This window comes from Streptomyces sp. TBY4 (assembly GCF_024213195.1).
In the GTDB taxonomy this organism is placed as follows: domain Bacteria; phylum Actinomycetota; class Actinomycetes; order Streptomycetales; family Streptomycetaceae; genus Streptomyces.
In genome coordinates this window covers 112,149-169,819 of record NZ_JANAVF010000017.1, presented here as the reverse complement: position 1 = coordinate 169,819, position 57,671 = coordinate 112,149, and the positions used below count along the sequence as shown (strand labels likewise).

Genomic DNA, 57,671 nt, shown 5'->3' with positions numbered 1-57,671 from the left:
GCCGACCAGCGTGGACTGCGCGAACTGGCCCGCCCCGACTACATCCCCCACGCCCCAGTACCCGACACCTGGGCCCGCCCCGTTCCCCCGCCCCCGAGGAAAGCCGCATCAGCCAACGATCACAAGGAGACAGACCCGCCATGATCGACCTCGACTACGGTGTGCTGCCACCCGAGACCGCCGACCATTTCCTGGCCCTGCCCGACGCGCAACTCGTCGGCACCGAAGCCCTCCTGACCACCCGGGACAACATCGAGACCGTCATCGAGGCCAAAGCCATGATGTGCGTGTACGGGCCCGCCGGATCCGGGAAGACCATGTCCGTCAACTCCGCCCTACGGCTCCTGGCCCCCGACCGCACCCACCGCCTGGAACTACGGGCCGGCCCCACCCCCCGCGACATCCGCCACGGACTGTTCAACGCACTCGGCCTGCCGGGGGAACCTCCCATCCGGCCCATCGAGTTCGACAACCTCCTCAAAGACGCCCTCTCCGAGGAGTTCCGCATCCTGGTCTGCGACGAGGCGCAGTGGATGAAGAAGAACTCGTTCGAGTACTGGCGACACCTGTGGGACGACAAACGCACTGATATCGCGGTGATCTTCGCTGGCGGCGACGGCTGCTACAAAGTCCTGCGGCGCGAACCGATGCTCGCCTCCCGCATCCATGTCTGGCAGGAGTTCAGCCGCCTCTCCCGCGCCGAAGTCCTCCAGACCATCCCCGTCTTCCACCCCGTCTGGGCCACCACCACACCCGCACTGATCGAGACCGTCGACAAGCAGGCCGCCCACGGCAGCTTCCGCAACTGGGCCTGCATCACCGCCCACGTCATCAACGGAATGCGGAAGAAGAACCTGACCGAGGTCGACGAACCCCTCATCCACTGGGTCTACAGCAAAATCGGCGGCATGTAGTGCCTGGCGCCGGTCCCGCGGCCACCCCTCTACCGGCTCGGGCACCGCCCGTCACCATCGTCATCGACACCGACGACCTCCCGGCCACGACCGCCCGGGCACTGGCTTCGCACCAGCCAGCGGCCGGACGGATCACCGTGGACCCCACCCCCGCCACCACAGCGCCTGCCGCCCTGGCGCAGGACGTCCTCCACGCACTCGGTAAAACCTGCTTCGGCACCCCAGCCGGCAACGGCGCCTGGGCCGACTCCCTCACCCCCGCATGGATGGCGGTCCGCGCCTGGATCCTTGCTCTCCACATCAGCGGCCTGACCGTCACCCGCGCCCACCGGCTCACCGAACACCGCCTACGCCAACTCCTTCACCTGCGAGAACACACCGGCATCCACCTCACCCTGCTCTGGCACACCCGCCCCACCCCGACCCTCCGCCAACTTCTGGCAGGCATCGACCACCACACCACCCGCACCCTCACCACCCCGACCGGCACCGGCACCACCACCGACCGCCGACCGCCACGGATGTCCTTCCCCTGGCTCGACCCACCGCAGTCCCTGCCCGGCCTCGCCGTGCCACGGGCCAGAAGAAGCCCCTGCCAGGGTGTCGAACCACTCCCCCGCTTAGCTCGACCCGGAACACCGGCAAGCGACGGCCACGCAGAGCTCGCCGACCGCCTGCACACCCTCGCCCACCCCCTCCACGCCGCAGCCCTCACCACCACCTTGCTCACCGGAGCCGGCCCCGCCCGCCTCGCGCTGATCCGCGGCACCGACGTCCACCCCGACGGAACCCACGTCAAAGTTCACGACCCCCACACCCACCACCGGTGCCGGATCCACGCCCTGCCCGCCTGGGCCCACACCCTCATCACCGCAGCACACCACCACCATCAAGACACCAGCCGTCCCCCGACCAGCGCCCTCTATCCCCTCATCACCGCCCGCGATGCCGCCACCCTCACCGAACACGCCACCAGCATCCACATCCGCCTACCCCACTGACACCCCATACCACCGGAGCGCGCGCAGGAGACCGGTGCCGTCCAGGGCCGCCCGGCGCCAGCCTGCTCCCCGAAGGCCACAACCAACCTGCTTCCACGCTCCGAGACCCCGATTCCCCATCCGGGCCCGAGCCCCTCCCCGCCATCCGCAACGGCAGAGCAGCAACCCGAACGCCACCCGGAGGCCCAAGGGTTGAGGCCACACTTCGAAGTCCCAACACCTCAGCCACGGGCCCACGCAGACTCCGAAAGCGCAGTACCAATCTCCACCAAACTGACCAGGCAAAACGTCAAAGACGTCAGCGCGAAATCGGCACCAACTGTCAGTACCAAAAGTCACCCCACACACCCACTGACCAGCGGAAATCACCCGATGAACCACTGACATATCAACGCCGAAAAATCACTGACAGACCGATGCACATCATCAGGGCGAGGGGTGGGCTGGTTCTGGGCCCCATCTCCCAGGGGAGGATGGGCTCATGGCACACCTCATGGTCGTAGCGGTCTCCCCCGCTGACCTTGACCGGCTCGACGCCTTGGTCCAGAAGCAGCAGACCGCCGAGACCTGCTGGCAGGCCGGCGCCGAACAGGACGCGAACCTCCTCGCGCTGCGCGGGCCCGAACTCCGTGCGGCCCGCGTGCGGCTCCGCGCCGAGCGCGACCGGCTCCGCGAGACCGGCCGGCACCGCGTCAGCCGGCTCCACGCGCTTGCTCCCGCGCTCCGCACCGAACTCGAACACCGCGGCCTGCTGCGGGAGTGGGACCCGATCCCCGAAGGCGCCCAGAGGGCCGGACAGACCCTCGGAGGCATCGGACCCCACTCGGGTACCGGGCTCACCGCCCGGCTCGTCGTCAGCCTCCCAGAAGCCCTCTGGACCCCACTCCAGCGCGGGGTCTACTGGACCAACCGACCCCACGTCCAAGCCCTGGAAACCTGGAAAGACACCTGGCCCACCGGAACCACCCCACCACCCGAAGCGCACACCGAACGCACCCGGATCACAACCCACATCACCACCACCGGACACATCCTCCGCACCGCCCTCCACCACACCCTCCACGGACGCTGAAGAACGGCGCGCTGAGGGGTGTGCACGGTCGCCGTGCGCCGAACCTCGGACCCCGGCTCTGCTCTTCGCTCCGGAGGCACCAGGGGGCGTACAGCGGCTGGAACAGGGCTGCTGGGCAAGTTGCAGGCACGTACGTAGCGGCCCAGGCTGGATACAAGAGCACGTTGGGGGGACAAAGGTCGGCAGGTGCGGCCTGCTGGCCAACCAACCCACTCTGGGGGTAGCCATGGGCGATTTCGTCCGCCTGAAGTGTCGTGGTGGCGGGAACGGAAAGCGTTACCTAAGCGGTGATCCATTCAGTGGAGACAGCGGAACCGTCTCTCTGAGGAGCTCAACCGCTCCAGGCACACTATGGCTGAGACGCAGCCTCGGCGTTGCCGGCCAGTACTCGCTCACCTGCATGGAAGGGTGGGACGCGTTCGACATCCTCTTCCCATTCGTGTTTGACGAGCCGCGGTACCTCGACGGGAACATCTTCAACGGCGAGGTGAAACTCTCTACCACCACCGAGCCCCCGTTCACCGGTACAAGGTGGTTCCAGCAAGAAGAGGATGAAGCAAGATCCTTCCGCTGTCTCGGAACAGGAGAAGTCGTGGACCCAGCCCGCATGCTGGACGGCTGGGTGGACAAAGGAACCGTCCAGCTTCGACCTGACGAGGATATCTTCACAGGCCGCATGTGGACGGTGGAGGCTGAGTAGCCGACCACTCACGCCCCGCTGAGCATCCCTCAGACCCCCACCCAGCGGGAGGGGCCCGCAGGGGCCGCAGATCGTCGGGGTGTCCGGCGCCGTCCGCCCCACCCACCCCCGCCGAGCACCGGGATGCATCACCGTCGACCCCGCTCCACCCGCCCCTGAAGACCTCCCCGCCGGCGACAAGCACCCGCCCGGGAGGTGACCCCGTTTCACGGGCCCCGTACCAGCACGGTGCGCAGCGGGGGCCGCCACCGGATGGTGGCGACCCCCGCTGCTGTTCCGGCTCAGTACCGGCTAGTCGGCATCACGGCGCTGCGCATCACGCCACGCCTTCCCCGTCTCGTCCCGGTCCGCCTCGGCGGCCCGGGACTCGGCGTGCGCTTCCTCCCGCTCGGGAGTGAGCACCACCCGCCCACGGTCCGGGATCCGGAGCTCGTTGCGAAGCGCCGCCGCCTGGCAGCGCCCATTCGGGCAAAACACCGCCTTGTGTCAGCGCCACAGCCCCGAACACCACTTCCATGTCAGTCAGCGCACGGCCTCCGAACACCTACCACCCGCGGGAAGCCGCCTTAAGGCTGTCCCGTAATCATCCGCGCTACTCCCTAGAGCTCGGCGCCCTCGTGAGGCGGGAGGCTAAGGACCAGTCCGGGAAGGTTGGGGCTAGATTCTTCGCATGTCTTCGCATCTCAGTCATGGCGCTTCGGGAGCACTGCGGCGCTTCGCCGGATGGCTTGCTCGAGGGTCGGTGGGCCATCCGATGCTCGAAGGAATCGACTACTGGGAAGAGCTGCGCGAGTCGCCCTCCCAGATGGAGATCTGCGTCGCGATCTTCACCAACGTCCTCGAACTGGATGATCAGGGCGAACCGGTCAATGAGAAGTATGCGGAGCGCCGGGCTGCAGCCTGGCTCTACCGATACTGCACTGGGAAGCTGCCTAAAGGGGAGCCGGACATCGAGCCCTGGGAGTGCCAACTTCATTGACCGCTACCGTGCGATGCCATTCGAGTGAGGCCGGCCCCGCCCGTGACCCCGCTCCCCTGCATGGTGGGGCTATCCGGTGAGGGTGAGGTTGTACAGGCGGGCGATGCCGTGCATCGCGTGATGCACTCCATCGCCTCTCAGGCGGCAGTCGCGCAGGATCTTCCAGGTCTTCATCCGGGCGAAGGCGTGCTCGACGCGGGAGCGAACCTGCTTGTGGGACTTGTTGTGTGCCTGTTTCCAGTTGCACCAAGACCATCCACCTGGACGTCACCGCCGGACGGATCCCCCCGGGCATCGAGCTGCACGGGCGGTGGTGGTGGACCCGGGAGGCCGCCGAGGCCCGCGCGGTCCGGCCCGCGCAGTACAAAGGCCGCACGCCCGGCGCCACGGACCGCGCACCACGCCGCACACCCCCCGACCCCCGCGTCCCCGAGGTCGCCGCCGCGCTCACCGCCGCCCACACCGGCGACGGGCCGGCCGTCACCGCCAGCTCCCTCGCCACCCTGTACGGCATCAGCACCCGCACCGCCGAACGACTCATCGCCAAAGCCCGCACCACCGGCTGACGCCGGGCCCACCGGGAACGCGCTGGGCCCGCGCCTCCCCCGAGGGTCGGCGCGGGCCCGCACTGTCAGGTTGCTGCGATCCCGTCCCGGACGTCACCGCAGCCGTGCGCGTCAGACCTTCTCGTGCAGACGCCGGACCTCCTCGGCCACGGCCGTACCGGTCCCGACCGCCTGCGTACCCGCAGCCCCGCGACCGGACAGGCGGGCGGCGAACTTCTCGACCACCCCGCCGGCCCGGACCCGCCACACGACAACCTTCGGGGCCCAGTACGCCCCGACCAGCCTCGCCAGCGGGGGGCCAACGATCACCAGGCCGACGAACCGACGGCCACCCAGAAGAGGTTGTCCACGACCGCGTTCCAGGCGGCCTCGATGAGTTCATCACCGACGCCATCCGCACCGGCCTGCCACCCCACATCGCGCAGGTCATCGCCGGCCACGCCAACATCAACACCACCATGGGCTACAACGCGATCTACCCCACCCAGACGATCGAAGCCCACCGCGCCTTCATCACCCGCCGCCGCACCCTGCGCCCCGCCGAGGAGTACCGCACCCCCACCGACGCCGAGTGGGAGGACTTCCTCGGCCACTTCGAACGCCGCAAACTCTCCGTCGGCACCTGCGCCCCGACCCCGCTCAGCGCGGCCGGCTCGTGGAGATCCGCGACAACCTCCTCGACCGCATCGCCGAAGCCGAGCGCGAGGGCTGGCTCGGTGAAATGGAGGGTCTGCGCGTCAGCCTCGCCGGCGCCGCGTCCAAGATCGACCAGATCGACGCCGCCTCCAGAGGCATGCCAGTCAACCTCGGTATGCAACGCCAGGGCCCAGCTCAACCCGCCCAATAAAAGGGCGCAGCGCACCGCTGAGACAATGACGGGATGATCAGCAATGAGATCCGGTTCGGCTGCCATCCCCGAGGCGACGGTGGCCCGCTCGTGGTGGTCCCCCACATCGATGGAGCACCGCTCACGGAGCTGATCGACAGGTTCGAGATCTCGGCCGAAATGGAACCTGCAGGTGATGCCTACGGTGGTCTGATCCCGGAGTTCTTCCGGTTCGGCCCGATGCAGGACCACTTCCTCGGACGGTCCACCAACGCCATGGGGCCGAAGACACCCGTCCTCGGTTGCGAATGCGGCGAGTGGGGATGCTGGCCGCTCATGGCCCGCATCACCGCAACAGCCGACCTCGTGACCTGGGACGCCTTCGAGCAACCACACCGGGAGACCCGCGACTACGTGCCATTCGGCCCGTTCCGGTTCGACCGTCACCAATACGACGATGCCCTGCGGGCCCTGATCGCGGCGATCGGCTCCGACAGCGACGACCCAGGGGCATGAACACTGCCGTCAGCCCGTCCTACCGACCGCCGTGGCGTCGCATCAGCGCAGAGCGAACCTCTGACGTACCTCTGAGCGCAGCCATTTCCTTCGGCCCCCGCACAACTCGGCATGCCCCCGTGTCCTGGTCGACGAGGATGGGCCAGTTCCCTCCGACCCTGATCTGGCGACCCTGTTCGTCCTTCGCAGTGGGAGACCAGGTAAAGCCGTAGACGCCCGTTATCGCCGGGGTCGCCCACAGGTCAAGCCTGAAGGCCCACTCCTCCCAACGGTCGGTCAGGGTTCGACCGAAGTCTTCAGCCAGCCTCCGTGCTTCGCTCTCCTCCAAGAAGCCCCTCCATCACTCTTCAACACTTGAGAGAGCAGACGTTACGGGACGAAAGCCGGCCACCGAACGGGAGCTGCTGCGATGCACGTACCTCTGTACTTGGCGGTGCACGCAACGCCGTAGGAGTACGCGGACGACTGGTTCAGAGAAGTGACCAAGCCAAAGCTCACGGCCCCGCTCCATGTCGGTTTCAAGAGACCTCCGTCACCGCAGCGGACCCCTCTCCCCAGCGTCCCACCGACGAGGACGTCCGGCTCGTGTGACCGAGCGCCGTACTTGGCCTGTGTGGCCAGGTACGGCGCTCAGCCAGGTACGTCGGCGCTCCTGGCTGCGGGTCGGAGCGCGTAGTCGTCGCTGCCGGGGCGGACGCGGTGCCGGGTTAGATCTTGATGGTGACGTGGGCCGGGCTGATGCCGACGCGGGTGTAGCGCTGCTTGTCTTCTTCGCTCTCGCTGAGGGCGGCCTTGCTGCCGAACCAGTAGCCGCCGGACTTCTTGGTGCCGGCGCCGCTGATGGTCAGCTTGTAGGTGCCGGGCTTGAGACCGGCGAAGATGTGGTCGAAGCGGAACTTGCCGTTCTTGAAGTCCTGGTGTGCGAAGTCGATGACGTCTACGAGGTCGTCGCTGTCCGTCCGGAGCCACAGCTTGCCGGAGTCGATCCTCGGCACGTACATACCGCCGCCGTAGTTTTCGCGGTACCACGACCAGCCCCAGTAGTACTCGGCGGTAGCGTCCCAGCTGGCGACGAGGGCCTTGGTGCCGTCCTTCATGGTGGCGGGGGTCAGGGAGACGTGGTGCTTGACGCGGGACCACGACTGGGAGCCGTGGTCGATGACCTCCTCGCCGTGGGTGGTCTTGCCCTGGCTGGCGACGTCCTTCATGGTGGGCGGCGCGGGCGGGACGGGCGGCGCCGGCGGCACGTAGCGGTCGACACCCCGGTGGACGATCAGGAGGTGCTCGCGCTGGAGGTCGGCCGGTCCTTCGTTGAAGGCCAGCAGGGCCGGGGTGTTGCTGGAGTCGTGACCGTCCAGCCTGGCCGGCGCGCTCCACTCGTCCTTCTTGGTCCACGTCCTGTGGATCAGCTGGTCGCCCCCGTTGGACGGGTAGACGACGTGGAGCTTGCCGCCGTAGGAAGCCAGTGCCGCGTTGCGGCGCGACTGGGCGCCGAAGTCGCGGTCCCCGTGGATGAGCATGGATCCGTCGGTCCACGTGCTGCCGTCGAAGACGGCATGCCAGATGTCGGTATGGAAGTCGTCTACCTCTCCGCGGTAGGCGAGGTGGAGCTGGCCGTCGTGGGCGGCGAGGGCATGGTTGCCCGGCCAGCCGTGCCTCGCGAAGGCAGACTGTGCCGAGTAGTCCTCCACGGGGTCGGTGCTCGGGTAGGTGTCGACTACGCCGCCCTCCGGGGTGGTCGGCACCTTCCATTCACCCGCTGAAGTGCGTACGAGGTGACCGACGTGCTCACCATGGGGGGCCGCGAAGACCAGGTGGACAACGTCGTTGAACACTGCCAGAGCCGGGGCCAGCGCCAGCCCGACCGTCTCGATCGGGATGGGATCGGCCCAGACCCACTTCCCGCTCTCATACTCCAGGTGGGTCTCCCACAGCGACGACTCAGCACCGTCGCCGACGTGGGAGACCCACTCCCCTTCCTCGTCCTCCAGGTCGGTCTCCCACAGCGACGACTCAGCGCCGCCGCCGAGCTGGGTGAACACCATGCGCAGAGTGCCGTTGTCGTTGACCAGCGCCGGGGTTTCCGTGCTCCTGATCCCGTCGGCATCTTGGTCGGGCGCCCATTTACGGGCCTTCTCCAGGGCGTCGGCCGCAGCCTTCACCTTCTTCTGCCACTGCGCGGTCTGCTCGTCGGTGGCCGTCTCCGGCAACGGCTTGCTCGCCTTGTCCAGCGCCTCGACGTACGGGCGGACCGACGCCGGCGTGAACGATGTCCAGCGCACCGGAAGCTGCCGCTCGTCCCCATCGCGGGCACCTCGGTGCGCGCAGTACAAGGTCCCGTCGACCTCAGCCAGGGCGGGCGCGGCGATGCTGAGGTGGTCGGCGAACGCCACGCCAGGGGACCAGCCCCCGTCAGCGGTGTAGACGGCCCGCCACAGGTTCTGGTCGTCTTCAGACTGCGTGCTCACATGCACTCCTCGCGAGATGCCATGCCAAACCGCATGCGACTCCCGGCGTAGCACCAGGCGAGCGGTGGCGACACAGAGATAACAAACGACTACATACGGTATCGGTCGAATGTAGATGGATGACGTGTGTCGATCACCCCGGCTTGAAATCGCGGGCGATGTGTCCCGAAGGGGCCCTCACTTCAAGTGGCCCTCACCTCGGTCACAACACCTACCGCTGACCTGCGGTGCGCGCCGCCCACCCTCTCGAACCCCGCGGCGACGGCACACGCGCCGCGACCGTCACACTCCCCGCCGGTCCGGTTTCCTCGTAGGAGAGGGGGCGAGGTCGGGGGGCGGGATGTGGCCGTCGGGCATGGCCGCGTAGGCGTTCTCAATCCGGGGCCGCATCCGGGCCTCCCCGGCCAAGGCCTCGTGGTGGGCGGGGCCGATGACGGGGTGGCTCCGGTGTCCAGCGAAACGCGCTACGACGACGCTGGACCAGGGCACAGGTCACCACGCCCGTGGCCGACTGCGGGGACGGGCGGAGGCGAGGCCGCCCGGGGCGGTCCTTGGAACCGCCGACCGCGTTGTCACGGTGATCTGGCACCGTTCTGCGGCCAGAACTGGGACAAGGACGATTCCTTGAATGGCTCCGGGCTCACGGTGAGATCGCCGGCAAAGGGTCGGTCTAGGACTAGGACCAGGAGCAGGCTGAAGCCGATCAGTCCGGCGACGCTCGCGACGAAGAGGAACTGCGCCTTCCGGCTGCGCAGGCCGTAGAGGAAGGTCAGCAGGATGATGACCAGCGCGCCGCCGTAGACCAGGACCTGGAGCAGCACCGGCAGCTCGATCGTGGCCATGTTGATCCGTTCCCGCCGCATGGCGGCCGCGTCGTTGAGGCGCGTGACGGCTTCCCCGTAGAAGGCTTGGTCGCGCGCCGTCTTCGGCTCGTAGGCCTGCAGCGTGTCGTACATCTCCTCGACCTCCTTGGATGTGGCCTCGAAGCTCGGCTGGCCGGCACGCATCCTGGGCCACTGCACCTCGACCACGGCGTGAACGTAGTCGCTCACCGCCTTGTCAATCCGCGCCCGTTGCGCGGGCGGGAAGGACCGGGTGTCGCGGACGACCAGGGAGATGTCGGTGGCTTCCTGCGAGACCACGGTCCGGGTGTGGTCCAGCTGGGTCCACAGGGTGACGACCACGAAAGCGAGGATGATCCCGTAGATCGCGCCGAACATGCCCAGCACAACGCCGACCATCTCGTTGTGCTCGCCTTCGGCCAGGCGGGGAGAACGGCGGCGGGCGAGCGCGCTGCCCGTCACCGCAAGGAGCACTATCGCGCCGACCATGAGCAGCGCCAGCGCGAACGTGCTCAGGTGGTTGAGCAGCCACAGCGCCACAAGCGGCCTCCTGGGGATGAGTTACCGAACGCTGCCCGACATGGTTGGTGCAGCCGCCCCGCTCAGCCCGGCAACCTCCGAACAGGCCCGGCCTGTACGACGGGTCTTGGTTCGGCTGATCGGGCGGTGGCCTCGCGGGGGCTGCGGCGCCACAACAGAACGGCTCGTGATCGGGCGAGCATGAGGTCTGGCCGTGTCTCCTGTTCATCGTGGACGCGGTCCGGTGATGGGGCCACTCCGGGGACTTCCATCACCCTTGGCCATGCTCTCCGTTCATCGTCGGCACGGCCTGATGACGGGAGCCATACGGCCGCTGAGGCCCTCTCTCCGTGCCTTCTTCTCCTGTCTGCGAGGGCGGAACGGAGGGTGCATGGCGGTCCGGACGCACGGGGTCCAGGCGTCCGTCGAGCCGTCAGCTGAAACCGCTTCACCCGAACGCGCCGCGCCCGCAAGTGGCCGTGCGCCCAGCCCGGGCCGGAGACATCGCCCCGGAGGCTCGGTCAATCGAACGCTCCAAGTTGCACGCCTTTTCGAGCCCGTTGATGCTGGCGGAGGTCGACGAAGAACGTGAACGCGACCTGTGCTTGCTCGGGGAATCCGATCTGTTGGCAACGAACCAACGCTTTGAGGAGTCACCAATGGCGCTCCTTCAGCCCACCCTTGCCCTACCCGCGGCGCCGCCCCGGAACTGGAGCATCCCGGCCGAGGGCCATGCACGCCGAATACGCGCCCTCCGGCGCGAGGTCCACCGGATCGCCGACGAGGTGATCGACGCCGGGACGTTCCACTTCGGACCGCAAACTGCACGCCTGGAACAGCGGATCGCCGCATCCTGGGGCGGGGCGGCCGTAGCCACCACCTCCTGCACGCAGGCCTTGACGCTCGCCCTGCGCGTGGCCGGGGTGCGGCCCGGGGACGAAGTCGTACTGCCTGCCGCCACGTTCGCCGCCACGGCGTCCGCGGTCTGTGAGACCGGTGCCGTACCCGTGATCGTGGATGTGGCCGAACCTTCGCTCACCCTGTGCCCGCAGGCGCTGCGCGCTGCCATCACCCGGCGGACCCGGGCGGTGATCGCCGTCCATCTGCACGGGCACATGGCCGACATGCCCCAGATCCTGGCCATCGGCCGGGAACACGGCCTGGCCGTGGTGGAGGATTGCGCCCAGGCCGCCGGTGCCGCCCTCGACGGTCGAGCAGCAGGTACCTGGGGCAACTTCGGCTGCTTCTCGTTCTGGGTCGGCAAGTGCGTCGGAGGCCTCGCCGACGGCGGCGCCGTCGTCACGGACTCCGACGAGCGCGCCGCCCGGCTGCGCCGGCTCACCGACATGGGACGCGAACGTGGACAGCGCCACGTCCACCACGACCGGGGCGCCCGGGCCCGGCTCGGGGAACTCGACGCCGGCTTGATCGCCCTGGAACTGGAGCTCCAACCGGCTTGGCTGGCACGCCGCTCCGCCATCGCCTCGCACTACTCCGAGACCTTCGCCGACCTGCCCGTGGTGCCGCCGCAGGTGCTGCCCGGGTACCAGCACGCCTACTACAAGTTCGCGGTGGCCTGCCCGGATCCGGTCGGGCTCGGCGCCTTCCTGGCGGGTCGTGGCATCGAGACCGAGCAGGTCTACCCCTACCTGCTCCCAGACCAGCCTGCCTTCCAGCACATCGCGCACCGCAGCAGGGTCACCAGCCGGTCGGCGGGCGCCACTCGCCGGCTGTGCCTGCCGGCCTACGCGGAACTCAGCGACGCCGAGGTGGAGCGAGTCGCTCTCGCGGTCCGGGACTTCGCGACAGGAACGACGGGAAGGAAAGCTCGATGATCATGAACGCGAGGGAAGAAGGCGCTGCGGTGACGGAGACATCCGTGCCTCGCGGCGGCAGCAGGGCCCGCCGCGAGGCCGCCCGGCTCACCGCTCAGGACGTCCGCGGTGTCGCGCTGACCTTCGTCGACAACAGCGGCATCACCCGGGTCAAGGCCGTGCCCGCAGGCCGCCTCGGGCAGGCCGCAGAGCAGGGCGTCGGCATGTCCCCCGTCTTCGACGTGTTCCTGCTGGACGACTCGATCACCACCAGCACCCACATCGGCGGACCTGTCGGAGACCTCCGGCTCTTCCCCGACCTGGACCGGCTGACCGTGCTGGCCGCACAGCCAGGCTGGGCCTGGGCGCCCGCGGACCGGTACGACCAGCAGGGACTGCCGCACCCGGCCTGCCAGCGCCAGTTCACCCGCCGGATGATGGGCCGGGCCGCAGAGGCGGGCCTGGAGCTGCGGATGGGGTTCGAGACGGAGTGGGTGGCGCTGCGCGAGGGCCAACCGGCCGGCCCCGATCCGGCGTACGCGACCCAGGGACCCGCCTACGGGATGAGCCGGCTGGTCGACCTGTCCGGCTATCTGGCCGAGCTGCTCGCGGCGTTCTCCGCACAGGACGTGGAGGTGCTGCAGCTCCATCCGGAGTACGCGCCCGGCCAGTTCGAGGTGTCGGTCGCCCCGTCCGATCCGATCGGCGCCGCCGATCTGTCCGTGCTGGTACGCGAGACCGTTCGCGGGGTCTCCCTGCGCCACGGGCTCACCCCGGTCTTCGCCCCGGTGGTCGCGGCCGACGGGGTCGGAAACGGCGGCCATCTCCACCTGAGCCTGTGGGAAAGCGGCCGCAACCTGTGCCAGGGCGGTGATGCCCCCGCCGGGATGACCAGGCAGAGCTCCGCCTTCCTGGCCGGCGTACTGCGCGAGCTGCCCGCGCTGATGGCCGTCGGAGCACCCTCGGTAGCCAGCTACCTCCGGCTGCAGCCCGGCCACTGGGCCGGAGTATTCCAGTGCTGGGGCGTGGAGAACCGGGAGGCCGCGCTGCGCTTCATCCCGGGTCCGCCGAACGAGCCCCACAGCGCGAACGCCGAACTCAAGTGCTTCGACCAGGCCGCCAACCCCTATCTGGTGACCGGCTCGGTGATCGCCGCCGGGCTGGCCGGGATCCGCGACTGCCTGGAGCTTCCGGCCCCGGTGTCAGGCGATCCCGCTCTCGGCAGCGGTCAGCCGCGGCTGCCGCAGTCACTCCAGGAGTCCGTCAAGCACTTCCAGGACTCGACAGTGCTCCGCGAGGCCATGGGCGCCCCCTTGTTCGAGGCCATCGCAGCCGTTCGCCGGGCCGAAGTCGAACTCTTCGAGGACACCAGCCCAGACGCAGTCGCGGCTGCCGTCCGCGACCGCTACTGACCAGCCGGCCGGCTGGCCGGATCCCGCCAACCCCACCGTTCCACCGACCGCTCCGCTGTTCCGCTCAAGGAGGACATCTCATGTGCAGACTCTTCGCCCTGACCACCTGCGGCCCGCGCGTCCAGGCATCCCACTGGCTGCTCGACTCGCTGTCCAGCTTCCGTGAGCAGAGCCGCAAGCAGCCCGACGGAACCGGCTTCGGCTGGTTCTCGCTCGGCGACGAGCCCGTCCGGGACCGTTCCCCGATCGGCGCCTTCAAGAACGACGACTTCGCCGATGCCGCCGAGCACGTCGTGTCGCACACCGTCGTCAGCCATGTCCGCTACGGCACGAGAGGCGAGGTGGACGTACACAACTGCCACCCGTTCGACATCCACGACCGGCTCTTCGCGCACAACGGGTGCATCCGCGGTGTGGAAACCATCGACTCCTGGCTGACGGACGTGGACCGTGCACACATCGAGGGCGCGACCGACTCCGAGACGGTGTTCGCCTTCATCTCCGCGGAGATCCAGCGGCTGGGCGACACCACCGAAGGCATCATCTCGGCGGTGAAGCGGATGGCGGCCGAGATCCCCATCTTCTCCCTCAACTTCGTGCTCGCCGAGCCGCGCCGCCTGTGGGCACTGCGCTACCCGGCCAACGCCGAGCTCTGGGTACTCAACCCCGACGGCGGGGGCTTCGGAAGCCGCCACCGGGGCGCCCGCCCGGCCGGCCACCGCGCGGATGGCAGCTGGGTCGCCGACGGGGAGGAGGAGATCCCTGCCTGGGTCGTCGCGAGCGAACGGCTGGACGCCGACCCCGACTGGCGGCTCCTGGAGCCCGGCGAACTGTTGGTCATCGCCGACGGCAAGGCCGTCTCCCAGTACCCCTTCGACCCGCCCGCCCACCACCTCACCCTGGACGACCTGCGAGGCGTCGAGGTCAGCGCCGAATTCCGCGACGAAGATCTCTGACGGACACGGCCTCGGCCTCGTGCAGGCACCCTTCGCCCGCTGACCATCGGTAAGGACCGACCCATGCCAGAACACCGAACCGCCGAGCAGGACTTCGACTTCCACGGTCCCGCGCTGGACACCGCCTTCGACACCTACAGGGAGCTCCGCGAACAGTGCCCCGTGGGACGCAGCGACCAGCACGGCGGGTTCTGGTTCCTCACCCGGGCCAAGGACATCTTCGCCGCCGCGCACGACCCGCAGACCTACTCCGTCGCACCGTCGATGCTGCTCCCCGCGTTCGGCACCGATATGCCGCTGATCCCGGTCGACATCGACCCCCCGGACCACGCCGGCTACCGCAAGATCCTCCTGCCCCTGTTCACGCCCAAGGCGGTCGCGCGCCTGGACGAGGACATGCGCCGAACTGCGCGGCACCTCGCAACGGAGGTTGCCGCGCAGGAGGTGGCGGACGTCTCGCACGAGTTCGCCAGGCCGATGTCGACAACCGTCTTCAGCCATCTGGCCGGGTTCCCCGAAAAGGACTGGCCCCTGTTCGACCGATGGATCGACGACATCATCTACGAGCGCTCGGCCAACCCGCAGCGCGCCCGCGCCGCGGGCCGCGAGGTGATGGACTACTTCGACCAACTGCTCGCATCCCGGGGAGACGCTCCAGGCGGCGACGACCTGATCCACCGCCTTCTGACCGCCGAGATCGACGGCCGCAAGCTGACGCACGACGAGCTGCTGTCCTACTGCTACCTGCTGTTCCTCGCCGGTCTGGACACGACGGCCTGGGCCATTCGCTCCAGCCTGTGGTACCTCGCGCAGCACCCGAAGGCCCAGGCCCGGCTGCGGAAGCACCCCGATGAAATTCCGGCGGCGGCGGAGGAGCTCCTGCGCACGCTCTCCCCCGTACAGGCCATGGCGCGCACCTGCCGGCAGGACACCGAAGTGGCCGGCCAGAACATCAAGGCCGGTGACCGGGTCGTGCTCGTCTTCGGCGCCGGCAACCGCGACCCCGAGGCCTACGCCAACCCCGACGACATCGTCCTGGATCGCCCGGACAACCGGCACCTCGCATTCGGCGTCGGCATCCACCGGTGCGCCGCCTCCAACCTCGGGCGGCGAGAACTGGTCGTCGCCCTGCAGGAGTTCCTCGCCGCCGTGCCGGACTTCTCTGGCACCGATCCGACCGAGCCCTGGCATGGTCTGGGCCCCCTCACCCTGCGGATCGGACGGTGAGAGCGGATGTACCGGATCCGGATCGACTCCGAGCACTGCCAGGGACACGCGCGGTGTCTCACCTTTCTCCCGGAGACCGTCGACTTCGACGACGAGGGCTACGCCTACGTCCCCGACGCGAAGAGCCGCTGTCCCGAGATGACCAACGCTCTGCGGCAGGCCGTCGCGAACTGCCCCGAGCGGGCCTTCCAAGTGGTGCAGGAGTGACCTGAGGCCTGCCCCAAAAGCGGCCAGGAAGCCAACATGTGGGCAGGTCTATGTCATGACCCACTCCTACAGCTCGCCGCGGCCTGGGCATCGACTGGGCGCGCGCGGCTGCCCGCGGCGCGCGGGTGGTGCATCCGGGTGAGACGAGGGTTGTGGGCGGGGCCCGGCAATCGTCGGCGGCAGGGTGGGGCCTGGGCATGTGCCCAGGCCCCGCCGCCTGGGCACTACTTCAACGTGCCCTTGAAGACGCTTTTGTCGTCGGTGTCCTGGGCCTTGATCAGAATGCTCTTGACGGCAGGCGACCCGGAAGCGCAGACCGGGGTGATGCTGACGGTCTGCAGGGTGGGGAAGTCGAAGTCGATCGTCCCGATGCCGTTGTTGTCCGAGGACAGCGCCGCGATCCCACGCCTGACCTCGCGGAAGCTGCTCGGCACGAGGCCGTCAGTCACCTCCGCGACATAGCCGAGCTGTGCGGCCTCGGCGCCGATGGCATTGAAGGTCAGGTTCGCCGTGTAGGAGCTCGAGCCGTCCTTCAGGGTGCCGGTGTAGGTACGGCCGAGGTTGAACAAGCCCAGATAGTCCGACGGGACGGCTCCGCAGACATCCGTGGGCGCGGACGTGGACGCGGACACAGCCGTGCCCGTGTCCGTGTTGTCCGTGGCGTGAGCCGCGCTGGCGGGGACGGCCAGTGCTGCTCCTGCGGCCAGCGCTGCGGCGGCGAGGTAGGTCCGGATAGACAAGGGGGGTTCCTTTGTTCCTGGGGAGGGGGCTGGTGCCCGCCGACACCGTGACACGAGACCCAGGCTGTTGATCATGTGATCGGATCGCGTCGTCCGGAGTTGCCCCGTTCGTCGTATTGTCGGTGACCTGCATGGATGAGGCTCGCTCCTCCGCAGGACGGCCCGCGCGCGAGCCCCGCAGTGCAGGGGCGTCCCTCCAGGCATCCCGGGCGTGATCGACGTGCTCCTCGATCAGCCGGACCGTACGGAGCCCTCCAGTCTTCGCCCCCACGCGCCGAGAAGATGCGCAGAACGACGAGCGAGCCGCGACTCCCGGCGCCGACGCGGCAAGGTCGCCGCTACGACGGGGCATCGGCAAGCGCGACGACGCGGCTCCCTGCGCTCCGCATCTTCCAGCCCATGTGCACGCCGGAGTCATGCCGGCCGTCGTGCTGGTCTGCTGCGTCGCATCAACGAAGGGCTTCGGGTGCGCTGGCCTGGATGGTGGCGCCTTTGGTGACGAAGTAGAAGTCTTCGTCTTCGATGGCGGCACGGGTCTGTTCGCCGATGTACAGGTCGAGGTGTTTGGCGTCGTCGCAGCCGATGCTGCACAGGTCGTCGACGCGCCAGTGAGCGGCTTTCACACGGGTGCAGACCGTGGCGGGTACACCGGGGCCGCAGTCGGTGATGTGGATCCGGGTACCGGGTGAGAGGTGGTTGGCGGCGACGGACTGCCAGGGCACCAGGGTGTTCTCGTGGGAGCCCACAGGGGAGCGGCTGGTGGTGAAGTAGCAGTGGCGGTCGAAGTCCCAGCCGAGGTAGTTGCTGCGGGCGGTCTTGCCGAAGCCTTCCAGGCCGACGCGTTCGAGGAAGTCGGCGGGGAAGCCGTCCGGGAGGTGCTGCCCGGCACAGGCCTTACTGCGGATGCTGCGGAGGGGGCCGTGGTAGTGGGCCTGGTTGGGAGTGAAGTAGACGGTGAGGGTGTATCCCGTCTGGGGGGCGGTTTGCGTCTGCGGCATGTCGATGGTGTTCAGCCGGTGGTGCAGCCGTAGGCCGGCGTAGCAGAGGGCGGCGACGGCCAGCAGGCCGCACGCCGCGAGCACCGGGATCCTTCCGCGCGCGGCGCGTGGGCGGTGTCGGGGTGGCGTAGGCGCGGTGGGTGGGGTCGTGTCCAGGTGCGCGGCCATGGGTGGGGTCTACTCCGTGCGGGTCGCAGGGACAGGGTTCAGCACGTGCCGTGCTGGAGGAGGAGAAAGGCGCTGCTGGCGCCGAGGCAAGTCCGGCTGGGTGGCAGGGCGGCTGGGCGGCTGGGCGGCTGGGCGGCTGGGCGGCTGGGCGGCTGGGCGGCTGTCCGAACGCTCGCGATCCTCCTCGGGCTGCGAGCGGCCGTGGCCTGCCCACCGCCACCCTGGCATGATCGTTCGGGCCATCGGGCTCCGATGCGCGTCGGGGCGCCGAAGTCGCCCCGTTCGAGCGCATCCGCCGTCAGGCCGCGGGTACGCCGCTCGCTCCTATGGGGGAACGCCCGCGCGGCGTGATGAAACCCTGGAGACGATCTTCCTAGCATCCAGTGACGTGATCAACAACGTCCTCAGCCCGCCGCGCCCCGGGGCCTCGCCGCCCGTATTCGACGACCCGCGTGGCCGCCGCCGCAGGATCATGACCGCCGTGGGAATCGGCGTGTGCTTCCTGTGCCTGTGCGTGCTCGCGGTGTTCGCCAGCTTGCTGTACGCCGCACCGAACGCGCCGTCGACGAGTCCGGCCGAGGCCGCCCACACGACGCCCCGGCGATGAGGGCGATCTCGCCCCGCGGGCACTGGTGGGTCCTGGCCGCCGTCCTCACGGTCTTCCTGTCGGCCCTCTTCCTGGCGACCTCGATCCTGCGCGGCGCCGCCGCCCCGGCCACTACCCGGGCCCAGCAGCCGGACGGCCTCGTGCCGCATTCGGTGTCCGGCGGCGGCCCCGTCGTCGACGCCCGGGGCGGCCCCCCGGTCAGCCTGGACGTCCGTCCGGGCACGGTCGCGCTCACCTTCGATGACGGTCCCGACCCCGCCTGGACCCCACAGATCCTGCGACTCCTGGCGGCCAAGGAGGTACCGGCGACGTTCTTCGTCGTCGGCCAGCACGTAGCCGAGCACCCCGAACTGGTCCGGGCCGAGATCGCCGCCGGTCACGAGGTCGGTCTGCACACCTTCACCCATGCCGATCTGGCCACCGCGCCCGTGTGGCAACTGCAATTGGAGCTCGCTGCCAGCCGAGCCGCCCTGGCCGGAGCCACCGGAATCAGCACGACACTTCTGCGGCCGCCGTACTCCTCCCTGCCCGACGCGGTCGACGACCGCGACTGGCACGCCACCCTGCGCACCGGCGCCCTCGGCTACCTGACCGTCCTGTCCACCCACGACGGTCTCGACTGGGAGGCACACGATCCCGAGGACATCGTGCGCGGCGCCGCGCCACAGGACGGCCGCGGGGCCGTGGTCCTCCTCCACGACGGCGGCGGCGACCGGTCGCGGACCGTCGCGGCGCTGGGGCGGCTCATCGACGACCTCAAGGCCAACGGATACCGCTTCACCACCCTGACCGAGTCGGTCGGTCTGCCACCCCAGAGCACGCCGGTCACATCGTTCGACCGCTGGTACGGCACCGCTCTGATCGGCCTGATCCGGGCTGCCGGCGCAGTCCCGCCGGCGGCCGCCGCTCTGCTGTACGCGGTGGCGCTGCTCACCGCCGTCCGGCTGCTGCTGCTCGCCGCGGCCGCCATGGCGCACCGAAGGCGCACCGCTACCCGGCCCGTGCCCCAACCTCTGCTCCTGCCCGGGGTTTCCGTGGTGGTTCCCGCCCACAACGAGGCGGCGACCATCGTCTCCTGTGTGCGCGCTCTGCTGGAGGGGGGCTGCCCCGACATCGACGTCGTCGTGGTCGACGACGGGTCCACCGACGCCACCGCGGCGGCGGCCCGGACGGTGACGGATCCCCGAGTGCGTGTCGTGACGCAGTCCAACCAAGGCAAGCCCGCCGCCCTGAATGCGGGCGTGGCTCTCGCGGAGCACGACGTGATCCTCATGGTCGACGCGGACACGGTCCTCGCACCGGGCGCGGTGGCCCACTTGGCGGCCGCCATGGCCGATCCATCGGTCGGCGCGGTGGCCGGCAACACGAAGGTCGCCAACCGCACAGGCCTGCTGCCCCTGTGGCAACACCTCGAATACGTCATGAGCTTCGGCCTGGAACGCCGCCTGTTCGACCTCGCCGGCGCCAGCCCGACCGTTCCGGGAGCCATCGGCGCCTTTAGGCGCCGGGCCCTGGCCTCCTGCGGCGGCATCAGCGCCGACACCCTCGCCGAGGACACCGACATCGCCATGGCCCTGTGCCGGGCCGGCTGGCGCGTCGTCTACCGAAGCGACGCACACGCCCACACCCACGTCCCCACAACCATCCGAGAGCTCTGGCACCAGCGTTACCGATGGGCCTACGGCACCCTGCAGTCCATCTGGAAACACCGCCGCGCCGTCAAGGAGACCGGCACGGCCGGCCACCTCGGCCGCCGCACCCTGCCCTACCTGCTCCTGTTCCAGCTCGCCCTGCCACTCGCAGCACCCCTCATGGACGCCGCAGCCCTCTACGGCCTCATTTCCGGAACCACACCCGTCCCAGCCATCACCTGGGCCGCCTTCAGCCTCGCCCAACTCGCCCTCGCCGCCTACGCCCTGCGCAGCGACGGCGAATCCCTGCGTCACCTGTGGCTCATCCCGCTCCAGCAGACCCTCTACCGCACCGCGCTGTGTCTGGTCACCATCCACGCCCTGACTGCCGCGGCACTCGGGGCCGGACCCCGCTGGCACAACCCCTCGACCGCCCATACCGACCGACGAGCCCAACCCGCAGCCGCGTGACCCAGGACCCCTGTGGCGGTGGCGGCGCCAACGGCCGCGGCCAGCGCAGCCGCTACCAAACTTGGGTACGTGAAGAGCTTCATGCCCGGTCAAGGCCACCGGGCGCCAGGGTGACACGGCCCGGCGCCAAAGCCGCCCCCAAGGAGGTACTCCTCTGCGACGGGTGTCCGGGCCGGCGCCGCGCTACCCGGCGAGTGCGGACACGGCCTTGGTCTGTGCGAGGACGTCGTTGCGGTGGTTGTCCCATCCCCGGATCGCCAGCATGTCCGCCAGGGACGAGGAGAGGGCAAGGGCGGCCTGCGGGTCCTCGTCCAGGAGCTGCACCCACACGGCGACCGCGTTGCGGGCCGCGCGCGGTGTCGGCCTTCGGCCGGACCTTGGCGGCCTGGCGCCGCAGGACGGTGGTGATCAGGAGTTCCACCGTGCCGTGCAGGTCGGTGCGCTGAAAGAGCGTGAGCGATGCCCGGACGGTCAAGAGATTCAGGGTGTAGGGGTCGAGCGGGCCGTACTCGGCCTCAAGGGCGGTCTCCAGCGTGAGGGCGAGGACGACGGCGGTGGGCAGGTCCTCGGCCTCGTACGCAGCCCACAGCCGCGCCCACGCCTCCAGGTGCTCCTCGGGAACGGGAGCGACCGGCGGCGCTGCGGGCAGGGCCGGCACATGGGCGGCAGGCTCGGGCGCGGCCGGTTCTGCGGGAGGAGCCGTGCGCAGTTCGTGTTCGTCGGCGGGGTGTTGCGGTGGCGGGGCGGGGTGTTCGGCTACGTCGGTCACGGTCCCGTCCGGGGAAACGATCATGAGCCAGGGGGTGGGGGCGGCCGGCTCGACCGCGCGGGCGCGGATCGGTCGGCCCGCGAGGGCGGCCCGGATCCGCAGCTCCGCGAGGCCCTTCGCCCGCAGGGCGGCAATGTCCGGGTCGGCGGCGAGGGTCTGTCCGTCGATGTCCAGGGCGCGATCACCTGCGGCTGGCACAGCGGAAGCGGGACACCCAGGGCGCTCCGTCAGCCGGTCCGCCACGCATTCTGCTCCGACCGGGCCCCGCAGTGCGGACGAACCTCCGTCACCATTCAGTGCAGTGGCTGCCGGCCAGCGGTCAACGGAGCGGCCGCCTGTGTCGCGCCAACTTCCTCCGCCTCCGCCTGCAGGCGCGTCCTCAGGGCGGAGTTCTCGGCCTCCAGCCTCGCGATACGTTTGCGGGCGAAGTACAGCTCCATCACCGCGTCCTGAAATTCTGCTACCAGTTCTTCAGCAGTCAGTTCCATCGTTATCTCCGGTAGTGCGTATCGGATTAGGCAGGGGCGATGCGGGTGACCGTACCGCTGGAACCCCGCCACATCAGCGCCCCGTTCTCCGCGTACAGTGCACCGCCTCCGCGCGAGTCGACACCCACCGGTACAGAGACCGCGTTGACCACGCGCACCACTCCCTCGACCATCAGCGCGGAGTCGACGCCCGGCCGCTGCACGATATGCAACTGCGACCATGGGTTGGCGCCCACACCCATACCAACGCCGACGCGTCCACTGCCCTTGACGACAAATGCGTCGCGCCCGTTGTTGCGCAGGCAGATCAGATTGCCGGTGGTGGAGGCGCCTCCGGTCGAGGTCACGAAGATGCCCTGCGCGGCCGTTCCGACCGTCTTCAAATCGATCGACAGAGCGGAGGCGCCCGCATCAGACCCGTCCGGATAACCGACGTGTGTGATCTTCAGCGTTCCCTGGTCTTCTCTCTCATGACCCGTCAGATAGACAGCCGAGGTATCCGGGTTGTCCGAGATGATGTTCAGGGCCACTCCCCCGCCGGACGTGCCCGCCTGATAGACCGTGACGGCGTGGGCGCTGGTGGACGTCGTCTTGAAGAAGGCGGAGTTCCCCGTGGCGTTCGTGCTGAACTTCTCCGCGATCACCGGGCCGTCGAACGTGGTGGCCGTGCCCTCGGATTCCGCCGCGGCTGCCGGCGCCGCCGTGGCCGACATCGCCACGGACACTGCCCCTGCGGTGAAGCCCCCCATGAACAGCCTTCGCTTCACGGTCATATTTCTGCCCTCTTTGCTCCATGTGCACGAATGCCGATGCGGCATGCACACATAGGACTTCCGCCTGGCAGATCAGGTTGTAAGGGAGCAACGTGACACAGCTCACCTCACGGTTGCAGACAGGTCACTTCCCACGCCCTGGCCGTGGAGGCGGTCCATGGCCGCGACGATGTCGGGCCAGGCCGGGGAGGCCAGGATCGCGTCGCGGACGATCCCTTCGGGCATCGTCGCGCGGAGCTGGTCGGCCCACCGGTCGGTGCCCGCCGCCTTGATGGTCGCCGAGTTCGCCTCGACGGCCCGCTGGACGGTCGAACCAACTCCTCCGAGCTGGGGCAGGAAGACGTTCATGTCGACGCCGGCCTGCTGGAGCAGGACGAGCTGGCGGGCCATCTGCGGCCAGTCCTCCCCCTTCATCAGGTCGCCGAGCACGCCCGCGTCCAGGACCGGGCGCAGCTGTGCTTCGGCCCAGCCCGGGGCGAGCCTCGCCGTGTCCTCGCCGAGTTCGTCCTCCTTGCCCTGGCGGGCCTATTGGGCGGCGCGGCGGACCGCGTCGGTGACCGTGAAGAAGAGGCGCATCGCCACTGCCTCGGCGAGCGCTTCGGAGACCGGCTCGCCGACGGGCATGCGAGCGGGGGTGGCCATCAGCAGGAGGCTCCTCGGAGTTCGGCGGAGTGCGCGGTCACCGGGACCGGGACGAGCTCGGCCTGTCCGAACCGGGCGGCGTACGCGGTGCTACCGGGCTAACGCGCGGCGACGGTGCCGGGCCACGGCCCGGGCGGCGGGGGCGCCCGCCGCCGTCGCGGCTTCGCGCAGCAGCAGACCGGCGGCGGCCGCCGCCTTCGCCTGCGCCCGGTACTGCTTCGCCTCGTGCCACAGCCGGGCGGCCTCCACCGCTTCCACCAGGGCGCAGCGTCAGGACCACGGCCGCGCCGCCGCCGCGTGCGGTGCGCCGGGCTCGTTCCAACGCGCGCGCGGAGGCCCGCCATCCGGCCCGTGCCTGCCCGGCCAGGGAGCGCTCGCCCGGTGCGCGGCCGGCCTGCTCGCAGGCCTCCGCCGCCGCCTGCAGACGCTCCCGCACGAGGGCCGGGGCGTGGACGGCGGCGGCGACCAGGAGGTCGCCGAGCGCGGCCACTGCCGCCGCTGAACCGCCGCCGCAGCTGCCGGTCCGGGCGGCCTGGGCGCGGGACCGTAGGGGCAGCAGCCCACCACTACCGTTCTGTGAGGAGATCCCGTGCTCGAAGGCTTCGGCGAGGCGCTCGCGGACCGGGAGTACTATCTGCCGCTGCCCAGCGCCGCCGACCCCGGGCCGCGCTTCGCTCCCCGTGAGGTGCCAGCGGGCCTGCGCGGCTACGCGCAGGGCATCTGGACGGTCTGGGGTGGCCGGCGGAGCGGGCTCGGTGACCAGGGGTGGAAGATCCACGTATCGGCGCGGCTGGACCGGGCGCAGCACGTGCTCGACACGGTCGCCGGGATCTGCTTCTCCGAAGGCGTGCCGTTCAAGCACCTGAGCGCCCGGCTCTTCTTCCTGTTCCTCCATCACAAGCACGCCGCACGGGCCCAAGCCGGCAAGTTCTGTGCCGTCTACCCGCCGGACACCGAGAGCGCCCGGCGGCTGCTGGAACGCCTGCGCGACGCGCTCGACGGGGAGGAGGGGCCGTACGTCCTCACCGACCGGCGCTTCGGCGACTCGCAGACGGTCCACTACCGGTACGGCTCCTTCGACGGTGCCCGCAGCCGGCTCCGCGCCGACGGCACCCGGGAGGGGATGGTCCTGGACGGCTTCGGCCGCGAGGTCGTGGATGCGCGGCTGCCCGCCTTCCAGCTGCCCGCGGGGATCACGGACCCCTTCGTCAAGGAGGAGGAGCAGCCGCACACCGGGCCGATCCTCATCCGTGACTACGAGGTGACCCGCGCGGTGCGCCTGAGCAACGCCGGCGGTGCCTACAGGGCCCGGGACCGGCGCACCGGTCGCGCCGTCTTCCTCAAGGAGGCCCGCGCCCACAACGGGCTCGTCTTCGACGGGAGCAACGCCCGGCAGCGGCTCCGACACGAGTACGAGGTGCTGCGCGCGCTGCACGCGGCCGCCCCCGGGGTGGGGCCGGAGCCGCTGGACCACTTCACGGAGTGGGAGAACGACTTCCTCGTCACCGAGTGCGTCGAAGGGCAGCCGCTGGTGGGCTGGCTGAGCCGGTCCTCCCCGCTGGCCCGAGCCGACCGTACGGCCGGGTCCGTGGCCGCGTACTACGAGGCGTGCCGGCGGCTGCTGGCCGAGCTGGACGCCTCGCTCGGGCGGCTGCACGGCGCCGGCTACCGGTTCGGTGACCTCAGCCTGGGCAATGTCCTGGTCACCCCGTCGGGCGGGATCCGGCTGGTGGACTTCGAGGCGGCCTCGGCACTGTCCGCGGTCCCGTCCGCGGTGGGCACGCCGGGGTTCACGCCGCCGCCGGGCCTGCGCCGGGCCGACGCCGATCCGCTGCTGCACGACCGGTACGGCGCGGCGGCGGTCGCGCTCGCCTTCCTGGCCCCGTTCAACGAGATGGCCGAGCACGCACCCGCCAACCTGGCCCTGCTGCACCGTGACCTGGCGGAGGTGGCGCCCCCGCAGGACCTGTGGCAGCGGGCGACCGCCTTCCACCGGGTGGCGGACCTCGGGCGGGAGGACCGGGTCGAGCTGGACGGCGATCCGCGCGGCCGCCTCAGCCGGCTGGCCGCGGAAGTGGCCGCGGGGCTGCTGGAGACGGCCGACGCCGGCCGGCCGGAATGGGCTTTCCCGCCCTCGCCCGAGGCGTTCCGGACCAACAACGTATGCCTGGCCCACGGCACGGCCGGGGTGGCGCTCGCCCTGCTCCGCACCGGCACGGCAGTGCCGGCGGAGATCGGTGAACGGCTGCGCCGCGACGCGCTGGCGCTGCGCGGGGCACTGCCTCCCGGGCTGATGGCCGGTTCGGCCGGCGTCGCCCGGGTACTGGCCGGGCTCGGCCTGCTCGACGAGGCCGTGGAGCTGCTCCACGAAGCCGACGGGCACCCGCTCACCGCTGCCTGCGCCACGCTGGCGGGCGGGCGTGCGGGGGTCGGCTCGGGCTGGCTCGCGCTCCACCTGCTGACCGGGGACGGCAACCACCTGGAACGGGCCGCCGCGGCGGGTCAGTACCTGCTCCGCGCACCCGATCTGGCGGCCGCCCTCGGCGAGCACGACGCCCGCGGCCTGCTGCACGGCCGCTCGGGGATCGCCCTCTTCCTCCACCGGCTGGCCGGCGCCACCGGCGAGTCCCGCTTCCTGGAAGCGGGGCGCCTGCTGCTCCACCAGGAGTTGGAGCGGACCTTCCCGCTGGACGACGGCACCCTGTCCGTCTCCGACAACGCACGGCTCACCCGCGCCATGCCGTACCTGGCCACGGGCGCGGCCGGTGTCGCCACGGCTCTCACCCGGTACGTGGCCACCGCGCCCGACGAGCGCTGCGCGGCCGCGCTGCCCCGGCTGGTGGCGGGTATCCGGGTCTCCTGCGCCACGAAGGAGGCGGGCCTGTACCGGGGACTGGCCGGGCTGCTCTGGGCCCTGACCGAGTACGCCGAGCACACCGGCACGGAAGCCGCCCGCGCAGACGCCGTGCGCGCCGCCACCGGCCTGCTGAAGTACGCCGTCCCCTTCCGGCGTGGCGTCCGCTTCCTGGGGGCGGGGTCGCAGCGCTTCACCGCCGACCTGTCGCACGGCGGGGCCGGCGTCCTCCTGGCCCTGCACCGGCTCCTGTCGGGCCCGCTTCTGCCGCAGCCCCACGACACCCGTCCCCCGATCCCGGCAACCGTCTGACCGGGCACCGGACGGGATGCCCAAGAACCCCCTGGCCACGGCGGTGAACACCGCCGCGCCCAGGCGAGCAGTGACCGACCGGCACAACCGGACAACGACAAAGGAGTTCACCCATGAGCCAGATCCTCGCCCTCCAGACCCTGGACACCGAGCAGGAAGCGGACGCCTTCGTCCCCTGCTTCAGCGTCGCCTGGAGCATCAGCGACATCTTCCCCGAGCCGATGTAGCGGTCTGTCGGCCGGGCGGGCGGGCTCGCCGCGGAGGGCCGCTCAGCGGCTCGCGGCGGCGGCCTCGCGCTCTCCCTGATGCATCCAGGCAATGACGTCCAGTACACGCAGAACGCCGATGTCCTCACCGATCACGGCCGTCGTGCGGAGCATCTCCAAGTGCCGGCGGAACGCCCCGCCGTCCGCCCGGAGTACGGCCGCCAGGGAGGCCCAGAAGGTGTGGTCGATCATCGGGCGCCGGAACAAGGTCTTGACGCGGGCGTCGTAGACGGGGATCAAGTGGGGACGCTTGCGGGCCATGAGCTTGCCCGCGACGACGGAACGCACGCCATCCGGGCTCGACGGGTGGGTCCCGTCCGGGTTCACCAGCCGCTCCCAGAGCTCCCACGCAGGCCCGCCCTGCGCGACGAGCGGGTCGCTGGCAGGGTCCTCCAGCCGGGCCTCGCGGGGGATGGCGGACAGCAACCGGTGCCAGTGCCCTTCGGGATCGGTCAGGAGGTTCACCGCGCCGTGAGGGGCGACGGAGACCTTGAGCATGGTGAGGGCGACCAGATCCGCCGCCTCGAACCCGTCCGCCGCGCCCTCGCGGTCCCCGCCGCCTGCCAGTCGCTCGAAATGGGCGCCGGAGTAGGAGAGGTCGCCCTTGGAACGGCGCCCGGTGAAGTACGTCCGCAGCAGGCGGACCGACTCGTCGACGTCCCGGTAGATCTCGGGGATGTGGAGCTCCGTCACGGGCGGTCCCTTCTCGGGGGTTGCGGTGTACCGGAACACCGCAACCCCATTGTCGTCCGCGGCGGGGTCAGCGGCGGAGGCCCTGGATCGCGAGTTCCATGAGGCGTCGGGCCCGGACCGGGCCGGCCGGGGTGTCCGGGGGGCGGCACAGGCGGCTCATGAGCGACCCGCTCCGCTTACCCGGCGCGGACGTGGGTCTCGATCCGGCCGCCGTTCAGGGTCAGGTGCGAGCCGGTGAACCGGGACCGCATCCGGCGGTCGTGCGTGACGAGCACCAGTACGCCCTGGTAGTCGGTCAGCGCCTGTTCCCATCCTCGACGAGGGCGAGTGAAAGGTCGTTGGTCGGTTCGTCGAGCAGGAGCAGGTCGACCGGTTCACTGACCAGGCCTGCCAGTTCGATCCGGCGGCGCTGCCCGTAGGACAGGTCGCCCACGCGCCGGCGCAGATCGGCGGGGTGGAACAGGCCGAGGGAGAGCAGCGTCTCGGCGTGCTCGTCCGCATCGCCCGCCCGTCCCCGGCCGAACGCCTCGACGACGGTCAGGGAAGGCTCCCAAGGCGTCGCTGGCAGGTGGCCTTCACGTTCGTCCACGCCGTCGCGTACGTACACCAATACGCCTTCGCCAGCGGCTGCCACTCATCAGGGCCCTGATCTCCCTTGGACCGGTTCGTCGCCGCCGACACAGCCAACAGCTGGGGGCGGATCAGGTCGTTCGCAAACTCCTTACGCCGATCCGCCGTCCACGCCCCGGCCCCAGACCGCCAGGCATGGGCGAGCGGCACCATGTGCTCGATATCGAGCTTCCCAGCGTCAGTGATGGTGACCCCGTCGTAGACCGACACCCAGGTGCCGGAGACCGCCTTGCACTCGGCGTCGCGCTTCACGTCCCTCCCGGACCGCTCCAGGACGACCTCGCGGGTATCGCAGGCATCGCCCTGCCCGGTCCAGTGCGTGAACTTCGCCCTGCTGTACCCGGTCATCGGCTGCTGGCCCGCGACCTTGAGTCCAGCGAGCTGGGTACGGGCGACCGCCGCCGTCGGCAAGCCCGGAAGCGCCGGCGTCCCCTGCGCTCGCCGCGGGCGCCGCCCGGCGGGGTCGAGAGCGGATGCCTCAGACAGGGCCGTCACCGTGCAGCTCCTTGGCGTCGAAAGTGATGCTGATCCCCGGCAGGGAGCCGCCCCAGCGCATCGTGTCTTCCCGTTCCTGTTTGCGGGTGTCGGGCCGGTAGGCGCGTGAAGGTCGGGCTGGAGGCCGCCACCCTGCCCCAGCCGAGGGTCCGCGCCGCGTCACGAAGCAGTACGGCACGTCCCCCGGCCCGATCCGCGCCGGATGCCCCCGGCGGCCCCCGCGGGCGGGAGCTCGCGACGCCTGCGCAGCGGGGACACCAGGGTCGGTACACAGGCCAGGCAGAGCAGGGCTCCGCCTGTCCAGAGAGCCGCGCCGGGGGACCCGTAGGAACCGATGGCACCGGCCAGGGCGGCGCCGAGGGCCATGGCCCCGGTGAGGACGAAGCGGAAGGTGGCGTTCATACGGCCGAGCAGCGTGTCCGGGGTCAGGCGCTGGCGAAGGCTCACTCCGAGGACGTTGCCCGTCCCCGTCCTGACGGCGAAGAGGAACCATCCGGCACCCGCCACCCACAACCAGACACCCCGTCCCATCAGGGGTACCAGGAGTCCCGTCGGGGCGAGGCAGGCGTCCGCGAGGACCAGCGCCCGCCCATGCCCGAACCGGTCGGCGAGCCGGCGTGCGCAGCGGGCTCCGAACAGCAGGCCGGCGCCTCCGACCGCCCAGAACAGGCCCAGTGCGCCTGCGGACAGACCGAGTTCGCGGGTGAAGACGACGGGCAGCATCGTGTTCACCATGACCGTCCCGAGGTTGCCGAGCGCCCCGGTGAGCGCGAGGGCGCGCAGTTCCCCGTGGCGCAGGACGTGCCGCAGGCCCTCGGCGATCCGCGCGCGCAGGCTCGGGCCCCGGCGGGGGCCGTCGGCCATGCCCGGGATCTCAGCGGCAACGCCGCGCTCCATGCGGATCAGCCGGAGCCCGGATCCCAGGTGGCCCACCGCCCCGCACACCAGAGCGACCGGTGCGCCGAGGAGCTGGACGAGCGCGCCGCCCGCGCCCCGGCCCGCGACGTTGCCCGCGGCCATCAAGCTCACCATGGCGGAGTTGGCCGGGACCAGGGCCTCGGGGCGGACCAGCTGCGGCAGAGCGCTCTGCGCGGCCACGTCGGAGAAGACGGTCGCGACCCCGCTCAGGAATACCGCCGCGCAGAGCCCTTCGAAGGTCAGGACGTCCCACCACCAGGCCAGCGGGATCCCGGCGAGCAGGAGGCCGCGCAGCAGGTCCGCGGCGACCAGGACCGTACGGGGCCGTACGCGGTCGACCCACGCCCCCGCCGGCAGGCCGATGAGGAGGAACGCCGCCGTGCTCAGGGCGGCCAGCACCCCGACCTGCCCGGGGCCCGCGTCAAGGGCGAGTACGGCGATCAGCGGGATGGTGACGTAGGAGACGTTCGTTCCGAGAACGCCGAGGACTGATGCGGAGAAGAGCACGCGGAAGCCGCTCGATCGCCACGGGGAGTGCGCGTCGGCGGTCGCGGGGAGGTGTCTGGGCATACCCGTTACAGTGCCGTTCAACGCAGTTCAGGCCCAGTGTTTTAGTCTGTCCTAAATCTATTGCGCACGGTCGGTCGGCCTCCGTGGCCTTCCAGGGAGGAGGGCATCCGGTGCTCGAGATCGAGTTCTCGGCCGAGGACGTCGCACGGACCCGCTTCGCCATCTCGCCGCTCTGGGAGGTCGTGGCGGGGGTACGGATCCTGTCCGGCGCCGACGAGCAGGTGCTGCACCGCCGGTGGGCCGGGCAGGCACGCGACCGGATCGCGGCCGCACGGCTCGATCTGAGCCCGCTGACCGCGCTGGTGCCGGTGACGGCCACCTCCGTCCCCGGGTTCCTCTGCCCTCCGCCCAGCACGTCCGGCCCGTCGCTCGGCGTGGAGCTGGCCGCCCTGCGCGCCACCCCGCCCGAACGGCTGCGCGCCTCCGCGCCTGAGGCGCAGGCCGGCGTCGAGGCACTGCTGGCGGATCCCGGGCGCGGGCTCGGGCGCCTCACCGAGGCCATCGCCGCATTCTGGGAGCTCGCGATGGCCCCGTACTGGCCTCGCATTCAGATGCACTTGGAGGCCGACATCCACTACCGGGCCCGCCGTTTCGCCGAGGACGGCACGCACAGCCTCTTCGAGGATTTCGCACCCCAACTGGCCTGGTCGTCAGGGACTTTGAAGGTCGAGCACCGCTTCCTGCGGGGCGTGCGACGACTCGACGGACGAGGGCTGCTGCTCGTGCCGTCGGCGTTCGTGTGGCCGCGGGTCTTCGCGACGACGGACGCCGTGTACCAGCCGACGCTACGGTATCCGCCGCGCGGCATCGGCACGCTGTGGGAGGCTCCGCCGGGATCGGCCTCCGCGGCCCTGTCCCGGGTGCTCGGGCGCTCCCGGGCGCGGCTCCTCGCGGAGCTCACCGCACCCGCCGCGACGACCGAACTGGCCCGGCGCACCGGCCTCACCGCCGGCGCGGTGTCCCAGCACCTCGGAGCGCTACGCGCGGCCGGTCTGGTGTCGGCGCATCGGGCGGGGCGGGCCGTGCTCTACGCACGGACGGGTGTGGCCGAGGAACTCCTCACGGGCGCCGGCCGGTAGCGCACAGTGCGGCGCAAGGACCATGACGTGATGGCCACCGAACTGCGTCCTCACCAACGAGAATCCACCGCTCTGACCGGCATCACCGCCGCCGTCGTCGGCCTGGGCGCGGCATTCGTCGGCGTGCCAGGCATCTGATCCGCTGGCCAGTGTGCAGGTGGACGCTTCGGGCCACGTCACCGACGATCCCGTGGAAGAGGACGTCGCGGGCGCCCCAGGCTGTAGGCGCACACCGGAATGTCATTGGTCGGTGCAGCTATAAATGCACGGTCTTGAGGGGATGCCACCCGTCATGCGATGTCGGCATGGTGCCCGGTTTTATGCGGCCGGTGCCGCCAGGCGGAAGCCCACACCGATCGCTTCAAGGTCCGGTTCATAGGCACCGTGGCGGCGGGCGCACCGGGCCAGGTCCCGGTCGTGACGGAAGGCGCCGCCACGGGTGATGTGCCGGTCGAAGGCCCAATCCTCTGTGCTCGGCACCTCTGCGGGCGCGCCAGGGTAGGGAGCGTAGAGCGTAGAGGTCCACTCGTCGGCGTTACCCGCCATGTCCAGCACGCCGAAGGGGCTGGCTCCGTCGGGAAACGAGCCGACCGGCGTCGTGGCGCCGATGCCGAGGTCCACCAGATTGGCCAGGCCGGTGCGGTACTCCTCACCCCACGGGAACTCCCGGCCGTCGTCGCCCCGCGCGGCGCGCTCCCACTCGTCCTCCGTGGGCAGCCGCACATCGAGGCCGAGCCGTTCCCCAAGCCACCGGCAGTAGGCCGTTGCCGCCTCCCAGGCAACCCCGATGACCGGGTGGTCCGCCGGCCTCTGCGAGACCGGTCGGCCGGTGGCCGCCGCAAAAGGTGCCCACTGGCCGACCGTGACCGGGGTGCGGGCGATCCTGAACGTCGGGATGTGGATCTCCGCGCGCGGGGCTTCTTTCGCGTACCACTCCACCGGCACCCTGGTGTCCGCGTAGCGGCGGGCCACTGCCGCCACCTCGTCGACCGGCGTACCACGACGCAGCAACCCGGCCGGAATCTCTACCCAGTCCACTTGCCCTACCCGCATGGCTCCTCCTCGGCTCGAGCGGACAACCCTCATGATCACCTTGGCGGTCGGGGAGGGAATCGGCCGATGGACCCATCTCGACAGCGACCTTAGAACCAGGACTTCGAACTGCCGGGCAGGCCGACGGGCTGCATCCGGGCGCAGCAAGGACGGTGTGGCCGATGGGGCGGAGGCGGATCGGCGTTCTCTTCTCGATGAGACCCGACCTGCCGTGACTACCGCCTGTTACCGGCCCGCGGGTGTCAGCGGGCAAGCACAGGCGTCGGTCCTTCAGGGATGTGGTCAGCTCTCGGTCGCTTCTGCGGCACGCCGGTATTCGGCGTTGATTCGCTGGGCTTCCTCGAGTTGGTCTTCCAGGATCACGATCCGGCACGCGGATTCGATCGGTGTGCCCTGGTCCACGAGCTCCCGCGCACGCGCGGTTGACCCCTGCTTGCTGTGGTTGCCGTCGAACCCCTCGCCCCTGCTCCCCGCACACGCGGGGAGCGCCCAACCGCCACCCAGTGGATCGACGTGCAGTAAGAATCTTCTCCCCTAAGTGCACAACCATTTACGGGAGTCGCATGTCTGTTCTGTGGAGTCAGGAGACTCCACAGAACCATTGGGGCGCATGGGTGGCCTTCCAGCCCGTGCGCCTCCGTGTCCCTAGGGGAGAATAATGCGTATTCGTGCCACTGTGGCTGCCGTTTCCGGAGCCCTGGTCCTGTCCGCGCTCGCCGTGCCGTCCGCGCAGGCGGCCACGGACAGTGAAGGCGACACGAAGATCACCAAGGTGGTTGTCAACGGCGGCAAGAACGTTGCGGTCGGTACCAGCACCGCCAAGACGTTCTCCGTCTCCGTGACCGCCACGGACAACTCCGGTATCGCGGGCCTCGACGACGACCTGCTCTGGCTCCAGGGTCCGGGTTTCGGCATGCTCACCCCGACCGGCGCCTCGACCTGCACCCGCGTGAGCGCCACCACGTCGACCTGCACCGCCAACTTCACCGTGGACCCGAAGACCGACCTGGCCTACTCCAACAACATGGCCGGTACCTGGTACGTCAATGTCTGGGTGGACGCCAAGGACGGTGACTACGCCAGCGTCGACAAGGGGTACCCCTTCAAGCTCCAGCGCTCCTCCAAGCTGACGACCAACGCTTCCCCCGAGCCGGTCGTCAAGGGCAAGACCATCACGGTCACGGGCAAGCTGACCCGCGCCAACTGGGACAGCTTCACCTACACGGGCTACGGCTTCCAGCCGGTGAAGCTTCAGTTCAAGAAGGCCGGCACCAGCACGTACACCACGGTCAAGACGATCAACACGAACAGCACCGGCAACCTGTCGACCACCGTCACGGCGGCGTCCGACGGTTACTACCGCTACTCGTTCGCGGGTACGACCACCACCCCCGCGGTCTCCGCGACCGGTGACTACATCGACGTGAAGTAAGCACTGGCCCCCTCCGCCGGGGGCCGGATCCGTGATCCGGCCCCCGGCGTTGAACGGGCTCGGCTATACGCCGGCGCAGTTGGTGAAGGTGGGGCGGGTGCGTGCGCTGTAGATGCTCGCGCCGCCGTTGGCGTCGTACTTGAGGGGCACGGTGATGGTGTCGTCGGCGGTCCACGGGAAGCCCTGGGTGTCGAAGGTCCAGGTTCCGGTGGCCTTGGTCGCCAGTTCGGACAGCGTGACCCAACCGTACTGGCGTGGGGACACGCTCACCGTGAGCTTGTTGCCCATTTCCTGCTTGAGGTCAATGGTGGTTTGGCCGTTGACCTCGGCGGTGACTTCGAGTTGAAGCTTGGCAAGACCGATGTCGCCACCGACAGACAGGCTCCCTCCCATTTTGAAGCCGATGGAGTTGGTCCACCCCGTGCTGGTGTTGAGCGTGAACTCCCACGGGATCGTGGTCGATGTGTCGTTGAACCAGATGGGCGAGACGCAGGCCTCCGGCAGCGTGAACGGCGGTGTCTGGCTGGTCGTGGACCACGCGCAGGTCGAAGTGTCCTTGTTGCACCGGGCGGCCGCGTAGTCCACGGCGGTGTTCCACGCCTTCTGGTAGACATCGGTGGGTAGCGTCCACTGCTGGTACGGCGTGTTGTCGCAGCGGTAGGTGTACACGAAGTTGTCGGTGTTGGGAGGTAGCTGGACGGTCAGGCAGGAGTTGTCGCTGACCTGGCGGATCCTGAACGCCTTCTGCGCCGATCCGGAGATCGGTTGGAAGTACCACTGTTCGGACGCGCGCCCGTCACAGGGCTGTTGCCGCAGTTGGTAGCGGGCGGTGGTCAGGTCCATGCACTTGCCGGTGGTGGTGTTGACGATGGCGAATCCCGAGCCGAGGCTGCTTCCCGTGTTGATGCGCCACGTCGTGGCGGACCCCGGCGCCGGGTTGACGGAGATGAACGCGTTGTCGTCGTAGTTGCCGTTCTGGACGTCCAGCAGTTTTCCGTTGCTGACGTTCGTGAACGTCAACTGGATCAGCGCCGCGACCGACGCGCCGCCCTCCTCGCGCGCAGCGGCGGGGGACGTCGTGATCCCCACGGTCGCGCCCAGCACCGCGATGATCAGAACTGCTCTGCGCCACAAGGATCTTAGGCTTTGCGCCTTCGGCAACTTCACTGCTGAGGTCCTTTCGTCGTGCTTGGCTCTTCTTTTCTGCCGCTAGTTCCCACGGAATTTTCTCCAGATCTGCTTCCCCTTCGCGGCGACGGCCATGACGCCGAGTGCCACGGGTAGGACGCCGGCCGGGTCCTGAGACGCAGCCGGCGAGTGAATGGCCCTTGCAGTTGCCTGTCCGCCCGCCTCGGCCCTGGCCCTCGTGTCTTCGACGTTGGATTTCAGTTCAGCGGCGTTGTGACCTGCCATGTCGCTGCTCGTGTTGCCCGGGCAGGTGCAGCGTTGTGTGCTGCCGTAGCCGTATACGTCCGGCGCGTGCACGGGGCAGCCGGTGTTGTGGACCAGGACACGGTCGGCACCGGCTTGGACGTGGTAGGTGTGGATGCGGCTGATGCTGAGGTTGTAGACGGTCTGGTCCGCGACTTCGCCGCGGTCGTGCACCGAGGTGACCCGTACGACGCCGGACGAGTTGCGGAGGAGGTCACCGGTCCTGATGTCCCCGGCGTTGACCCAGCCGCGATCCTGGACATAGATGGGGTGGCCGGCGGTGGCAGTGATCGTGACCGCGTGGGGCGCCGCGAGGCCGATGTCGATGAGGTGCTTGGTGCCGTGGCCGGTGATCACCCCGGCGACGGGCTCGCCGGCGGTAGCACCGGTGGCGGGGTCCGTGGCCTGGACCTGATCGCCCTCCTGGACTTCGCTGATCGGCTTGGCGGTGCCGTCGGCCATGACCACCTGGGTGTCAGGCGTGAAGGAGTTGCACTTCTCGGCGGCCGCAGCGGCTTTCCCGACGGTCGAGGCTTCCTTGGCGGCGGATTTGGCGAGCGTGCTGGCGAGCTTGCCACCGGGGATCATGCCCAGCGCGGCCGCCGCCGCGGCCTGCTTGTTGCCCTGGGCGAGCTGCCCGGCCACGGCCACCCCGGAGGCGACCGTGCCAACCGGCCCGGGTACGAAGGACACGACCTCGGCTGCGGTGGTCGCGACAGAGGCCACCTTCTTCCAGCTGAAGGTCCCTGCGAGGTCCAGGCCGTTGACCGGGTCCGCGTTGACGTAGTCGTAGTTGTTCGCCGATCCGCCCGCGACCGGGTCGACCTGCAGGAAGCGGCCCAGGACCGGCAGGTAGACGCGTGCGCCCATCTCAATCGCCTGCTGGCCCGCCAGGTGTTCCACTGGCCGCTCGTGCTGGCCCAGCCAGCCGAAGTCCATGCCACCTGCGGCGGTTGCGGGGATCGGGATGTCGCTGAACGCGCCGGTGGCCGGATCGATGTTCTGCCCGAACGGATCGTAGAGGCGGAGACCGCCGGTGCGGGCGGCCGTCCCGTCCGCGGTGAACAGCACGTCGCCGTGGATGTTGGGGTAGGACCAGTTGGTGGTAGCGCTCGCGTCGTAGTTCTTGGTCAGCAGCACGCCGCCGGGCAGCGCCACGATGCGCTGCAGCAGGCCACCGTCCTTGTCCAGGATGAGGTCGGCGTCGTCGTGCGTGGAGCTGTAGGAATAGCGGGTGGTTCCGTTCTTCGACGCGTCGGTGGCGCCGGTGACCGTGCGCGCGGTCAGCCTGTCGTCCGGGTCCCGGGTGTAGACGATCGCGGTGCCGGACGCGGTCGTCGTTCGCATGTGCCGCTTGGTGGAGTCGTAGCCCAGGGTGTCGCCCCCGACCTTGACCGTGTCGCCGTGGCTGTCATAGGCGAACGAGAGCGCGGTGCCGCCGCTGGTCGAGGTCAGCCGATCGGCGCCGTCGTAGCAGTAGTTGGTGGTCACCGCGGCGGCGCCGTTGAAGCTGTCGGTGGACGCGGTGCGGTTGGTGTTCAGCCCGGCCGTTCGCGCCGTCCCGCACCCGTCGGTCGGGTCGAACCGGTAGGTGAGCTGGTGGTGCGGGACCGTCGCCGCGACGAGCCGGCCCACCGTGTCGTAGGTGTAGGAGTAGTTCGCGGCAGTCTTGCCGTCCTCGGTCACCACATCGTCGGTGATGCGGTTGTCGCGGGACCGGGTCACCGCGTCAACCACCGTGGACTCGGCGGTCTTCCACGTCAGCGCCGTCGGCTTGCCCGACTCGTTGCGCGCCAATGAGTCGAGGCGGGAACCGTTGCCGTAGACGACGCCGGTCAGTTCGGTGGTGGCGTCGTAGGCGGGGGCGGCGACGGTGGTCCCGTCCACCTTGACGTTGGTCAACTGGTTGGCGTCGTTCCAGGCGTACGCCACGGTGCTGGACACGCCCTTGACCACGGTCGTGTCCTTGATCAGCCGTCCGACCTGGTCGTAGGTGGCCGTGGAGGTGACGCCGTTGGCGTCGGTGTAGCCGACCTCCTGGCCGAGCAGGTCGTACCTGGTGGTGATCGACCCGTTTTCATCGCTCACCTTGGAGATCAGCGGGTCGCCTCCGACGGCGTAGTCGGTGATGACGGTGCGCGCCTTCTCGGCTCCGTAGGCAGGAGCGGTCTTCTTGACCACCCGTCCGCGGGCGTCGTAGCTGGTGCAGATCCACGCCTCGCCGTTGACGCGCTGGGCCACCACACGCCCGGCTTCGTCGTACACCGTCTCGCCGGTGAGCGCCGGACCGTCGGCCGGTTTGGCCTCGGTGGACGTCTTGGCCATGCCGCCCTGGTTGGCAGCCGGTGCCTTCGGATCGCAGGGGTTCGTCCGGGTCTCGGAGTCGCCGTAGTAGGTGGTCGTCGTGCGCCGGTCGGGGGCGGCGATGTCACCGGCGGGCATGGCCGAGGTCACCTTGCGCAGATATCCGTCGCCCGGCTGCTCGTAGCGGGTACGCGCGGTCAGGCCCAGCCCGTCGGGATCGGCCGTAGTGGCCACGGCGAGCCCGTACGCCGGGTCGATGCCCGCCGCCGGATCGGAGTAGCTGCTCGCGCTGCGCCTCGAAGGCGCCCGTTCCTTGTCGCCGCCGGAGGTGTCCTCGGTGGTGGAGCTGGTCGCCCACCCGTACCGGGGCGCGAGATGCGTCCCGGGGACCGGCGCCGGCGCCTGGGTGCCGGGCGGGGTCCAGGTGAAGTCCAGGGCCCCGGTCGTACCGGAGCGGTTGTAGTAGTCGACGCGGATGCGGTGCCAGCTGTCGGCCGTGGTGTTGGTGTACTTGCCGGTGACCGCGGTGCTGGGCTTGTCGCTCCAGCTGTCGACGGTCAGCACGTCGTCCACCCACAGCCGCACGCCGTCGACCGCGGTGAAGCCGAGGCCGTAGTCCCCGGTGGCGGGGAGCTTCATTTCGCCGATGAACCGGCCCGACCAGCCACCGGTGTTGGCCACCGGCGGGCTCGCTCCCCACGACCGTGACAGTGCTCCATCAGAGGAGCCGACCCCGGTGGTGAACGCCTTGGGCACACCCGCCAGTTCTGGGTTCTCGTAGAAGGCGGCCGACAGCCCCGCCAATCCCTCGTCGTAGTTGGTGTGGCTGTGCGGCATCTTCGCCGCACACGCGGCCGTCGGGGTCTGTCCGTTGAAGCAGGACGCCGGTGCGGGACCGTACTTGTCGACCGGGCGGTCGGCATGGTCGTACACCGTGGTGGAGCGGCGGCCGGCACTGTCGACCGCAGCGGTGGCCTGGTCCTTCGCGTTCCATTCCGCCGCGATGCTCGCCCCGGTGAGGTCGGTGGTGACCAGCGTGCGCCCGGCGTCGTCGTAGGTGACGGTGCGCGAGCGGGTGGAGTCGTACACCCCGGCCAGGGCCACGGTGGCCTGCTTGCGCTCCAAGTAGTACTGGTAGAAGTGCTCGGCGCGCAGCTCGCTGGAGCGGCCGTCCGGAGCCGGGGCCATTACCTGGACCGCGCGCAGGGCCGGCGGTTCCTGGGGCTGCTCGACCACCGAGTCGTAGCCGATCACCGTGCAGGCGGCGGCGACGTCACCGGTGTTGGTGCACCCGTTCTCCGCGGACGGAGCCTGGCGGGCCACCCAGTCGTAGGCCAGACCGCCACGGAGGGTGGTCAGCGGCCCGATGCTGTCCAAGGCCTTCTGCTTCTCCTCCTCGTTGTCACCGGCCTGGTCGTAGCGCTCCCTGGCTGAGGCCCGGCCGAGGTAGTCGAAGTCCTGCATGACCGCGCCGGGGTTCTCGATCCGGGCCAGCGTGCCCATCTGGTACCACAGGCGGGTCTCGCTACCGTCCCAGTAGCGGATCCGGCACAGCATCTGCTGCGGAGCCTGGTCCGAACCCGGCGGGCGGGGCACCCCGCCGTAGCAGCTGTTGCTGCCGTCGGTGTTGTAGAACAGCCGGTGCGACCGGCCGGAGACCGGGTCCTTGATCTGGGTCAGCCGCGGCCGCGTCCCGCTGTAGAGGTACTGCAGGGCGGCCGGCTTCTTGGCGTCCAGTACCGATTCCACCGCGGCCAGCGTGCCGTCGGGGTTGAACAACGACACGGTGTCGCCCTCGGTGACCGTGATCCGGCCCGCGGTGTCGAAGGCGAGCACCCCGTCCTCGCCCACGGGCGGCCTGTAGCCGCCCGTGGAGGCCTTGGTCCAGGTGTGCTTGCCGCCCGCGGCATCGGTGAGCACCACCGAGCCGTCCAGCATCTCAGCGCGGCTGTAGCCGCTGGACTGGACCGACAGCGTCCACCCGGCCGGCAGCGACTGCGAGTCCGCGGACATCAGCCATTCCGTCGGCACGATCCGCGGGTCGAGGTTGTGACTGCGCTGGTCGTCAGCCCCGCTGCTGCTCTTGGCCCACAACACCATGCGGGGGCGCTGGTCCGAGTGGTGGTACAGCTCTACGCGCAGCGGCACCAGCTGGCCGGCATTCAAAGCGACTTCGCTGCTCTGCTGCGGGCCGGGCAGCAGGAAGTCGTCACCGGGATCGGCGGGGTTGGGGTTGTCATAGACTAGCTTGTCGCCCACCCAGATCCGGGCGCCGTCGGTGTGCGCACCGGCGAACCGGAAGTCACCGGTGACCGAGGCCTTGAACTGGCCCTCCCAGCGCACCACGAACCAGTTCTTGTCCAGCGCGGGCGGCATCGGGTTGTCCCGCCACGGCCGGTTGTCCGGGTTGCCGCTCCACGCGATGCCCCAGTCCAGGTTGACCTGCGACTCGCCGCGCACCATCACGGGTGTCGCGTCCGGCTTGCCCTCGTGGCGCGAGTCGTTGAAGTACGAGGCGCGCACACCGCGCGGGGTGCCTTCCCGGGAGTTGTAGGCGAGGCTCACCCCGGCCGATCCCCCGACCGTCTGGAACGCCGGTCCGGCGGCCTCGACGTGCGCGTTTCCGTTGAACAGGTTCACCGTCACCGGCCCCAGATGGTCGGTCGGTGCCGGTCCCGGATCGCCCACCCGCTGGTTGACCGTGAAGTGCCCGACCCACTGCGGCGCCGTCGCCGTCGTCGCGCCGGACATCGCCGTGGCCGCCGTCCAGGTGTAGCGGCCGCCGTCGTGCAGCACGTGCTTGGGCACCGTCCACTGCGGCTGGTCGAGGCACCCGGAATCCACCACGCTGCCGGAGCGCCCGTCGAAGCCGGTGGAGATCTTGAAGCAGTACAGGACGCCGTCACCGACCGCCGCCACCTGCAGGACCGGCGTCTCCGTGGCCACCACCGCGCCGTCCACCGGGGAGACCAGACTCGTCTGCGGCGCGGGATCCGCCTCCTGTGCCGCTCTGCGCGCGTCGAAGCGGGCGTGCTCGCCTGCCGCCAAGGGCCCGAAGTCGGCCTTCGGCTGCTTCGGCTGCTTCGGCTCGGCCTGCGGCTTCTGCGTGCCCCCTGACGGAACCGACAGGATCGGCAGATCCCGCGGGACCGGCCTCGGCTTGGCCGCCGCCTGCGCCTGCGTCTGCGCCTGTGCGGACGGCAGGGCCTCCGCCTGCGCCAGTGACACCACTAACACCATGACCAGCGCGGATACGATCATCCGCGACCAGGACCGCGCGATTATCCGCGCTCTGCCGCCACGCCAGGACATGGGCCCCCGCTGTCCGCAGGAGTGGCGGCCTGGCAGGCCGCATGTCCTGCCAGTTCCACGCCCAGTCGGTTGACCAGGGCAACGACTGAGATCTTGCAGGACCGGTTGACCCGGGGGGAACAGCTTCAGTGCACCTTGGCCGGAATCCCCAAGCGGTCGGGCTCCTGCGGAACACGCACTCCGCGCACCGCCCGACACCACCCCACCGCGCTGTCAGGGACATGCTCATTAATTTCGACCGATGGGCACCTTGAAGCGGAGCCGGGGACCGGCCCAGGGGTCAGTCTCCAGTTGACCGGAACCGGGCGATGCATGCCGGGCGGTGGGTCGCACCGTGTCGCGGGGCTCGGAGACGTCAGGACATCCGCAGGGTGCTGAGGATCTCGGGCGCCTTGTCGAACAGCCTCTGCCCCATGGTCCGCAGGGTGAGCAGAACGGCCAGCACGCCGTACGCCGTGCCCAGCGGCAGCAGCAGCCACGAGGACGCGGAGCCGTCCAGCACGACCGCTCCCGCGATCACCGGGGCGATCGCCACCACGCCCGTGATCGAGCTGAGGAAGTTCGCCAGGTGGTAGCCGGCGCTCTGACCGGGCGCGCTCACGCTCCACAGGTCCTCGGGGTAGGGGTAGGGGTGGAAGACACTGATGACCATGCCCATCGCGAAGGTCACCCCGAGCAGCGCGAAGCTGACCCCGAACGCGGCGGCCAGCTGGTCGGTGCGCCCGGTGGCGAGGGCGATGCCGGTGCCGGTGGCCGTGAGCCAGGGCACGAGGAACACCAGCTGGGGGATCAGTCGGCCGAGGAGTTCGGCGCGGGCCTGCGCCACGGTGCGCAGCGTGGCGACGTTGCTCCATATCGCGGAGCCGTCGAGGGCGAACAGCAGGCCCGGGGAGGTGAGTCCGAAGACCCAGGCTCCGCCGACGACGGCGTACGGGGTCCGCATGCCGACCGCCACCATCACGACCGGGAACAGCAGCGCGTAGGCCAGCGCCGCGATCATCGTCATCCGGTGCCGTGGGGCCCGCACGAAGGCGCTGAACTGGTGGTGGGCGACGAGCAGGGTACGGCTGGAGGTGAGCAGCCGGGCCCGCAGGCCCGTCGTCCGCCCGGTCCGGACCTTGGCGGCCTGGGCCGTGGAGGCGTCCGTCGTGGTCATCAGCCGGGCCAGGGAGGCGTGCCACCACACCATCAGCAGCCCGGTCAGGGCGGCTGTCCCGGCCAGTTCGAGCACCGCGGTACCGATCCTGCCGTCGGCGGCGGCCCGGATGGCGTCGGCCGGCCAGCCGGGCGGGGTCCAGCGCAGGACCCGTACGAGGACCGGCGGCAGGGCGAGCCCCGAGCCGGCGGTGGTCAGGAGCAGGTAGGCGGTGTAGCCGCCCATCGCGGTCAGCACGCCGCCGAGGGCGGCGGCGTCCTTGCCGCGTCGGCCGGTCAGGGCCCGTGCGAACGAGGCCAGTACCGCTCGGGAGGCGACCACGCACAGCAGCAGCGTGAGCGGTACGGCGAGGAGGGTGACGAGGGTGGCGGGGAGGCCGGCGAAGGCGCCCTCGGCGGCGCCGACGACGGCTCCGATGATGAGGATGAGGGTGCACAGCGGCCCCGGGCCGACGAGCGCGGAGGCGGTGGCCCCGGCGATCAGCTGACGCGGCCGGACGGGCAGCACGGCGAGCCGGGTCGGATCGGCGCTCTCGTCGCCGCCTGCGCCGAAGGACAGCGGCACCGCCAGCCACGCGACGGCCAGCCCCGTGAAAGCGAGGACGGCGAGGTCGGGCGCATCCGCCTCGCCTTGGGCGAGGGCCAGGCCCACCGCCACGTAGCAGGCCCCGGCCACACTGATGGCCGCGCCGGCCACGAAGCCCACGGCGCGAGCGGTACTGCGGCGCAGACTGCTGCGCAGGAGGGCGAGTTTCAGCCCGACGAAGACCCCAACCATGCGAGGCTTCCTCCCTTCGCCTTCGCGGCCGGGGCGCCGACCAGTTCCATGAAGCGCTCGTTCAGGCTCCGGCCGGCCCGTACCTCGTTGAGCGTGCCGTCGGCGACCACGCGGCCCTTCGCCATGATGGCGACGTGGCTGCACAGGGCGGTCACGAGCTCCATGACGTGGCTGGAGAAGACCACCGTCGAGCCGGTCTGGGTGTACTGGCGCAGCACTTCGCGGATCGTCTCGGCCGACACGGGGTCGACGCTCTCGAAGGGCTCGTCGAGGAAGAGGACCGGCGGGTTGTGCAGCAGCGCGGCTGCCAGGCCGATCTTCTTGCGCATGCCCGTGGAGTAGTCGACGACCAGCTTGTCGCCGGCCTCGGTGAGCCCGAGCACGTCGAGCAGCTCCTCGGCGCGCGCCTCGGTGTCAGCGGCCGGCAGCTCCCGCAGCCGTCCGGTGTAGCGCAGGAGTTCCCGTCCCGACAGCCGTTCGAACAGGCGCAGTCCGTCGGGCAGGATGCCGATGCGGTGCTTGGCCTCGTAGGGGTCCTGCCAGACGTCGTACCCGGCGACCCGCACGGTGCCCGCGTCGGGCCGGAGCAGGCCCGTGATCATGGACAGGCTGGTGGTCTTGCCGGCGCCGTTGGGGCCGACCAGGCCGTAGAAGCTGCCCCGGGGGACGGTGAGGTCGACTTCGTCGACGGCGAGCTTGCCATCGAACTCCTTGCGGAGCAGCCGCACTTCCACGGCCGTCTGGGCCCAGTCGCCTTCGGAGGGTTGTTGCATGGTGGTGCCTTTTCGCCGGGAGGTAGAGGGACAGGGGCAGGGGGCGAACGGGATTCGTCTGATTCCCCGGACGTATCAGTGACGTGATGTCATGTCCGTTGCGAGACAGGGGTGCCGAGGCAGCACAGCAGGCACGGTGCTGGTGATCATGTTGTCGAGATCCATGAGAACCGAGCGAGACCGTGCCTGCCCGAACATCATCGCCTATCCCTTCCGTCATCGAACAACTGGGCTCCCGGGCTGCTTTCCGGCCGAGGGTCCGTTCGAGCCGCTTCCGTTACTGCCGGGGTAGTGCCCGAGTACCCCCTTTTCGTCCTCTTGACGATATGGACGCATCTCGTTATCGTCGCATTGACGAAATTAAGGGGGTTCGCCATGGCCGACATCACCCGGCGCTTCGGCTGGCGTCATCTGCGTTCCGCGCCCACCACTCACATCCGCCACCACAAGCGCGGCCGGCTCGTGCACGACGGGCTGGGGCTCAGTTTCTGGTACCGGTCACTCTCGGCGGCGCTGTCCGAAGTCCCGGTTGACGACCGGGAGTTGGCCATGGCGTTCCACGCCCGTACGTCCGACTTCCAGGACGTCGCCGTGCAGGCCACCGTCACCTACCGGATCAGCGACCCGGCCGAAGCCGCCGCCCGACTCGACTTCTCCGTGGACCCGGACACCGGGAGCTGGCGCGGAGCCCCTTTGGAGCAGATCGCCACTCTCCTCACCGAAACCGCGCAGCAGCACACGCTGGACGTACTGGCCCGGACGCCGCTGGCCGTCGCTCTGGTGGACGGCGTCGCCTCCGTGCGGGCGAGCGTGACGGCCGGTCTCGCCGCCGAGCCCAGACTCCCGGCCACCGGCATCGATGTGGTGGCCGTGCGGGTCGTGGCGATCCGCCCCGAGGCCGAGGTGGAGCGCGCCCTGCGCACCCCGGCCCGCGAGCAGATCCAGCAGGAGGCGGACCGGGCCACCTATGAACGGCGGGCAGTCGCCGTCGAGCGTGAGCGCGCCATCGCCGAGAACGAGCTGGCCAGTCAGATCGAACTGGCCAGGCGCGAGGAGCAGTTGATCGACCAGCGCGGCACCAACGCCCGCCGCGAGGCCGAGGAGAAGGCGGCGGCGGACGGCATCCGGACCGAGACCGAGGCGTCCCGCAAGGTCCGCCTCGCTCAAGCGGACGCCGAGGCGGAGCGCGAGACGGGCGCGGCACGCGCCGAGGTTCAGGCTGCCTGGCTGCGCGTGCACGACGAAGCCGGCCCGGGCACGCTGCAGGCGCTGGCCGCGACCAGGCTGGCGGAGAACCTGCCGCGGATCGAGAGCATCACGCTGTCTCCGGACGTCCTCACCGGGCTCCTCGCCAAGCTCGGACGCCCGGACGGCGGCGCGGGCGCGTGAGCCTGGCCCCACGGGCGGTGATCGTGCACCGCAGGACCGAGTACGAGGAACTGCTCGCCCGGTACGGCACGCACGGGCAGGCCGCGTTCTTCCTCTCCAGCCGGGGTCGGTCGATCGACGAGGTGGTCCGCCGCCACGAACGCACACGACAGGCGCTGCGGGAGGTGGCCGCGGCCGTGCCGCTCACCTGGCGCAGTTCCCGGGTGGAGCGGGCGGACCTGGACCGCTTCCTGTTCGCCCCGGAGGACGTGGTGGTCGTGGTCGGCCAGGACGGCCTGGTCGCCAATACCGCGAAGTATCTGCGCGGACAGCCGGTCGTGGGCATCGACACCGACCCGGGGCGAAACCCGGGAGTCCTGGTCCGTCACCGCTGCGCCGACACGGCTGCGCTGCTGCGTGCGGCAATCGCTGCCGGAAGCCGGGCAGAGGAGCTGACCATGGTCGAGGCCGTCGCCGACGACACCCAGCGCCTTCTCGCGCTGAACGAGATCTACCTGGGCTCGCACGGTCACCAGACGGCCCGCTACCGCCTGGGTTCCGACGGTGACAACGGTGACAACGGCCAGGGTGAGGCCCAGGCATCCTCCGGCGTGCTGGTGGGCACGGGCACGGGCGCCACCGGCTGGCTGCGTTCCCTGTGGCTGGAGCGCGGCAGCTCCGCCGAGCTGCCCTCACCCTGCGAGCAGCGGCTCCTGTGGTTCGTACGGGAGGCCTGGCCCTCTCCCGCGACCGGTACGACGAGGGTCGCCGGGGAGCTCGGGCGGGGGCAGGGGTTGCAGCTGACCGTGGAGTCGGACCGCATCGTGGTGTTCGGCGATGGGATGGAGAGCGACGCGCTGGAACTGACCTGGGGCCAGAGCGTACGGCTGGGCATCGCCGGCACATCACTGCACCTGGTGACGTGAGCGCCCGGCCACCCGCGGAGGCGCGCCCCGGGCCGGTTGCGGGAGACGAACCGGCCCCGGGGTGCTCCCCCGAGGGCTGTCAGGCGTCGATGGCCTGGTAGACGGTGGTCCAGAAGTCGTGGATGAGCCGCGCCGGAGCCGGGGTGGTCAGCCCGACCTGCGTGAGCAGGATGCCGGTCAGGCCGTTCTCCGGGTCGGCGTAGGCAGAGGTGCCGGTTCCGCCGTCCCAGCCGAACTGACCCAGCGGCGCGTAGTCGGCGCGGTAGGTGCGCACTGCCATTCCGTAGCCCCAGCCGCCCTGCTGTCCCTGGCCGAAGGACACGTGGACGGCGCCGCGGGCAAGGGCCGTCCGTGCGGCCTCCTGCTCGGTGGTGAGGCGGTTGGTGGTCATGAGCTCGACTGCGGGCCGGGAAAGGATCCGCTCGGTGCCGTGCATGCCGTGGTCGAGGAGCATCCGGAAGTAGGCGTGGTAGTCGTCGGCGGTGGAGACCAGTCCGCCGCCGCCCGCCTGGAAGGCCACCGGCGCGCTGTACTGTCCGGTCTTCGCCTCGTCCCAGACGGTGAACTCGCCGGTCGCGGGGTCGGGTGCGTAGCAGGGGGGCAGTCGGTCGATCTTTTCGGCGGGCACGTGGAAGGCGGTGTCCTTCATCCCGAGGGGATCGAGGATCCGCTCGCGCAGGAACGTCTCGAACGGGCGGCCGGTGACCCGGGACACGAGGACACCGAGGACGTCGTGGCTGAGGTGGTACTGCCAGTGCTCGCCCGGCTGGCGCATGAGCGGCAGGGTGCCGATGAGGCGCATCCATGCGTCGGGCTCGGGCAGCGGTGTGACGCCCTGGCTGAAGATTCCGCTCGCGAAGACCGCGTTCATGATCGGGGTTCCGAGTGCGGTCAGGTCGATGCCGAGCCCGAAGGTGGAGGTCATCAGGTCCCGGACGGTGATCGGACGCCGGGCGGGTTCGGTGTCCTCGACCGGGCCGTCGATCCGCTTCAGGACCTGGCGGTCGGCGAGTTCGGGAAGCCAGGGGTCCACCGGGTCGTCCAGCCGCAGGCGGCAGTCGTCGAGCAGGGCCATCGACGCCGCCATGGTGACCGGCTTGGAGGTGGAGGCCATCCGGAAGATCGTGTCCCGGGCCATCGGCGCTCCGCCCTCGTGAGCCATCGTTCCGACGGTCTCGACGTGCGTGTGGCCGTTGCGGCCGACCAGAGCGACCACGCCGGGTATCTGCCCGGAGTCGACATATCGCGTCAGCGCGTCACGCACCTTGCGCAGTCCTCCGTCGGAGAAGCCGCCGTTGCTCTCGTTCATGATGAATCCCCCGTGAATCGGTGTTCGGCGATCTCTGAACGGGTCCGAAGTTACAGCGCGTTCACGGGGCGAACAACGGAGGAGACTGTCGAACAGCGCCTCCATGCAGTTCAGTTGCAGCTCGGTTGCAACGAGTGCGGAAAGACGGCTACGGAGTGGAGTAGTAGCGTCGACAAGCACGGAGCATGCCCTCGTCCGAGAGGGTGAACACGTCGACGAAGTCCCGCTGTTGCGGTACGAGGCGGCCCATCGCGACCACGCAGTCCCCCTCGGCGACGATCCGCGTGATGTGGTGCCGGGAGCCCTCGCCCCGGGGGGCTTCGAGGCCGGGTCCGAGGCTGCCCGCGTGCAGGAGGGAGCCGTAGCCGTCGGTGTCCCCGCTGTCGAGGTAGTCGTACGCTAGGCGGACGTGGTCGACCCCGGCGTCGGTGATCACGGGGCTGGGCGGGATCCGCCTCGGGTGCCGGCTGGTCATGAGGGTCCTTTCGTACGGCCGCCTCCCCTTCGGGGGTGGCAGGTACACCGTCCTCCGGGCCCGCAACTCGGGGCTATCCCCTCCCTATCGCCGCGGTCGCACCGCACGGATCCGCGCCGGGTCGTGCTGGCCTGAACTGCACGATCCCGTTCATCGCCATGAAATCTCCACACCATGGACAACCGCAGACACGTTCGGGAAGACTGACCCCCGCTCCACCCGAATTCCCTCCCGTCTCAACCGCGTCGTGCACGCGCCGCGAGCGGGATCAGGCATGCCCCCAGCTGGGAGTCCCATGACCGCTTTACCCGGCGGGATGCCGCCGACCCCCGATTCTGTGGTGTTCCGGCTTCTCGGGCCCTTGCAGGTGACCGGACTCGACGGACCGGTACGCGTTCCCCCTGGCCGGCAGGAGGTCATCCTGGCCGCACTGCTGCTCGAGGCGAACCGCGTGGTCAGCACCGACTATCTCGTCGATCTGATCTGGGACGACGAGCCCCCGGACACGGCCCGCACCCAGGTGCAGATCTGCGTGTCGCGGCTGCGCAAGCTGTTCAGTACGGCGGCCGTCCCCGCCGCGATCACCACCCGGCCGCCGGGGTACGTCCTCAAGACGGAGGGCGACCTCGTCGACTCGGCCCTGTTCGCCCGGACCGTCGCCGAGGCTCGCGCGCTGGCCAAGCAGGGCGCGCTCGGCAGGGCCGCGGAACTGCTGCGTACAGCAGGCGAGTTGTGGCAGGGCAACTGTCTCAGCGGGGTGTCGAGCGACACCCTTCGCAGCAAGGCCCTCCAGTTGGACGAGGAGCGCCTCACGGTGACCGAGACCAGGATCGGGCTGGAGCTCGAGCTGGGCCGGCACCACCAGCTCGTCGGCGAGGTCCAGCTGCTCGTACGGGTCCACCCGCTGCGGGAGCGGCTGCGCGGGCAGTTGATGCTCGCCCTGTACCGATCGGGGCGGCAGGCCGAGGCCCTGGAGAGCTACCGGGTCGGGCGCGAGCTGCTGGTGGAGGAGCTCGGCCTGGAGCCGGGACCGGAACTGAGGGCACTGGAATCAGCCATTCTCGCCGGGGAGGTGGCCTCGCCGTCCCGGCCCGCGGACGCCGGCTACGGCGCCGAGAGCACGGAGCCCGGCACGGGTGCGGGCGCCGACGCGGGTGCGGTGACAGGTGCAGCGCCGACGACCAGCGCGGGCGCAACTCGGGCCATCGGCGCCGGTCCCGCGGCTCCACCGGCCCCCGCCGCCGCGGACGGGCTTGCCGTCGCGACCGGGGCGGGGCACTCCGCGCCGCAACCGTCCGCACTCCCGCCGGGACCGGGAGCCGTGGCGCACCGGGAGGAGATTCCACGCCAACTCCCGGCCGACACCTCAGATTTCGTCGGCGACGAGATGCAGATCGACCGGATAGAGCGGACCCTGCTCGGGGAGGGCGGCCGGGCGGTCGGGCTGGCGGTGATCGTCGGCAAGCCCGGCACCGGAAAGTCCACTCTGGCGACGCACATCGCGCACCGGCTGAGCGAAGACGCCTTTCCCGACGGCCAGTTGTACTGCGACCTGCGCGGCACCGGCACGCCCGCGACCTCCAGCGAGGTGCTCGGCAGGTTCCTGCGCGCACTCGGCATCCCCGGCGCGGTCATCCCCGAGTCGCAGGACGAGCGCGCCGAGATGTACCGCACCCTGATGGCCACGCGACGGGTGCTCGTGGTGCTCGACGACGCGGCGTCCGAGAGCCAGATCCGTCCGCTGCTGCCCGGGAGCAGGAACTGCGCCGTGCTCGTCACCAGCAGGGTCCGGCTGACCGGCCTGCCCGGTGCGCACCGCGTGGAGCTCGACGTGATGAGCACGGAGCACGCGCGGGAACTGCTCGCACGGGTGATCGGCGAGGACCGGGTGAGCCGTGAGGGCGTAGCCGCCGAGGCGCTGATCCGGACGGTGGGCGGACTGCCGCTGGCCCTGCGGATCGTCGCCGCCCGGCTGGCGGCCAGACCGCACTGGACCCTGGCCTCGATGGTCCACCGCCTCGCCAACGAGCGGCACCGCCTCGACGAACTGACCCACGGCGAGATGACGATGCGGGCGAGCCTCTCGCTCACGCACGACGGGCTGGCTCCGGCGGACCGACGGCTGCTGAGGCTGCTCAGCCTCGCGAAGGGGCCCACCCTGCCGGGCTGGCTGGCCGGGGCGCTGCTCGACGACGCCCGCCCCTTCCCCTCCGACCTCCTCGAACCGCTCGTCGACGTACAGATGCTGGACGTCGTGGGGGTGGAGTCCACCGGCGGGTTCCGGTACCGCTTCCACGAGATCATCCGGGTGTTCGCGCGGGAGCAGCTCGCCGCGCACGACGAGCCGGCCGCGCAGCGGGAGGCCCTCGGGCGCATGCTGGGTGGATGGCTGTCCCTGGCCGAGCAGGCCCACCGGCGCATCTACGGAGGCGACTTCACGGTGCTCCACGGCAGCGCACCGCGCTGGGCGCCGCCCGCTCCGTGCGTGGAGGAACTGCTCGTGGATCCGCTGGAGTGGCTCGACAGCGAGCACGCCAACCTGGTCCAGGCCGTCGAGCACGCGGCGGCGGCACAGATGGACGAGCTGTGCTGGGACCTGGCGACGACGCTGACGACCCTGTTCGAGGGCCGGGGCTACTTCGACGACTGGGAGCGCACTCACCAGCTCGCCCTCGAGACCGTCCGGGCGGCGGGCAACAAGCGCGGCACCGCGGCCCTGCTCAGCTCGCTCGGCGTGCTGTACCTCGGCCGCAGCCAGCAGGAGGAGTCCCGGAGTGCGCTGACCTCGGCGCTCGGACTGTTCCAGGAGCTGGACGACGCCCACGGGCTGGCCCTGTGCCACCGCGACCTGGCCCTGCTGGAGCGGATGCGGGGCAACGAGGACCGCGCGCTCACCCTGTACGACCGGGCGCTGCGGGATTTCGACCGGGTCGGTGACGTGGTGGGCCGGGCCATCGTCCTGACGCAGAGCGCGCAGATCTGGATGGTGCGCGGCCAGGTCTCGGCCGCGCAGGACCGGCTGGACGAGGCGCTCGGCATCTACCGTTCGGTGGGGTACACGGGCGGGCAGGCCAGAACACTGCGCAGAGCGGGCCAGTTGTCACAGGCCCGCGGCGAACACGAGCTCGCGGTGCGCACGTTCACGGAGGTGCTGGAGCTGTGCCGGGACACCGGCGACGTGATAGGTGAGGGGCACCTGCTGCGGGATCTGGGCCACGCGCACTCCGAGCTGGGCCGGGGTGAGGCCGCTCGGGGCTTCTACGCCCAGGCGCTGTCGGTCCGGGAGCAGATCATGGACCAGGGCGGGGCGGCGCTGGTGCGGCTGGATCTGGCGAGGCTGCTGGTCGCGAGCGGCGGCGCCGGTGAGCGCTCGCGGTCGCGGGAGCTGCTGGAGAGTTCGGTACGGGTCTTCCGCGACCGGCGGATGGACGCCGAACTCGGCGAAGCGATGCGGCTGCTGGGTTCTGCCGCGCTGCCGGCCCGGCCCGTCGGGGTCTGACGCCGGGGCCCTGCGGGGGACGTCAGTCCCACGGGTTGGTCTTCGTGGTGGTGCTCGGCGACGGGGTGGCCTGGGGGGCCGGGTTGCCGGCCGTGGTGGCGGGGGTGACCGGGCCGTCGGCCTGGGCGGCCTGGGCGCCGAACACGGCGGCACCGGCGATGGCGACGGTGACGAGGGCGGCGCGGAAGGCGGTGGCGAGCTTCATTTCCAGGTCCTTTCGTCGGTGCGCTCCGGTTTTCCGGGGCGCTTCCTTCGTTCTGGGACAGACATTAGGAAGGGCCGGAATCCCCGCACCGCCCCCGGCCCTATCCCCGCGCTATCACGGGCATCCCCGCGCGGTGATAGCCGTCGGCCCGTGGGGTGATAGCCGTCGGCCCGCCCGTCGGCAGCGGCGCGAGGGCGACGCCGGCTGGCCCGCACCGCGATAGGACGGCCTTCCGGAGGCGGTACGTCCGGGGATGCCGGGGCGATAGCGCCCTGCCGACGATGGGAGCCAGGAACCGGGCCGCACCACCCCAGGCCCCGTCGTTCCCCACCACCACCGCCGGGAGCGCACATGCACAGCACGGCCGTCGCCGCCGCAGTACCCCTCGCACAGGAGGCCACCCGGCTGGGTGTCCTGATCCGGGCCCACCGGCTGCGGATCGGGCTCACCCAGCAGGAGCTGGCCGACCTGTCCACCATCAGCGTCCGCGCGATCCGCGATCTGGAGCAGGGCAAGGCGAGACGGCCCCGACCCGAGACCCTGCGCCTGATGGCCGACGCACTGCGGCTGGGACCGCGGGCCCGGGCCTCGCTCGAGGCGGCCGTCCAGCGGGGACGGGCCACCGGTGCGGGCTGGGAGCAGCCGCCCGCCCCGCCCACGGCCCTGCACCCGATCGTGGGCCGGGAAGCGGAGCTGGCGGGGCTGGAGCGGGAACTCTCCTCGGGCGCGGAGCGGCTGGTCCACCTGGTGGGGCTGGCCGGCGTGGGCAAGACGCGGCTGGCGCTGGCCGTGGCCGAGCGGCTCCACTCGGCCGGGATGCCGGTGCTCTGGCACGCCTTCCCCGGTACGGCGGCCGACCACCTGGGATGCGCGGACGACGAGCCCGCGGCGCGGGTCGCGGCCGCGGTCGACGAGCTGCTCGCACCGGTGAACGGGATGCGGCACACCGGTACGGGCACCGGGACGAGCACGGGAACAAGCTCCGGGACCGGCACCGCAGCCGCCCCGGGGTCGCCGGGCGCCGTCGGGGCGCTCGCGGAACTGCTGGGGGACCAGCGCGTGCTGCTGGTGCTCGACGGCGTTCCGGCCGGCACGGCCCGCTGCGACCGGCTGATGGGCCTGCTGCGGGCCTGCCCCGGGCTGCGGCTGCTCGTGACCTCCGACCGGCCGTGGGAGGTGCCCGGTGAGCGGATCTTCCTGCTGGCACCTCTGGAGGTGCCCGCGGCCGGAGCGGTGGACACCTCGGCCCCCTCGGTGAGGCTGTTCCTCGACCACGTCCGGCGGGTCCGCCCGGAGTCCGCCCCGACGGCGGGCGACACGGAGCGGGCGGCATGGGTCTGCCGTCGGCTGGACGGGCATCCGGGAGCATTGGCCGCGGCCGCCTCCTGGCTGGTCGTGTGCGATCTGCGCGCGCTGTGCGACAGCCTCGACGAGGATCCGGTGGCCCTGCTCGACCACTTGGGCGGCCGGGCGGGGGCGGACGGGTTCCGCGGTGTGCTGCTCCACCGGCTGGACCGGCTCACGCCGGCCGCTCGGGACCTGCTGGAGGCCCTGTGCGACCGGCCCGGGGAGGAGTTCGAGCTGGCCGGGATCACCGGCCTCACCGGCGGCGGCCTGGCGGAGACCGGGCGGCTGCTGCGCGAGCTGCTCCTCAGCGGTGTGGTGCGGGCCGCGCACGAGGGCGGCCCCGCCTGCTTCCGGGTCCTCGGTCTGGTCCGGGCCGCGTGCCGGGCCTCCGCCCCGGGGCCGCGTTCCGCCACTGCCACTGCCACTGCCACTGCCACTGCCACTGCCGCCTGAACTGCTGGCCGAGTGCCGGAGCAACTGCCGCAGGGCCCGCGGGCCCGCCGGTTGTATGGCGTACGGCCGGACCGCACGGCAGAACCCGGACCGGCGTCCGGGCCCCGCTCGACCGCCCGTCACGGAGACCATGTTGAGGAGCACCGGAATGTCCCCCAAGCCCGCTGAATCGAGCAGTACCGCGCACGTGCCGGTCGCTGCGCGGCTGCCGCTGTCGGCGGCGCAACGCGACATCTGGATGGCCCACGGGCTGGACGCTTCCGGCTGCCGCTACAACATCGGGGAGTTCCGCGAGATCCTGGGAGACCTCGATCCCGGGCTCCTCGCGCGGGCCTGGTACCAGCTGGCCCGCGAGGCGGACGCGCTGCGCATCCACGGCACCGCCGCGGACGAGGACGGCGGGCTGTGGCAGCTCGTCCGCGCCGAACCGGGCGACCGGCGGCTGGAGTTGCTGGACCTGAGCGGCGAGACGGACCCCGTCGGAGCGGCCCGGCAGCTGATGGACGCGGAGCTGGCCCGGCCCTTCGACCTGGCGGACGGCTGGCTGACCCGGCACCTCCTGATCGACGCGGGAACCGCGCCCGGCGGCGAACGGCGCTGGTTCTACTTCCACGCCTTCCACCACCTGGCCGTCGACGGCCTGGGCGTCGCCCTGATGGACCAGCGGCTGGTGGAGCTGTACGAGCGGGGCGCGGCCGGCGAGTCCTGGGGGCCGAGCCCGTTCGGGACGCTGGAGGTCCTGTACGCAGAGGACGCGCAGTACCGTACGTCCCCGGAGGCGGCGGCGGACCGGGCGCACTGGGCCGGGCACCTCGCGGGGCTTCCGCAGACCCCGCGGCTCGGCGAGGGCCACAGCGGCGGACCGGCGCCGGGCGCGCTGCCCTTCGTACGGCGCACCGTGGTGCTGCCACCGGACCGGGCGGACCGGCTCCGGGAGGCGGCCCGGTCGCAGCGGGCACCGTGGACGATGCTGGTGATCGCGCTCGTGGCGGCGTACGTGCACCGGGTGAGCGGGAGCACCGAGCCGGTGCTCGGGCTTCCGGTGACGGGGCGGCGCACGGAACTGGCCCGGCGCACACCGGGGATGATGTCGAACGTGGTGCCGTTGCGGGTACCCGTGGCTCCCGACGGGACGCTCGCCGAGCTGCTGACGGCCGTGGTCAAGGAGACCCGGCAGGGCCTGGCGCACCAGCGCACCCGGTACGAGGACATGTGCCGGGACCTGGGTGTCGGCGAGTCGGAGCGGCGGATCACGGCCCCGCTGGTCAACATCATGGCCTTCACGCCGGGGATGCGGTTCTGCGGCTTCCCGACGACGCAGCACAACATGAGCAACGGTCCCGTGGAGGACCTGGCGGTCGGCGTCTACGACCTGGGGCCCGAGGGCGGGCTGCGCATCGACTTCGACGCGGCCCCGCAGGTCTGCGACCTGGCGGCGGTGGCCGGACATCAGGAGCGGTTCCTCCGGTTCGTGACGGCTGCATTGGACTCGGAGCTCGAAGTCCCGCTCTCCGAGCTGGAATTGCTGGATGCCGTCGAGCGTCGTCAGGTCGTGGAGGAGTGGACCGGACGCCGTGCCGACATCGGGGAGGCCACCCTCGTCGACCGCTTCGAGGAGCAGGCCCGCATCCGCCCAGATGCCCGCGCCCTGGTCTTCGGCGAAGAGGAGCTCACCTACGGCGAACTCGACGCCCGCTCCAACCGCCTCGCCCATCACCTCACCGAACGAGGCCTCACACGAGGCGACTTGGCCGGTGTGCTCCTCAACCGCGGCACCGACTTCGCCGTAGCCCTCCTCGCCGTCCTCAAGACCGGCGCCGGATACGCCCTCCTGGACCCCGAGTTCCCCGACGAGCGGCTGACGGGTACGGCCGCCCAGGCCGGCCTGCGTGTGCTGGTGAGTGACGGGGCGCACCACGCCCGGGTGGGCAGTGGGCCCTGGGCGACCGTGCTGGTGGACTCCGAGGCCGAGGCCATCGACGGCCGGTCGTCCGGCTCCCTCGGCATCCCCCTGACGCCCGCCGATGTGGCCTGCGTGATGTTCACCTCGGGCTCGACCGGACGCCCCAAGGGCATCCTGTCCTCCCACCGCAATCTCGTCTCCACCCTCACCGCCCAGACCTACGCGCACTTCGGACTGGAGGAAACCTTCCTCCAGTGCTCCCCCGTCTCCTGGGACGCCTTCAGCCTCGAATTCTGGGGAGCCCTCCTCCACGGCGGAACCACCGTCCTCCAACCCGGACAACGACCCGAACCCGCAGCCATCGCCGCACTGGCCCCGCGCTGGGGCGTCACGATGCTGCAGCTGTCCTCCAGCCTCTTCAACTTCCTGACCGACGAACATCCCGAGGCCTTCGCCACGACCCGGATCGTGTACACGGGTGGCGAACCCGCCTCCCCCACCCACGTCCACCGCCTCCACGCCCGCCATCCCCAGCTCACCATCACCAACGGCTACGGCCCCGCCGAATCCATGGGCTTCACCACCACCCACCCCATCCCCGTCACCGCCCGTCCGGCGCCCACCGTGTCCATCGGCCGGCCGCTCACGAACAAGCACGCCTACGTCCTCGACACCCGACTGCGCCCCACACCCCCCGGCACGATCGGCGAGCTCTACCTCACCGGCGACGGCCTCGCCCACGGATACCTCGCCCAACCCACCACCACAGCAACAAGCTTCGTCCCCAACCCCTACGGACCCCCCGGCACCCGCCTCTACCGCACCGGCGACCAAGCCCACTGGGACGGCGAAGGCAACCTCCACTACACCGGCCGCACCGACACCCAGATCAAGATCCGCGGCTTCCGCGTGGAGACGACGGAGATCGAGACCGTCCTCACCGGCCACCCCCACATCGCCCAGGCCACCCTGGTGCACACCACCCATCTCACGGCCTACGTCACCCTCGTGCCCGGCACGGAGCTGGGCCCGGCCGAGCTGAAGACGTGGCTGCGCGAGCGGCTGCCGGAGCACATGGTCCCGGCGCAGTTCGCGGTACTGGACCGGCTGCCCCTCACCGCGAACGGGAAGATCGACAAGCGGGCGCTGCCGGCCGTCGAACTGCCGCTGAACGCGGGTGGCCGCCAGCCGCGGACCGAGCTGGAGGAGATCGTCCGGACCCTTGTCAGCGAGGTGCTCGACTCCCCCGCCCCGCTCTCCATCGACGACGGCTTCTTCGACCACGGCGGCCACTCCCTGCTCGCCGCCCGGCTGGTCAACCGGATCGGCGCCACCCTCGGCGTCACCCTCACCCTGCGCGACGTTTTCCAACACCCCACCCCCGCGGCCCTGGCCCGCCAGATCACGGCCGCTTCGGGCCGGCCCGCGCTGCCGCCGCTGACCCGGGCCGCCGTGCGGCCGGGGCAGCTGCCGCTGTCCTTCGCCCAGCAGCGCCTCTGGCTGGTGTCCCAGCTCCAGGGGCAGGGGACCTCGTACAACGTGCCGATGGCGGTACGGCTGGACGGCGCCGTGGACGTGGCGGCGCTGCGGGCCGCCTTCGGCGACCTCGTCGGCCGGCACGAGCCGCTGCGCACCCGGTTCACCACCGTGGACGGCGACCCCCGGCAGATCGTCGACCCGGCGGGTCCTGCCGCCTTCGAGGTCCTCGCGGTGGCCCCGCAGGACCTGGAAGCCGAACTGCTGGCGGCGTCCGGGCACTCCTTCGACCTGGCCGCCGAGCATCCGCTGCGCGTGTCCCTGCTGCGGACCGGTGAGAGCGAGTCCACCCTGCTCGTCCTCCTGCACCACATCGCCACCGACGGCCAGTCGCTACGCCCGCTCTTCGACGATCTGTCGACCGCGTACGCGGCCCGGCGCGAGGGCCGTGCCCCGGACTGGGACCCGCTGCCCGTGGACTACGCCGACTACGCGCTGTGGCAGCGCGAGGCACAGGCGGACGGCTCGGTGCTGGACGGCCAGCTGGCGTACTGGAAGTCCGCACTGGCCGGGCTGCCGGAGGAGCTCGGGCTGGTCACCGACCGGCCCCGGCCCGCGGTGGCAGGGCAGCTAGGCGGGGCGGTGCACGTGGACTTCGGCCGCCGGCTGCACAAGCGGATCGTCGAGCTGGCGCGAGCCGAGCGGTGCACGCCGTTCATGGTGGTGCAGGCCGCGCTGGCCGCGCTGCTGACCCGGCTCGGTGCGGGGACGGACGTCCCCCTCGGCTCACCGGTCGCGGGGCGCACGGACGAGGCCCTGTCGGAGCTGGTGGGGTTCTTCGTCAACACCCTCGTGCTGCGGACCGACACCTCGGGCGATCCCGCCTTCCGGGAACTGCTCTCCCGGGTCCGGACCGCCGACCTGGACGCCTTCGCCCATCAGGACGTCCCCTTCGACAGGGTGCTGGAGGCCGTCAATCCGACGCGCTCGGCAGCCCGGCACCCGCTCTTCCAGGTGTGCCTGGCCCTGGAGTCGGGTCCGGAACTCGCTCCGGACCTCCCGGGCCTGCGGGCCGGGGCAGCGGAGCCGCTGGCGACGGGTGCGGTCAAGTTCGACCTGGAGTTCCTGCTGCGGGCGGAGCCGGACGGGCCGCTGACGGGGGCGGTGCTGTTCAGCTCCGACCTGTACGAGCGCGCCACCGTGGAGCGCATGGCGCAGATGCTGCGCCGGACTCTGGAGCACGTAGTCGACGTACCTGATGTCCTGCTGTCGGAGCTGGAGTTGCTGGGCGCGGCCGAGCGGTGTCAGGTGCTGGAGGAGTGGACCGGGCGCCGTGCCGACATCGGGGA

46 protein-coding genes and 3 pseudogenes (2 of these 49 cut by a window edge) are annotated in these 57,671 nt (G+C 70.6%); 24 read left to right on the top strand and 25 right to left on the bottom strand.

Annotated features, from left to right (window positions below; genetic code table 11):
• The 6 genes from NLX94_RS31605 to NLX94_RS31580 all read left to right on the top strand — a co-directional run.
• A protein-coding gene (locus NLX94_RS31605; RefSeq protein WP_374684052.1) for a Mu transposase C-terminal domain-containing protein crosses the window boundary here: on the top strand, positions 1 to 144 show its 3' portion. 1,395 nt of this gene lie to the left of the window's left edge; only the last 144 of its 1,539 coding nucleotides appear in the window; its start codon lies off the left edge, out of view; its stop codon occupies positions 142 to 144.
• Complete coding sequence (locus NLX94_RS31600; RefSeq protein WP_254386552.1) at positions 141 to 914, top strand: ATP-binding protein; 774 nt, start codon at positions 141 to 143, stop codon at positions 912 to 914. The genes NLX94_RS31605 and NLX94_RS31600 overlap by 4 nt, the downstream gene beginning before the upstream one ends.
• 137 nt (positions 915 to 1,051) lie before the next feature.
• Positions 1,052 to 1,915 carry a hypothetical protein gene (locus NLX94_RS31595; protein WP_254386551.1) on the top strand — a complete coding sequence of 288 codons (864 nt, stop codon included), beginning with the start codon at positions 1,052 to 1,054 and terminating at the stop codon, positions 1,913 to 1,915.
• 481 nt (positions 1,916 to 2,396) lie between these two features.
• Positions 2,397 to 2,987 (top strand): hypothetical protein, encoded by a 591-nt coding sequence (locus tag NLX94_RS31590; protein ID WP_254386550.1) that lies wholly within the window; start codon positions 2,397 to 2,399, stop codon positions 2,985 to 2,987.
• 226 nt (positions 2,988 to 3,213) lie between these two features.
• Positions 3,214 to 3,687 (top strand): hypothetical protein, encoded by a 474-nt coding sequence (locus tag NLX94_RS31585; RefSeq protein ID WP_254386549.1) that lies wholly within the window; start codon positions 3,214 to 3,216, stop codon positions 3,685 to 3,687.
• A gap of 670 nt (positions 3,688 to 4,357) precedes the next feature.
• Complete coding sequence (locus tag NLX94_RS31580) at positions 4,358 to 4,666, top strand: hypothetical protein (RefSeq protein WP_254386548.1); 309 nt, start codon at positions 4,358 to 4,360, stop codon at positions 4,664 to 4,666.
• A gap of 69 nt (positions 4,667 to 4,735) precedes the next feature.
• On the opposite strand, the pseudogene NLX94_RS31575 reads toward NLX94_RS31580, so the two are convergent.
• Positions 4,736 to 4,909, bottom strand: a pseudogene (locus tag NLX94_RS31575) (transposase); the annotation flags it as partial.
• On the opposite strand from NLX94_RS31575, the gene NLX94_RS31570 reads away from it, so the two are divergent.
• A complete protein-coding gene (locus NLX94_RS31570) occupies positions 4,894 to 5,232 on the top strand; it encodes a hypothetical protein (RefSeq protein ID WP_254386547.1) in 339 nt (112 codons plus the stop codon). The pseudogene NLX94_RS31575 and the gene NLX94_RS31570 sit on opposite strands and share 16 nt — an antisense overlap.
• A gap of 111 nt (positions 5,233 to 5,343) precedes the next feature.
• On the opposite strand, the gene NLX94_RS31565 is transcribed toward NLX94_RS31570, so the two are convergent.
• Together NLX94_RS31565 and NLX94_RS31560 are read right to left on the bottom strand one after the other, a co-directional pair.
• The gene (locus NLX94_RS31565; protein ID WP_254386546.1) at positions 5,344 to 5,541 is read right to left on the bottom strand and encodes a hypothetical protein; all 198 of its coding nucleotides are present in this window, start codon (positions 5,539 to 5,541) and stop codon (positions 5,344 to 5,346) included.
• On the bottom strand, positions 5,538 to 5,825 hold the full coding sequence (locus tag NLX94_RS31560; RefSeq protein ID WP_254386545.1) for a hypothetical protein: 288 nt from the start codon (positions 5,823 to 5,825) through the stop codon (positions 5,538 to 5,540). Before NLX94_RS31560 ends, NLX94_RS31565 begins: the two co-directional genes overlap by 4 nt.
• A gap of 62 nt (positions 5,826 to 5,887) precedes the next feature.
• Here NLX94_RS31560 and NLX94_RS31555 point away from each other — a divergent pair, with 62 nt between their 5' ends.
• Together NLX94_RS31555 and NLX94_RS31550 are read left to right on the top strand one after the other, a co-directional pair.
• Positions 5,888 to 6,079: a hypothetical protein gene (locus NLX94_RS31555; RefSeq protein ID WP_254386544.1), complete on the top strand. Its 192-nt coding sequence runs from the start codon at positions 5,888 to 5,890 to the stop codon at positions 6,077 to 6,079.
• A gap of 33 nt (positions 6,080 to 6,112) precedes the next feature.
• On the top strand, positions 6,113 to 6,574 hold the full coding sequence (locus NLX94_RS31550; RefSeq protein ID WP_254386543.1) for a hypothetical protein: 462 nt from the start codon (positions 6,113 to 6,115) through the stop codon (positions 6,572 to 6,574).
• Between the two features lie 707 nt (positions 6,575 to 7,281).
• Here NLX94_RS31550 and NLX94_RS31545 read toward each other — a convergent pair.
• The gene (locus NLX94_RS31545) at positions 7,282 to 9,042 is read right to left on the bottom strand and encodes a hypothetical protein (protein WP_254386542.1); all 1,761 of its coding nucleotides are present in this window, start codon (positions 9,040 to 9,042) and stop codon (positions 7,282 to 7,284) included.
• Positions 9,043 to 9,614: 572 nt separating this feature from the next.
• Positions 9,615 to 10,424 carry a DUF4239 domain-containing protein gene (locus NLX94_RS31540; RefSeq protein ID WP_254386541.1) on the bottom strand — a complete coding sequence of 270 codons (810 nt, stop codon included), beginning with the start codon at positions 10,422 to 10,424 and terminating at the stop codon, positions 9,615 to 9,617.
• 638 nt (positions 10,425 to 11,062) lie between these two features.
• Between NLX94_RS31540 and NLX94_RS31535 the strand changes: the two genes are divergently transcribed.
• From NLX94_RS31535 to NLX94_RS31515, 5 genes are all read left to right on the top strand, one after another.
• A complete protein-coding gene (locus NLX94_RS31535) occupies positions 11,063 to 12,238 on the top strand; it encodes a DegT/DnrJ/EryC1/StrS aminotransferase family protein (protein WP_254386540.1) in 1,176 nt (391 codons plus the stop codon).
• Positions 12,239 to 12,240: 2 nt separating this feature from the next.
• Positions 12,241 to 13,629, top strand: a complete 1,389-nt coding sequence (locus NLX94_RS31530; RefSeq protein WP_374684051.1) for a glutamine synthetase family protein — start codon at positions 12,241 to 12,243, stop codon at positions 13,627 to 13,629.
• Between the two features lie 80 nt (positions 13,630 to 13,709).
• Positions 13,710 to 14,585, top strand: a complete 876-nt coding sequence (locus NLX94_RS31525) for a class II glutamine amidotransferase (RefSeq protein ID WP_254386538.1) — start codon at positions 13,710 to 13,712, stop codon at positions 14,583 to 14,585.
• 63 nt (positions 14,586 to 14,648) lie between these two features.
• Positions 14,649 to 15,812, top strand: coding sequence for a cytochrome P450 (locus tag NLX94_RS31520; RefSeq protein WP_254386537.1), 1,164 nt, complete (start codon positions 14,649 to 14,651; stop codon positions 15,810 to 15,812).
• A 6-nt stretch (positions 15,813 to 15,818) separates the two neighbouring features.
• The gene (locus NLX94_RS31515; RefSeq protein WP_254386536.1) at positions 15,819 to 16,019 is read left to right on the top strand and encodes a ferredoxin; all 201 of its coding nucleotides are present in this window, start codon (positions 15,819 to 15,821) and stop codon (positions 16,017 to 16,019) included.
• A 224-nt stretch (positions 16,020 to 16,243) separates the two neighbouring features.
• Here the strand turns inward: NLX94_RS31515 and NLX94_RS31510 are convergent, their stop codons facing one another.
• Together NLX94_RS31510 and NLX94_RS31505 are read right to left on the bottom strand one after the other, a co-directional pair.
• Positions 16,244 to 16,759 carry a hypothetical protein gene (locus NLX94_RS31510; RefSeq protein ID WP_254386535.1) on the bottom strand — a complete coding sequence of 172 codons (516 nt, stop codon included), beginning with the start codon at positions 16,757 to 16,759 and terminating at the stop codon, positions 16,244 to 16,246.
• A 449-nt stretch (positions 16,760 to 17,208) separates the two neighbouring features.
• Positions 17,209 to 17,841: a hypothetical protein gene (locus NLX94_RS31505; RefSeq protein ID WP_254386534.1), complete on the bottom strand. Its 633-nt coding sequence runs from the start codon at positions 17,839 to 17,841 to the stop codon at positions 17,209 to 17,211.
• A 472-nt stretch (positions 17,842 to 18,313) separates the two neighbouring features.
• Here NLX94_RS31505 and NLX94_RS31500 point away from each other — a divergent pair, with 472 nt between their 5' ends.
• On the top strand, positions 18,314 to 18,532 hold the full coding sequence (locus NLX94_RS31500; protein WP_254386533.1) for a hypothetical protein: 219 nt from the start codon (positions 18,314 to 18,316) through the stop codon (positions 18,530 to 18,532).
• Positions 18,529 to 20,634, top strand: coding sequence for a bifunctional polysaccharide deacetylase/glycosyltransferase family 2 protein (locus NLX94_RS31495; RefSeq protein ID WP_254386532.1), 2,106 nt, complete (start codon positions 18,529 to 18,531; stop codon positions 20,632 to 20,634). The genes NLX94_RS31500 and NLX94_RS31495 overlap by 4 nt, the downstream gene beginning before the upstream one ends.
• Positions 20,635 to 20,817: 183 nt before the next feature.
• Here NLX94_RS31495 and NLX94_RS31490 read toward each other — a convergent pair whose 3' ends face one another.
• The 5 genes from NLX94_RS31490 to NLX94_RS31470 all read right to left on the bottom strand — a co-directional run bounded on the left by NLX94_RS31490 (position 20,818) and on the right by NLX94_RS31470 (position 23,564).
• Positions 20,818 to 20,964 carry a hypothetical protein gene (locus NLX94_RS31490; RefSeq protein ID WP_254386531.1) on the bottom strand — a complete coding sequence of 49 codons (147 nt, stop codon included), beginning with the start codon at positions 20,962 to 20,964 and terminating at the stop codon, positions 20,818 to 20,820.
• A gap of 732 nt (positions 20,965 to 21,696) precedes the next feature.
• Positions 21,697 to 21,891, bottom strand: coding sequence for a hypothetical protein (locus tag NLX94_RS31485; protein ID WP_254386530.1), 195 nt, complete (start codon positions 21,889 to 21,891; stop codon positions 21,697 to 21,699).
• A 26-nt stretch (positions 21,892 to 21,917) separates the two neighbouring features.
• Entirely contained in the window at positions 21,918 to 22,664 is a 747-nt protein-coding gene (locus tag NLX94_RS31480; protein WP_254386529.1) for a hyaluronoglucosaminidase, read from the bottom strand.
• 102 nt (positions 22,665 to 22,766) lie between these two features.
• Complete coding sequence (locus NLX94_RS31475) at positions 22,767 to 23,093, bottom strand: hypothetical protein (RefSeq protein WP_254386528.1); 327 nt, start codon at positions 23,091 to 23,093, stop codon at positions 22,767 to 22,769.
• A gap of 303 nt (positions 23,094 to 23,396) precedes the next feature.
• Positions 23,397 to 23,564 (bottom strand): hypothetical protein, encoded by a 168-nt coding sequence (locus tag NLX94_RS31470; protein ID WP_254386527.1) that lies wholly within the window; start codon positions 23,562 to 23,564, stop codon positions 23,397 to 23,399.
• Between the two features lie 331 nt (positions 23,565 to 23,895).
• Between NLX94_RS31470 and lanKC the strand changes: the two genes are divergently transcribed.
• Positions 23,896 to 26,472, top strand: coding sequence for a class III lanthionine synthetase LanKC (gene lanKC, locus NLX94_RS31465; RefSeq protein ID WP_254386526.1), 2,577 nt, complete (start codon positions 23,896 to 23,898; stop codon positions 26,470 to 26,472).
• Between the two features lie 269 nt (positions 26,473 to 26,741).
• On the opposite strand, the gene NLX94_RS31460 is transcribed toward lanKC, so the two are convergent.
• From NLX94_RS31460 to NLX94_RS31445, 4 genes and pseudogenes are all read right to left on the bottom strand, one after another.
• Positions 26,742 to 27,431: a DUF6308 family protein gene (locus NLX94_RS31460; protein ID WP_254386525.1), complete on the bottom strand. Its 690-nt coding sequence runs from the start codon at positions 27,429 to 27,431 to the stop codon at positions 26,742 to 26,744.
• A gap of 176 nt (positions 27,432 to 27,607) precedes the next feature.
• Positions 27,608 to 28,011, bottom strand: a pseudogene (locus NLX94_RS31455) (ATP-binding cassette domain-containing protein); the annotation flags it as partial.
• Positions 27,969 to 28,556: an HNH endonuclease family protein gene (locus NLX94_RS31450; RefSeq protein ID WP_254386524.1), complete on the bottom strand. Its 588-nt coding sequence runs from the start codon at positions 28,554 to 28,556 to the stop codon at positions 27,969 to 27,971. The gene NLX94_RS31450 and the pseudogene NLX94_RS31455, both read right to left, overlap by 43 nt.
• A 159-nt stretch (positions 28,557 to 28,715) precedes the next feature.
• Complete coding sequence (locus NLX94_RS31445; RefSeq protein WP_254386523.1) at positions 28,716 to 30,044, bottom strand: MFS transporter; 1,329 nt, start codon at positions 30,042 to 30,044, stop codon at positions 28,716 to 28,718.
• Between the two features lie 110 nt (positions 30,045 to 30,154).
• Here NLX94_RS31445 and NLX94_RS31440 point away from each other — a divergent pair, with 110 nt between their 5' ends.
• Positions 30,155 to 31,123 carry a DUF5937 family protein gene (locus NLX94_RS31440; protein WP_254386522.1) on the top strand — a complete coding sequence of 323 codons (969 nt, stop codon included), beginning with the start codon at positions 30,155 to 30,157 and terminating at the stop codon, positions 31,121 to 31,123.
• Between the two features lie 318 nt (positions 31,124 to 31,441).
• Here NLX94_RS31440 and NLX94_RS31435 read toward each other — a convergent pair whose 3' ends face one another.
• Both NLX94_RS31435 and NLX94_RS31430 read right to left on the bottom strand, forming a co-directional pair.
• Positions 31,442 to 32,176, bottom strand: coding sequence for a formylglycine-generating enzyme family protein (locus NLX94_RS31435; protein ID WP_254386521.1), 735 nt, complete (start codon positions 32,174 to 32,176; stop codon positions 31,442 to 31,444).
• A 282-nt stretch (positions 32,177 to 32,458) separates the two neighbouring features.
• Positions 32,459 to 32,596: pseudogene (locus tag NLX94_RS31430) on the bottom strand (MerR family transcriptional regulator); the annotation flags it as partial.
• 238 nt (positions 32,597 to 32,834) lie between these two features.
• On the opposite strand from NLX94_RS31430, the gene NLX94_RS31425 reads away from it, so the two are divergent.
• Positions 32,835 to 33,608, top strand: a complete 774-nt coding sequence (locus tag NLX94_RS31425) for a calcium-binding protein (protein WP_254386520.1) — start codon at positions 32,835 to 32,837, stop codon at positions 33,606 to 33,608.
• A gap of 63 nt (positions 33,609 to 33,671) precedes the next feature.
• Here NLX94_RS31425 and NLX94_RS31420 read toward each other — a convergent pair whose 3' ends face one another.
• The 4 genes from NLX94_RS31420 to NLX94_RS31405 form a co-directional block, all read right to left on the bottom strand.
• Complete coding sequence (locus NLX94_RS31420; RefSeq protein ID WP_254386519.1) at positions 33,672 to 34,775, bottom strand: RICIN domain-containing protein; 1,104 nt, start codon at positions 34,773 to 34,775, stop codon at positions 33,672 to 33,674.
• Positions 34,776 to 34,817: 42 nt separating this feature from the next.
• Entirely contained in the window at positions 34,818 to 40,571 is a 5,754-nt protein-coding gene (locus tag NLX94_RS31415) for a PA14 domain-containing protein (RefSeq protein WP_254386518.1), read from the bottom strand.
• A 439-nt stretch (positions 40,572 to 41,010) separates the two neighbouring features.
• Entirely contained in the window at positions 41,011 to 42,588 is a 1,578-nt protein-coding gene (locus NLX94_RS31410) for a transporter (RefSeq protein WP_254386517.1), read from the bottom strand.
• A complete protein-coding gene (locus NLX94_RS31405; protein WP_254386516.1) occupies positions 42,564 to 43,361 on the bottom strand; it encodes an ABC transporter ATP-binding protein in 798 nt (265 codons plus the stop codon). The genes NLX94_RS31410 and NLX94_RS31405 overlap by 25 nt, the downstream gene beginning before the upstream one ends.
• A gap of 375 nt (positions 43,362 to 43,736) precedes the next feature.
• On the opposite strand from NLX94_RS31405, the gene NLX94_RS31400 reads away from it, so the two are divergent.
• On the top strand, positions 43,737 to 44,750 hold the full coding sequence (locus tag NLX94_RS31400; protein WP_254386515.1) for an SPFH domain-containing protein: 1,014 nt from the start codon (positions 43,737 to 43,739) through the stop codon (positions 44,748 to 44,750).
• A complete protein-coding gene (locus tag NLX94_RS31395) occupies positions 44,747 to 45,655 on the top strand; it encodes a hypothetical protein (RefSeq protein ID WP_254386514.1) in 909 nt (302 codons plus the stop codon). Before NLX94_RS31400 ends, NLX94_RS31395 begins: the two co-directional genes overlap by 4 nt.
• Positions 45,656 to 45,734: 79 nt before the next feature.
• On the opposite strand, the gene NLX94_RS31390 is transcribed toward NLX94_RS31395, so the two are convergent.
• Both NLX94_RS31390 and NLX94_RS31385 read right to left on the bottom strand, forming a co-directional pair.
• Positions 45,735 to 46,964 (bottom strand): serine hydrolase, encoded by a 1,230-nt coding sequence (locus tag NLX94_RS31390; protein WP_254386513.1) that lies wholly within the window; start codon positions 46,962 to 46,964, stop codon positions 45,735 to 45,737.
• Between the two features lie 148 nt (positions 46,965 to 47,112).
• Entirely contained in the window at positions 47,113 to 47,439 is a 327-nt protein-coding gene (locus NLX94_RS31385; protein WP_254386512.1) for a nuclear transport factor 2 family protein, read from the bottom strand.
• Positions 47,440 to 47,734: 295 nt separating this feature from the next.
• Here NLX94_RS31385 and NLX94_RS31380 point away from each other — a divergent pair, with 295 nt between their 5' ends.
• Positions 47,735 to 50,938: a BTAD domain-containing putative transcriptional regulator gene (locus NLX94_RS31380; protein ID WP_254386511.1), complete on the top strand. Its 3,204-nt coding sequence runs from the start codon at positions 47,735 to 47,737 to the stop codon at positions 50,936 to 50,938.
• 22 nt (positions 50,939 to 50,960) lie between these two features.
• Here the strand turns inward: NLX94_RS31380 and NLX94_RS31375 are convergent, their stop codons facing one another.
• Positions 50,961 to 51,143, bottom strand: coding sequence for a hypothetical protein (locus NLX94_RS31375; protein ID WP_254386510.1), 183 nt, complete (start codon positions 51,141 to 51,143; stop codon positions 50,961 to 50,963).
• Positions 51,144 to 51,494: 351 nt separating this feature from the next.
• On the opposite strand from NLX94_RS31375, the gene NLX94_RS31370 reads away from it, so the two are divergent.
• Both NLX94_RS31370 and NLX94_RS31365 read left to right on the top strand, forming a co-directional pair.
• Positions 51,495 to 52,943 (top strand): helix-turn-helix domain-containing protein, encoded by a 1,449-nt coding sequence (locus tag NLX94_RS31370; RefSeq protein ID WP_254386509.1) that lies wholly within the window; start codon positions 51,495 to 51,497, stop codon positions 52,941 to 52,943.
• A gap of 148 nt (positions 52,944 to 53,091) precedes the next feature.
• Positions 53,092 to 57,671, top strand: partial view of a non-ribosomal peptide synthetase gene (locus NLX94_RS31365; RefSeq protein ID WP_254386508.1) — the 5' portion only. The gene runs 1,822 nt beyond the window's last position; the window shows 4,580 of its 6,402 coding nt (coding positions 1-4,580); the start codon lies at positions 53,092 to 53,094; the stop codon falls past the right edge of the window.

Bases quoted from the DNA above. Each gene is read 5' to 3' on its own strand.
- NLX94_RS31445 (WP_254386523.1), bottom strand. From the start codon at position 30,044: ATGCCCAGACACCTCCCCGCGACCGCCGACGCGCACTCCCCGTGGCGA.
- NLX94_RS31520 (WP_254386537.1), top strand. From the start codon at position 14,649: ATGCCAGAACACCGAACCGCCGAGCAGGACTTCGACTTCCACGGTCCC.
- NLX94_RS31425 (WP_254386520.1), top strand. From the start codon at position 32,835: ATGCGTATTCGTGCCACTGTGGCTGCCGTTTCCGGAGCCCTGGTCCTG.
- NLX94_RS31600 (WP_254386552.1), top strand. From the start codon at position 141: ATGATCGACCTCGACTACGGTGTGCTGCCACCCGAGACCGCCGACCAT.
- NLX94_RS31495 (WP_254386532.1), top strand. From the start codon at position 18,529: ATGAGGGCGATCTCGCCCCGCGGGCACTGGTGGGTCCTGGCCGCCGTC.
- NLX94_RS31585 (WP_254386549.1), top strand. From the start codon at position 3,214: ATGGGCGATTTCGTCCGCCTGAAGTGTCGTGGTGGCGGGAACGGAAAG.
- NLX94_RS31370 (WP_254386509.1), top strand. From the start codon at position 51,495: ATGCACAGCACGGCCGTCGCCGCCGCAGTACCCCTCGCACAGGAGGCC.
- NLX94_RS31525 (WP_254386538.1), top strand. From the start codon at position 13,710: ATGTGCAGACTCTTCGCCCTGACCACCTGCGGCCCGCGCGTCCAGGCA.
- NLX94_RS31530 (WP_374684051.1), top strand. From the start codon at position 12,241: ATGAACGCGAGGGAAGAAGGCGCTGCGGTGACGGAGACATCCGTGCCT.
- NLX94_RS31590 (WP_254386550.1), top strand. From the start codon at position 2,397: ATGGCACACCTCATGGTCGTAGCGGTCTCCCCCGCTGACCTTGACCGG.
- NLX94_RS31485 (WP_254386530.1), bottom strand. From the start codon at position 21,891: ATGGAACTGACTGCTGAAGAACTGGTAGCAGAATTTCAGGACGCGGTG.
- NLX94_RS31400 (WP_254386515.1), top strand. From the start codon at position 43,737: ATGGCCGACATCACCCGGCGCTTCGGCTGGCGTCATCTGCGTTCCGCG.
- NLX94_RS31375 (WP_254386510.1), bottom strand. From the start codon at position 51,143: ATGAAGCTCGCCACCGCCTTCCGCGCCGCCCTCGTCACCGTCGCCATC.
- NLX94_RS31390 (WP_254386513.1), bottom strand. From the start codon at position 46,964: ATGAACGAGAGCAACGGCGGCTTCTCCGACGGAGGACTGCGCAAGGTG.
- NLX94_RS31580 (WP_254386548.1), top strand. From the start codon at position 4,358: ATGTCTTCGCATCTCAGTCATGGCGCTTCGGGAGCACTGCGGCGCTTC.
- NLX94_RS31515 (WP_254386536.1), top strand. From the start codon at position 15,819: ATGTACCGGATCCGGATCGACTCCGAGCACTGCCAGGGACACGCGCGG.
- NLX94_RS31410 (WP_254386517.1), bottom strand. From the start codon at position 42,588: ATGGTTGGGGTCTTCGTCGGGCTGAAACTCGCCCTCCTGCGCAGCAGT.
- NLX94_RS31385 (WP_254386512.1), bottom strand. From the start codon at position 47,439: ATGACCAGCCGGCACCCGAGGCGGATCCCGCCCAGCCCCGTGATCACC.
- NLX94_RS31405 (WP_254386516.1), bottom strand. From the start codon at position 43,361: ATGCAACAACCCTCCGAAGGCGACTGGGCCCAGACGGCCGTGGAAGTG.
- NLX94_RS31380 (WP_254386511.1), top strand. From the start codon at position 47,735: ATGACCGCTTTACCCGGCGGGATGCCGCCGACCCCCGATTCTGTGGTG.
- NLX94_RS31535 (WP_254386540.1), top strand. From the start codon at position 11,063: ATGGCGCTCCTTCAGCCCACCCTTGCCCTACCCGCGGCGCCGCCCCGG.
- NLX94_RS31435 (WP_254386521.1), bottom strand. From the start codon at position 32,176: ATGCGGGTAGGGCAAGTGGACTGGGTAGAGATTCCGGCCGGGTTGCTG.
- NLX94_RS31480 (WP_254386529.1), bottom strand. From the start codon at position 22,664: ATGACCGTGAAGCGAAGGCTGTTCATGGGGGGCTTCACCGCAGGGGCA.
- NLX94_RS31550 (WP_254386543.1), top strand. From the start codon at position 6,113: ATGATCAGCAATGAGATCCGGTTCGGCTGCCATCCCCGAGGCGACGGT.